The sequence below is a fragment of the Streptomyces sp. NPDC007157 genome (assembly GCF_040634235.1).
In the GTDB taxonomy this organism is placed as follows: domain Bacteria; phylum Actinomycetota; class Actinomycetes; order Streptomycetales; family Streptomycetaceae; genus Streptomyces.
In genome coordinates this window covers 111656-157742 of the sequence record NZ_JBEYFE010000018.1, presented here as the reverse complement: position 1 = coordinate 157742, position 46087 = coordinate 111656, and the positions used below count along the sequence as shown (strand labels likewise).

At 70.1% G+C, this 46087-nt stretch carries 45 protein-coding genes, 1 other RNA gene and 2 pseudogenes (1 of these 48 only partly in view); 36 read left to right on the top strand and 12 right to left on the bottom strand.

Features of this window, described 5'->3' with window-relative positions:
• The 4 genes and pseudogenes from ABZ642_RS29790 to ABZ642_RS29775 all read left to right on the top strand — a co-directional run.
• Positions 1–786, top strand: a pseudogene (locus ABZ642_RS29790) (serine/threonine protein kinase); the annotation flags it as partial.
• A 111-nt stretch (positions 787–897) separates the two neighbouring features.
• A complete protein-coding gene (locus ABZ642_RS29785; RefSeq protein ID WP_360489519.1) occupies positions 898–2127 on the top strand; it encodes a serine/threonine-protein kinase in 1230 nt (409 codons plus the stop codon).
• A 118-nt stretch (positions 2128–2245) separates the two neighbouring features.
• Complete coding sequence (gene prfB, locus ABZ642_RS29780; protein WP_360489518.1) at positions 2246–3352, top strand: peptide chain release factor 2; 1107 nt, start codon at positions 2246–2248, stop codon at positions 3350–3352.
• 324 nt (positions 3353–3676) lie between these two features.
• Positions 3677–4309, top strand: a complete 633-nt coding sequence (locus tag ABZ642_RS29775) for a hypothetical protein (protein ID WP_360489517.1) — start codon at positions 3677–3679, stop codon at positions 4307–4309.
• Between the two features lie 118 nt (positions 4310–4427).
• On the opposite strand, the gene ABZ642_RS29770 is transcribed toward ABZ642_RS29775, so the two are convergent.
• A complete protein-coding gene (locus tag ABZ642_RS29770) occupies positions 4428–4619 on the bottom strand; it encodes a hypothetical protein (RefSeq protein ID WP_351701422.1) in 192 nt (63 codons plus the stop codon).
• 247 nt (positions 4620–4866) lie between these two features.
• Here ABZ642_RS29770 and ftsE point away from each other — a divergent pair, with 247 nt between their 5' ends.
• The 8 genes from ftsE (at position 4867) to ABZ642_RS29730 (ending at position 11763) form a co-directional block, all read left to right on the top strand.
• On the top strand, positions 4867–5556 hold the full coding sequence (ftsE, locus tag ABZ642_RS29765) for a cell division ATP-binding protein FtsE (protein WP_360489516.1): 690 nt from the start codon (positions 4867–4869) through the stop codon (positions 5554–5556).
• 62 nt (positions 5557–5618) lie between these two features.
• Positions 5619–6536, top strand: coding sequence for a permease-like cell division protein FtsX (ftsX, locus tag ABZ642_RS29760; protein ID WP_360489515.1), 918 nt, complete (start codon positions 5619–5621; stop codon positions 6534–6536).
• A gap of 68 nt (positions 6537–6604) precedes the next feature.
• Positions 6605–7774, top strand: a complete 1170-nt coding sequence (locus tag ABZ642_RS29755; protein WP_360489514.1) for a S41 family peptidase — start codon at positions 6605–6607, stop codon at positions 7772–7774.
• 95 nt (positions 7775–7869) lie between these two features.
• Complete coding sequence (gene smpB / locus ABZ642_RS29750; protein ID WP_360489562.1) at positions 7870–8412, top strand: SsrA-binding protein SmpB; 543 nt, start codon at positions 7870–7872, stop codon at positions 8410–8412.
• Between the two features lie 101 nt (positions 8413–8513).
• Positions 8514–8901, top strand: a transfer-messenger RNA (tmRNA) gene (ssrA, locus tag ABZ642_RS29745).
• Between the two features lie 142 nt (positions 8902–9043).
• Entirely contained in the window at positions 9044–10219 is a 1176-nt protein-coding gene (locus ABZ642_RS29740; protein ID WP_360489513.1) for a DUF6183 family protein, read from the top strand.
• A 58-nt stretch (positions 10220–10277) separates the two neighbouring features.
• The gene (locus ABZ642_RS29735; RefSeq protein ID WP_360489512.1) at positions 10278–10415 is read left to right on the top strand and encodes a hypothetical protein; all 138 of its coding nucleotides are present in this window, start codon (positions 10278–10280) and stop codon (positions 10413–10415) included.
• Positions 10416–10455: 40 nt separating this feature from the next.
• A complete protein-coding gene (locus ABZ642_RS29730; protein WP_360489511.1) occupies positions 10456–11763 on the top strand; it encodes a hypothetical protein in 1308 nt (435 codons plus the stop codon).
• A 78-nt stretch (positions 11764–11841) separates the two neighbouring features.
• Here ABZ642_RS29730 and ABZ642_RS29725 read toward each other — a convergent pair whose 3' ends face one another.
• Positions 11842–12021, bottom strand: a complete 180-nt coding sequence (locus ABZ642_RS29725) for a hypothetical protein (RefSeq protein WP_360489566.1) — start codon at positions 12019–12021, stop codon at positions 11842–11844.
• 74 nt (positions 12022–12095) lie between these two features.
• Positions 12096–13520 carry an MFS transporter gene (locus ABZ642_RS29720; protein WP_360489510.1) on the bottom strand — a complete coding sequence of 475 codons (1425 nt, stop codon included), beginning with the start codon at positions 13518–13520 and terminating at the stop codon, positions 12096–12098.
• An 84-nt stretch (positions 13521–13604) separates the two neighbouring features.
• On the opposite strand from ABZ642_RS29720, the gene ABZ642_RS29715 reads away from it, so the two are divergent.
• From ABZ642_RS29715 to ABZ642_RS29700, 4 genes are all read left to right on the top strand, one after another.
• Positions 13605–14576, top strand: a complete 972-nt coding sequence (locus ABZ642_RS29715; RefSeq protein ID WP_360489509.1) for a LysR family transcriptional regulator — start codon at positions 13605–13607, stop codon at positions 14574–14576.
• A gap of 201 nt (positions 14577–14777) precedes the next feature.
• The gene (locus ABZ642_RS29710; RefSeq protein WP_360489508.1) at positions 14778–15758 is read left to right on the top strand and encodes a hypothetical protein; all 981 of its coding nucleotides are present in this window, start codon (positions 14778–14780) and stop codon (positions 15756–15758) included.
• Between the two features lie 128 nt (positions 15759–15886).
• Positions 15887–17998: a glycosyltransferase gene (locus tag ABZ642_RS29705; RefSeq protein WP_360489561.1), complete on the top strand. Its 2112-nt coding sequence runs from the start codon at positions 15887–15889 to the stop codon at positions 17996–17998.
• The gene (locus tag ABZ642_RS29700) at positions 17995–19188 is read left to right on the top strand and encodes an acyltransferase (RefSeq protein WP_360489507.1); all 1194 of its coding nucleotides are present in this window, start codon (positions 17995–17997) and stop codon (positions 19186–19188) included. The genes ABZ642_RS29705 and ABZ642_RS29700 overlap by 4 nt, the downstream gene beginning before the upstream one ends.
• A 50-nt stretch (positions 19189–19238) precedes the next feature.
• On the opposite strand, the gene ABZ642_RS29695 is transcribed toward ABZ642_RS29700, so the two are convergent.
• From ABZ642_RS29695 to ABZ642_RS29675, 5 genes and pseudogenes are all read right to left on the bottom strand, one after another.
• Entirely contained in the window at positions 19239–20216 is a 978-nt protein-coding gene (locus ABZ642_RS29695; protein ID WP_360489506.1) for an SUKH-3 domain-containing protein, read from the bottom strand.
• The gene (locus ABZ642_RS29690) at positions 20217–21239 is read right to left on the bottom strand and encodes an RHS repeat-associated core domain-containing protein (protein ID WP_360489505.1); all 1023 of its coding nucleotides are present in this window, start codon (positions 21237–21239) and stop codon (positions 20217–20219) included.
• Between the two features lie 45 nt (positions 21240–21284).
• Positions 21285–21617 (bottom strand): hypothetical protein, encoded by a 333-nt coding sequence (locus ABZ642_RS29685; RefSeq protein ID WP_360489504.1) that lies wholly within the window; start codon positions 21615–21617, stop codon positions 21285–21287.
• Positions 21614–22105 (bottom strand): DUF3990 domain-containing protein, encoded by a 492-nt coding sequence (locus ABZ642_RS29680; RefSeq protein ID WP_360489560.1) that lies wholly within the window; start codon positions 22103–22105, stop codon positions 21614–21616. The genes ABZ642_RS29685 and ABZ642_RS29680 overlap by 4 nt, the downstream gene beginning before the upstream one ends.
• Positions 22085–22896: pseudogene (locus tag ABZ642_RS29675) on the bottom strand (RHS repeat-associated core domain-containing protein); the annotation flags it as partial. The pseudogene ABZ642_RS29675 and the gene ABZ642_RS29680, both read right to left, overlap by 21 nt.
• 374 nt (positions 22897–23270) lie before the next feature.
• Here ABZ642_RS29675 and ABZ642_RS29670 point away from each other — a divergent pair.
• Genes ABZ642_RS29670 through ABZ642_RS29660 form a run of 3 tightly spaced genes read left to right on the top strand, consistent with a single transcriptional unit; the run spans position 23271 to position 25312 of the window.
• Complete coding sequence (locus tag ABZ642_RS29670; protein ID WP_360489503.1) at positions 23271–23936, top strand: hypothetical protein; 666 nt, start codon at positions 23271–23273, stop codon at positions 23934–23936.
• Positions 23924–24964, top strand: coding sequence for a hypothetical protein (locus tag ABZ642_RS29665; protein WP_360489502.1), 1041 nt, complete (start codon positions 23924–23926; stop codon positions 24962–24964). Before ABZ642_RS29670 ends, ABZ642_RS29665 begins: the two co-directional genes overlap by 13 nt.
• Before the next feature lie 39 nt (positions 24965–25003).
• Positions 25004–25312 (top strand): hypothetical protein, encoded by a 309-nt coding sequence (locus ABZ642_RS29660; RefSeq protein WP_360489501.1) that lies wholly within the window; start codon positions 25004–25006, stop codon positions 25310–25312.
• A 512-nt stretch (positions 25313–25824) separates the two neighbouring features.
• Here the strand turns inward: ABZ642_RS29660 and ABZ642_RS29655 are convergent.
• The gene (locus ABZ642_RS29655; RefSeq protein WP_360489500.1) at positions 25825–26022 is read right to left on the bottom strand and encodes a DUF397 domain-containing protein; all 198 of its coding nucleotides are present in this window, start codon (positions 26020–26022) and stop codon (positions 25825–25827) included.
• Positions 26023–26029: 7 nt separating this feature from the next.
• A complete protein-coding gene (locus ABZ642_RS29650) occupies positions 26030–26881 on the bottom strand; it encodes a helix-turn-helix transcriptional regulator (RefSeq protein WP_360489499.1) in 852 nt (283 codons plus the stop codon).
• Positions 26882–27106: 225 nt separating this feature from the next.
• On the opposite strand from ABZ642_RS29650, the gene ABZ642_RS29645 reads away from it, so the two are divergent.
• From ABZ642_RS29645 to ABZ642_RS29625, 5 genes are all read left to right on the top strand, one after another.
• Complete coding sequence (locus tag ABZ642_RS29645) at positions 27107–27577, top strand: ATP-binding protein (RefSeq protein ID WP_360489498.1); 471 nt, start codon at positions 27107–27109, stop codon at positions 27575–27577.
• 83 nt (positions 27578–27660) lie between these two features.
• A complete protein-coding gene (locus ABZ642_RS29640) occupies positions 27661–28536 on the top strand; it encodes a hypothetical protein (RefSeq protein ID WP_360489497.1) in 876 nt (291 codons plus the stop codon).
• Positions 28537–28704: 168 nt separating this feature from the next.
• Entirely contained in the window at positions 28705–30072 is a 1368-nt protein-coding gene (locus ABZ642_RS29635; RefSeq protein WP_360489496.1) for a nitrate/nitrite transporter, read from the top strand.
• An 88-nt stretch (positions 30073–30160) separates the two neighbouring features.
• Positions 30161–31321: a uroporphyrinogen-III synthase gene (locus ABZ642_RS29630; RefSeq protein WP_360489495.1), complete on the top strand. Its 1161-nt coding sequence runs from the start codon at positions 30161–30163 to the stop codon at positions 31319–31321.
• A 359-nt stretch (positions 31322–31680) separates the two neighbouring features.
• Positions 31681–32184 carry a helix-turn-helix transcriptional regulator gene (locus tag ABZ642_RS29625; protein WP_360489494.1) on the top strand — a complete coding sequence of 168 codons (504 nt, stop codon included), beginning with the start codon at positions 31681–31683 and terminating at the stop codon, positions 32182–32184.
• Here ABZ642_RS29625 and ABZ642_RS29620 read toward each other — a convergent pair.
• The gene (locus ABZ642_RS29620; protein WP_360489493.1) at positions 32135–32671 is read right to left on the bottom strand and encodes a peptidoglycan-binding domain-containing protein; all 537 of its coding nucleotides are present in this window, start codon (positions 32669–32671) and stop codon (positions 32135–32137) included. The two genes, ABZ642_RS29625 and ABZ642_RS29620, sit on opposite strands and share 50 nt — an antisense overlap.
• 277 nt (positions 32672–32948) lie before the next feature.
• Between ABZ642_RS29620 and ABZ642_RS29615 the strand changes: the two genes are divergently transcribed.
• From ABZ642_RS29615 to ABZ642_RS29590, 6 genes are all read left to right on the top strand, one after another.
• Entirely contained in the window at positions 32949–33569 is a 621-nt protein-coding gene (locus ABZ642_RS29615; protein ID WP_360489492.1) for an ABATE domain-containing protein, read from the top strand.
• A 367-nt stretch (positions 33570–33936) separates the two neighbouring features.
• Positions 33937–34458, top strand: a complete 522-nt coding sequence (locus ABZ642_RS29610) for a sigma-70 family RNA polymerase sigma factor (RefSeq protein ID WP_010039908.1) — start codon at positions 33937–33939, stop codon at positions 34456–34458.
• 59 nt (positions 34459–34517) lie between these two features.
• Entirely contained in the window at positions 34518–35279 is a 762-nt protein-coding gene (locus ABZ642_RS29605) for a zf-HC2 domain-containing protein (protein ID WP_360489491.1), read from the top strand.
• Positions 35280–35339: 60 nt separating this feature from the next.
• Positions 35340–37679: a UvrD-helicase domain-containing protein gene (locus ABZ642_RS29600; protein ID WP_360489490.1), complete on the top strand. Its 2340-nt coding sequence runs from the start codon at positions 35340–35342 to the stop codon at positions 37677–37679.
• Between the two features lie 325 nt (positions 37680–38004).
• Entirely contained in the window at positions 38005–39408 is a 1404-nt protein-coding gene (locus tag ABZ642_RS29595; protein WP_360489489.1) for an NAD-dependent malic enzyme, read from the top strand.
• Positions 39409–39755: 347 nt separating this feature from the next.
• Positions 39756–40037 (top strand): HU family DNA-binding protein, encoded by a 282-nt coding sequence (locus ABZ642_RS29590; RefSeq protein ID WP_089106629.1) that lies wholly within the window; start codon positions 39756–39758, stop codon positions 40035–40037.
• 103 nt (positions 40038–40140) lie between these two features.
• Here the strand turns inward: ABZ642_RS29590 and murA are convergent, their stop codons facing one another.
• A complete protein-coding gene (gene murA / locus ABZ642_RS29585; RefSeq protein ID WP_360489488.1) occupies positions 40141–41481 on the bottom strand; it encodes a UDP-N-acetylglucosamine 1-carboxyvinyltransferase in 1341 nt (446 codons plus the stop codon).
• Positions 41482–41733: 252 nt separating this feature from the next.
• Between murA and ABZ642_RS29580 the strand changes: the two genes are divergently transcribed.
• From ABZ642_RS29580 to ABZ642_RS29555, 6 genes are all read left to right on the top strand, one after another.
• On the top strand, positions 41734–42306 hold the full coding sequence (locus tag ABZ642_RS29580; protein WP_351701322.1) for a YqgE/AlgH family protein: 573 nt from the start codon (positions 41734–41736) through the stop codon (positions 42304–42306).
• A 52-nt stretch (positions 42307–42358) separates the two neighbouring features.
• A complete protein-coding gene (locus ABZ642_RS29575) occupies positions 42359–42640 on the top strand; it encodes a DUF3039 domain-containing protein (RefSeq protein WP_351701319.1) in 282 nt (93 codons plus the stop codon).
• A gap of 247 nt (positions 42641–42887) precedes the next feature.
• Complete coding sequence (locus tag ABZ642_RS29570) at positions 42888–44177, top strand: extracellular solute-binding protein (protein ID WP_360489487.1); 1290 nt, start codon at positions 42888–42890, stop codon at positions 44175–44177.
• A complete protein-coding gene (locus tag ABZ642_RS29565) occupies positions 44174–45130 on the top strand; it encodes a sugar ABC transporter permease (RefSeq protein WP_360489486.1) in 957 nt (318 codons plus the stop codon). The genes ABZ642_RS29570 and ABZ642_RS29565 overlap by 4 nt, the downstream gene beginning before the upstream one ends.
• A gap of 5 nt (positions 45131–45135) precedes the next feature.
• Positions 45136–45981, top strand: a complete 846-nt coding sequence (locus tag ABZ642_RS29560) for a carbohydrate ABC transporter permease (RefSeq protein ID WP_360489485.1) — start codon at positions 45136–45138, stop codon at positions 45979–45981.
• 1 nt (position 45982) lies between these two features.
• Positions 45983–46087, top strand: the 5' end (the start) of a protein-coding gene (locus ABZ642_RS29555; RefSeq protein ID WP_360489484.1) for a beta-N-acetylhexosaminidase. Its footprint extends 1560 nt past the window's final position; only the first 105 of its 1665 coding nucleotides appear in the window; the start codon lies at positions 45983–45985; its stop codon lies off the right edge, out of view.

Below are 46087 nucleotides of genomic sequence, written 5' to 3'. Positions count from 1 at the left end.
ACCCCGGGCCGCCCGACCCGCGGTCGTTGGGGTTGTCCCCCCCCCCCCGCGGCGACCAGCGTGCTCCCGCACACCGGCGGCCCCATCGGCGCCGCCGATCCGACCGCCGTGCTGCCGAACACCGGCGCCGCCGACCCGACGGCCGTCCTGCCGCCGATGCCCCAGGGGCAGCCGGGCCAGCCGCAGCCGGAGCAGCCGCACCCCTGGCAGACCCAGCTCCGCGCGGCCCGCGACCGCAACGAGCAGACGCAGGTCCAGTACCTCGACCCGAACGAGGACCCGCTGCGCCGCCGCCCGCAGCGCCAGGTGGCCCGGCCGCAGGAGCAGCCGCCGCGCCAGGCCCCGCAGCAGCAGCCGGTACGCCGGCCGCAGCCGCGCGGGCAGCAGGGCGGCGGGTACGGCCAGCAGGGCGGGTACGGGCAGCAGCCGCCCGCCGGCTACGGACACCAGCCGCAGCAGTACGCCCCGCAGCCGCAGCAGCCGCAGCAGCCCCAGAGGCCGCAGCAGCCGCAGCAGCGCTATGCGCCCCCGGCCGCCCCCGCCGAGCCGCAGCGGGCTCCGCGCGAGCCGCGGCAGCGCAGCGCCAACCCGATGAAGATCCCCGGCCTCGGCTGCCTCAAGGGCTGCCTGTTCATGGTCGTCATCCTGTTCGTCGCGGGCTGGCTGATCTGGGACCTGACCCCGGTGCACACGTGGGTCGGGGAGGGCAAGGGCTACTGGCACCAGCTGAAGGACTGGGCGAAGGCGGTCGGTGACTTCTTCGACAGCGTGGGCAACAACAACTGACCGCGAGTCTGGGGATTTGTCGACACCTGGCGGGTGATTTCCGCCTCCGTGGTGAAGGTTGGCTCATCGGACGCGTACTTTTGTCGGCAACACGCGTCTGTAGGAGCAGTCTTGGCACGGAAGATCGGCAGCCGGTACACCGCCAACCAGATCCTGGGGCGGGGCAGCGCCGGCACGGTGTGGCTGGGCGAGGGGCCGGAAGGGCCCGTCGCCATCAAGCTGCTGCGCGAGGATCTGGCTTCCGACGAGGAGCTGGTGGGCCGCTTCGTGCAGGAGCGCACGGCCCTGCTGGGCCTTGAGCACCCCAACGTGGTGTCCGTCCGCGACCTCGTCGTCGACGGCAACGACCTCGCCCTCGTCATGGACCTGGTCCGGGGCACCGATCTGCGCACCCGCCTGGAGCGGGAGCGGCGCCTCGCGCCCGAGGCCGCCGTGGCGATCGTCGCGGACGTCGCGGACGGGCTGGCGGCGGCGCACGCCGCGGGCGTGGTCCACCGGGACGTGAAGCCGGAGAACGTCCTGCTCGACATGCAGGGCCCGCTCGGCCCCGGCGGGGCCCACCCCGCCCTGCTGACCGACTTCGGCGTGGCCAAGCTGATCGACTCCCCGAAGCGGACCCGCGCCACGAAGATCATCGGCACGCCGGACTACCTGGCGCCGGAGATCGTCGAGGGCCTGCCGCCCCGGGCCTCGGTGGACATCTACGCCCTGGCGACCGTTCTGTACGAGCTCCTCGCGGGCTTCACCCCGTTCGGCGGCGGCCACCCCGGAGCGGTCCTGCGCCGTCACGTGACCGAGACCGTCGTCCCCCTCCCCGGCATCCCCGAGGAGCTGTGGCAGCTGCTCGTGCAGTGCCTGGCGAAGGCCCCGGCCTCCCGGCTGCGGGCCTCCGAGCTGGCCGCGCGGCTGCGGGAGCAGCTGCCGACGCTGGCGGGGATGCCGCCACTGGAGGTCGACGAGCCGGAGACGGAGGAGTCGGAGGAGGCCGCCGAGGAGACGGCCGCCGCTCCGGCCGCGGAGGAGCAGCGGGTGCGGCGACGGGGGGCCGTCTCCCTGGTGCCGGGCGCCAAGCCGGACTCCAACCGGGACACGCACACCTCGATGAGGGTGCCGGGTCCCGACGAGCTGGCGGGCGGTGCGCGGGGCACGGCCAGGGTGCCGAGGGCGTCCGGGGCACCGCGACCGGGCTCGGCCCGGCACAAGGCGGCGGCACGACGGCGCAGGGTGACGCTGGGCGTCGCCGGGGTCGTGCTCGCGGCGGCGGTGGGCGTCGGCGCGTGGCTGGCGAGCTCCGGCGACGACGCCCCGCCCCAGGACACCCACAGCACGTCGACCCCGTGACCCTCCGCCCGTCCGACCCGGCGACCACGGGTCCCGGGCACCCCGCCCCACCGGGTGCGCGGGCCGGGCGCCGGTGGCCGGGCACGGTGTACTTGGCGGAGCCGTTACGCTGGGAGGCGTGGCAGTCGTCGATGTATCCGAAGAGCTCAAGTCCCTCTCCTCGACCATGGAGTCGATCGAGGCCGTTCTGGACCTCGACAAGCTGAGGGCAGACATCGCCGTGCTCGAGGAGCAGGCGGCCGCGCCGTCCCTGTGGGACAACCCGGACGAGGCGCAGAAGATCACCAGCAAGCTCTCCCACCTCCAGGCCGAGGTCAGGAAGGCGGAGGCGCTGCGCGGGCGGATCGACGATCTCGCGGTGCTGTTCGAGATGGCCGAGGAGGAGGACGACCCGGACACCCGTGCCGAGGCCGACTCCGAGCTCGCCGCCGTCAAGAAGTCGCTGGACGAGATGGAAGTGCGGACGCTGCTCAGCGGGGAGTACGACTCCCGCGAGGCGCTCGTGAACATCCGCGCGGAGGCGGGTGGCGTCGACGCCGCCGACTTCGCCGAGAAGCTGCAGCGGATGTACCTGCGCTGGGCGGAGCAGAAGGGCTACAAGACCGAGGTCTACGAGACGTCGTACGCGGAAGAGGCCGGCATCAAGTCGACCACCTTCGCCGTGCAGGTGCCGTACGCCTACGGGACGCTCTCGGTCGAGCAGGGCACCCACCGGCTGGTGCGGATCTCGCCCTACGACAACCAGGGGCGCCGCCAGACCTCCTTCGCGGGTGTGGAAGTCCTCCCCGTCGTCGAGACGACCGACCACATCGAGATCGACGAGTCCGAGCTGAGGGTGGACGTGTACCGGTCCTCCGGGCCCGGCGGGCAGGGCGTCAACACCACCGACTCCGCGGTGCGCCTCACCCACATCCCCACCGGCATCGTCGTCTCCTGCCAGAACGAGCGGTCGCAGATCCAGAACAAGGCGACCGCGATGAACGTCCTCCAGGCCAAGCTCCTGGAACGGCGCCGCCAGGAGGAGCAGGCCAGGATGGACGCCCTCAAGGGCGACGGCGGCAACTCCTGGGGCAACCAGATGCGTTCGTACGTCCTGCACCCGTACCAGATGGTCAAGGACCTGCGGACGGAGTACGAGGTCGGCAACCCCGAGGCCGTCTTCAACGGCGAGATCGACGGCTTCCTTGAGGCCGGAATTCGCTGGCGCAAGCAGCGCGAGAAGTAACTTTGTCGACTTGCCCATGGCGAGTCGGCCGATCCGAGAACTGCCGCCCCCGGGGCGGCAGTTCTCGTTTTTCCGGGCCACGCCGGGGCTATGTCTGGGTTTTACATCACACTCACAGGCTTCAACTCCCCGCATTCCGCGCGCAACTGGACATCGCGCCCGCAACGGCCTTGACGTTGCTTTGAAAAATGGGAAGGGTGAAGCGTGGCATGCGTATCTCTGGGGCGCATGAGAACCGGGGGGCTCGCGTATCCGTAGCTACCTCCGTAGAGCACAGCCCCAGCGCCGCCAACCTGACATTCAGCTACTGGGGGTAGCAACCAGATGACCAAGAAGACACGGATCCGGGTCGCGCGGATAGCCGCCTGCGCCGTGATCGCCGCCGGTGCCTCGCTGACCGCCGCCGGCGCGGCCTCCGCCCTCTCCATCGGCGTCGAGGCCAACGAGGACGGCCTGACCGCCACCGTCAACACCGCCGGCGACGACCCGACCGACGACCCCACCGGGATCCCGACCGGCCCGGCCACCAGCGAGCCGCCCACCAGCGAGCCGCCCACGAGCGAGCCGCCGACCAGCGAGCCGCCCTCCGAGTCCTCGGAGCCCTCGGACGAGCCCACCCAGCCGACCGACGAGCCCACCGAGCCGACGGACGAGCCGACCAGCGACGGCCCGACCGACGGCAGCGGCACGGGCAGTGGTGACGGCGGCAGCGGCAACAACACCGGCACCGACGGCAACTCCGGCACCTCCGCGCAGGAGGAGGGCTCCTCCGCCCTCACCGACACCGGTTCGGACACCTCGAACACCCAGACCCAGGGTGGCGGCGACCAGCTCGCCGAGACCGGTGCCGCGCAGACCGGCTTCCTGATCGTCGGTGCCGCCACGATGATCGCCGGTGGCATCGGCTTCCGCATCCTGCCCCGCGTCATGGGCGGCCGCGGCGGCGCCGCCGCCTGACGGTAGGCGTCCGCTCACGGAGCGTACGCGTCACGCACGGCGAAGGGCCCGGAGCAACAGCTCCGGGCCCTTCGATCGCTTTTCGTGCGCTTCGCCGCGCGCTCGTCTGTGACGTTCGCTACGCGGTCTGGTGCGCCAGCAGTGCCACCGCGGCGATCAGTACCGCCAGCAGCCCGATCAGCGCCATCGGGTTCAGCCCGCCCAGGAAGTTCTCCTGCTGCAGACGCTCGCGGTTGGCGCGGCACACGGGGCACCGGCCTTCGCTCACGGGCGCCGCGCAGTTCGCGCACACCAACCGGTCGTACGTCATGCGCTCGCCCTCCTTGCACCGGCCATTACCTACACAACGCTCAGCGGAACGAGAACGTTCCCCCTCCACTGTGCCAGGTTCCCCCGGAAAGGGCGCGGCCGTCCGCAGACCTCGCCCCGGCGTTCCGGAAAGACTGCCCCGGAACAAAAGCGCACAAGCCTCACCCAACCGTGACCGGCGCCTGCGCTTCCTCACCCGACTCGCGTATGGTCACGCTCATCTACCCCCGGCGACCCGTGGTGCATCCGTGATCCGATTCGACAATGTCTCCAAGGTCTACCCCAAGCAGACCCACCCCGCACTCAGGGATGTGTCCCTGGAAGTGGAGAAGGGCGAGTTCGTGTTCCTCGTGGGGTCCTCCGGCTCCGGGAAGTCCACCTTCCTGCGGCTGATCCTCCGCGAGGAGCGGTGCAGTCACGGCCAGGTGCACGTCCTGGGCAAGGACCTCGCCCGTCTCTCCAACTGGAAGGTGCCGCAGATGCGCCGCCAGCTCGGGACGGTCTTCCAGGACTTCCGCCTGCTGCCCAACAAGACGGTCGCCGAGAACGTGGCCTTCGCCCAGGAGGTCATCGGCAAGTCCAAGGGCGAGATCCGCAAGTCGGTGCCGCAGGTGCTCGACCTCGTCGGGCTCGGCGGCAAGGAGGACCGCAGACCGGGCGAACTCTCCGGTGGTGAGCAGCAGCGCGTGGCCATCGCGCGGGCCTTCGTGAACCGGCCCAAGCTGCTGATCGCCGACGAGCCGACCGGCAACCTCGACCCGCAGACCTCCGTCGGCATCATGAAGCTGCTCGACCGGATCAACCGGACGGGCACCACCGTGGTGATGGCGACGCACGACCAGAACATCGTGGACCAGATGCGCAAGCGCGTCATCGAGCTGGAGAAGGGCCGACTCGTCCGCGACCAGACCCGCGGCGTCTACGGCTACCAGCACTGACACCGATGCACACGTTCCCGACGCATCACGCGCTCCACGACGGAAAGGCATAACCCGACGCCATGCGCGCCCAGTTCGTACTGTCGGAGATCGGAGTCGGTCTCCGCCGCAATCTGACGATGACCTTCGCGGTCGTCGTCTCGGTCGCCCTGTCCCTGGCGCTCTTCGGTGGCTCGCTCCTCATGAGCGACCAGGTCACCACCATGAAGGGCTACTGGTACGACAAGGTCAACGTCTCGATCTTCCTCTGCAACAAGAGCGACGCCGAGTCCGACCCCAACTGTGCCAAGGGCGCGGTCACCGAGGACCAGAAGAAGCAGATCCAGGCGGACCTCGGCAAGATGTCGGTGGTCGAGAAGGTCACCTACGAGTCGCAGGACGACGCCTACAAGCACTACAAGGAGCAGTTCGGCGACTCGCCGCTGGCCGACTCCCTCACGCCGGACCAGATGCAGGAGTCGTACCGGATCAAGCTGAAGGACCCGCAGAAGTACCAGGTGGTCGCGACGGCGTTCGACGGCCGTGACGGCGTCCAGTCCGTCCAGGACCAGAAGGGCATCCTGGACAACCTCTTCGGGCTGCTGAACGGCATGAACTGGGCGGCACGCGCGGTCATGGCGATGATGCTGGTGGTCGCCCTGATGCTGATCGTCAACACGGTGCGCGTCTCCGCGTTCAGCCGTCGGCGGGAGACCGGCATCATGCGCCTGGTCGGCGCCTCCGGCTTCTACATCCAGGCCCCGTTCATCGCGGAGGCCGCGGTCGCCGGCCTGATCGGCGGCACGGTCGCCTGCGGATTCCTGGTGATCGCCCGCTACTTCATCATCGACCACGGCCTGGACCTGTCCCACAAGCTGAACCTGATCAACTTCATCGGCTGGGACGCGGTGTTGACCAAGCTCCCGCTCATCCTCGCAACAAGCCTTCTGATGCCCGCCCTTGCGGCGTTCTTCGCGCTGCGCAAGTACCTGAAGGTGTGACGCATGCCAAGAGGGCCGTACGGGCAACCGTCCGTGCGGCCCTCTTGCGTTGTCCTAGACTCACCGGCATGTCAGGCCGAGAGCTGTTCTGTCAGCCCCGCCGGGTTCGCCGGGGGGCGGCTCTGACGTTGGTGTTCGCAGGGTTGTTGGTGACCGGGGCGGCCACCGGGGCGTTTCCCGATCCGGGGCAGGCCGACCGGAAGACGTCGGGCGGAGCCGCTCGTTCGGCCGCCGGGCACGACGAGGTCGCCAGGGCGGCCGCCGAGGCGATGGCCGACGGCAAGTCGCCCATGGAGGCGGCGGAACGGGCCGTGAGCCGCAGCGGGGACCGGTGGGCCGCGGTCTACTCCGAGGGCGAGTACCAGGAGTTCGAGGAAGCGCTCGACGGCCAGTACACCGGTGTCGGGCTGTGGGCCCGGCGGGAACGGGACGGCCGCATCGAGGTGACCAAGGTGCAGACCGGGTCGCCCGCGGCCACCGCCGGCATCAGGAAGGGCGACCGGCTGCGCAGTGTCGACGGGGCGGACGTCGACGGGCGGCCCGTCACCGACGTCGTCTCGTTACTGCGCGGTGACGCCACCGACGCCCGCGCCGGTACGACCGTCACTCTTGGCCTCGAACGCGGCACGCGCGCGTGGACCGAGACCCTGCGCCGGGCGCTGCTGTCCACCGACTCGGTGACCGTCCGCAAGCTGTCCACCGGTATCACCGTCATCAAGATCTCCGCCTTCACCAGGGGCTCCGGGGAACTCGTCCGCGACGCCGTACGGCGGGCCCCCGTCGACGGCGGGATCGTCCTCGACCTGCGGGGCAACTCCGGCGGCCTGGTCAGTGAGGCCGTCACCGCGGCCTCCGCCTTCCTCGACGGCGGCCTGGTCGCCACCTATGACGTCGACGGCGCCCAGCGCGCCCTGCACGCCGACGCCGGCGGCGACACCGCCAGACCCCTGGTCGCGCTCGTCGACGGCGGCACGATGAGCGCGGCCGAGATGCTCACCGGCGCCCTCCAGGACCGCGGCCGTGCGGTCGTCCTCGGCTCCCGCACCTTCGGCAAGGGCTCCATCCAGATGCCCACCCGGCTCCCCGACGGCTCGGTCGCCGAGCTCACCGTCGGCCACTACCGCACCCCCTCGGGCCACACCGTCGACGGCCGGGGCATCACCCCCGACCTGGAGGTGGGTGCCGGGGCGCTGGAGCGGGCCGAGACGGTCCTCAGCGGCCTGGGCGACCCGTCGTAAAGCCCGCCGTGGGTGCCCCTGCGGGACCCGCCGCTAATCCGCTTCCCTCGCACCCCCTCCGTAGTGCGAAAATGGAGGGCACTATGGCCAAGGGAATGTACGTACCGAAAGAGTCCCAGCAGAAGCAGCAGGGGACGGCCGCCAAAGCCAGGGACGGCGAGAAGGGCGGCAAGCGCAAGATCGTCGCGCAGAACAAGAAGGCGCGGCACGACTACGCGATCATCGACACCTACGAGGCCGGCATCGTGCTGTCCGGCACCGAGGTGAAGTCGCTGCGTCAGGGCCGCACCTCGCTGGCCGACGGCTTCGTGCAGATCGACGGGAACGAGGCGTGGCTGCACAACGCCCACATCCCCGAGTACAGCCAGGGCACCTGGACCAACCACTCGGTGCGCCGCAAGCGCAAGCTGCTGCTGCACCGGGAGGAGATCGACAAGCTGGAGGCCAAGTCCCAGGAGAGCGGCCACACGATCGTGCCGCTCGCCATCTACTTCAAGGACGGCCGCGCCAAGGCGGAGATCGCGCTCGCCCGGGGCAAGAAGGAGTACGACAAGCGGCAGACCCTGCGCGAGCAGCAGGACCGGCGGGAGTCGGACCGGGCGATCGCGGCGGCGAAGCGGAAGCAGCGCGGCCAGTAGGGCGAAGTCGCGGGGAATACGGTGGCATCGGCGTGCGTTGGTCACGTACGATGGCACCAACACCAGGGGAAGCCCGGGTGTGCGCATTGAAAAATCAACATGGGGATGATCGGTTTCGACAGCGGATGTTGAAACAGGGGAAGCGTGTCGAGGAAGCGGCAATGATCTCGTAAACCATATGTCGCAACCAATAATCGCCAATTCCAAGAGCGATTCCCGCGCCTTCGCCCTCGCTGCCTAATAAGCAGTGAGTGAAGGCCCTTAACGGGTGTCAGCCCGGGGGTGTTCCCGACCCGGACCCTGGCATAATCTAGGGGACTAAACCATCGAGCCCGGTCACGGGGTTCGATGGGAAATCAAACAGTGACTGGGCCCGTCGGCGACTTGTTCGCGAGATCACCGGGGCCGAGAAAATCACAGCGAACTGCACACGGAGAAGACCTGCTTTTGCACCGTTGGACGCGGGTTCGATTCCCGCCATCTCCACAGTCTCCATGTTGCGAGGGCCCGGTGGTCTTAGACCACCGGGCCCTCGTCGTGTGCGCGGGGCTGCCATGTGCATGTTGATCTCGCGCCTCCAGAGCGACACACACGGTGTTCATCGAGAAGGACCCCGGCAAGGGATTCCACCATGCACAGCGACATGACTCAACGGATCAAAGAACTGCTGGACCGTGGCTTCTCAGCTGCGTCCGCACTTGGCGAAGAGATCCAGCACAGGGTTTCGTCCGGAGACTTCGAGTGGGCGACGCTGCTCGGCGCGGAGCTCGCCCGGCGGGCCGCTCAGGAAGGCGAGGACTCATCTGAACACGCCTTCCTGCTCGACCGGTTGCAGACCGCTCTTGCCACAACGGCGGGGCAGCAGAGCCTGCGCGTCTTGATGTGCCTGCCAACCAGCCTGGAGGCCGGAGAGTCGGCACAGACCAGGGGCGAGCGACGCCTGGCCCAGATGGTGGCCCTGGGGCATCGGCCTGCGGACATCGTCCCGGTCGTCTACGGCGAGCAGCTCGGCACTGCGGCGTCGGACGAGTTCAAAGCCTGCCTGCTGCAGGAGCTGGTACTCGAAGGCGTCGCAGTCCCGGAGTACCCCCTTCTGCGGTCCTTCGGCGAAGCGCTCGTGGCGGAGGAGCATCCGCTCGCACCCCTGCCGCTCCACCTGCTGCCGACAGAGCGTGCGCTGCTCAGACCGACGCATGCTCCGCACGACTGGACGTGGGCCTTGCCCCCGGCCACGGTGGCGCAGCACAGCGACCGACCCGAACTCCGTGTCTCGCCGGAGATGCGCCGGCGCAGTGTCGCGGCCGATCCGGTGGCCACCACCGTTCCGGAGGTGGCCGAGGCCATGAGCGCTGCGGTGCGGCACTGGCTTGAGGAATCCAACGGCATGGTCGCCGCGCAGGAGTTCTGGTCCGCGTCCCCCGTCTCACCGGACGACTTCGCAGCCGTCTTCGAGCGGCTGCCACTCACAGCGTGGCCGACGGGAGGGACCAGGCCCCGGCTGTACCCGGCCACCTCCGACAGGGTGCTGCAGGGGCTGCTCACCACGGCGGTGCGCAGCCCCGCCTACGGCAGCGGCATGGTCGGTGCGTATGGGCGGCTCGCTGCCTGGCGCTCCCTTGGCGGCCTGGTCGGCGCCGCCCCGGACGCGCCGATCAGTCACACGGCCATGCTGGTCGAACAGGCACACTGGTTCATCGCCGACCCCTCGTCGGATTGGTTCTACCAAGTGGCCTGGGACCTCGCTGTGGCCGCCTTGCGACCAGGCGGGGAGGAGATCGCAGTTCTCACTGCCACGGACATCGACTGATTCCCGATGACCAGAGCACCGCCGGGGACGGCTCCGGACGCTGGCCGGTGCGACTCCCATGGGCTTGGTCGTCCTCGCGTGCTCCGACAACCGGGGCGCGAGCCGCGTGGGCGACGACGGATACGTCGCCCACGAGTCCGGGCCCGCCCGAAGAGTGACCTGCAAGGGCGTGGCCAACGGCGGCCTGACACCCTGACGTTCCCGCCCCACCCCCTTCGACGCTCCGCGAGGAACTCATGGAAGAACCACGGGAAGCACGCTTCTGGAGATTCGAGGAGGACTTCGGGATCAGCCTGCTGATCGCGACGCTCGGGACGGGCCTGACACCGGTGGTGCCGGACGGGGACGCCGACGACGCCCGCGTCCTGCGGGACGACGCCCGTCTGCTGCTGGACTCGCGCCTTCCGGCCGAGACCCTGCGGACGGTATGGCGCGCCGCGGCGGCAGGCCAGGACCCGGGGCCGGACGTCCCCGGCCTGCTCCGCCGGATCGTGGAGTCGGCCGAGGACCGGATCGCCCGGGAAGCCGCCGGTCTCTCTTCGGGTGACACGTTCTTCGACGGCACACCGCCCATGGTCACGGTGGACGAACCGGCGATGAGAAAGGCCGTGTGTGCCGAGGTGAGAGCCGTGGCGCACCAGCTGACGGGCTCGGACGTAGGGGCCGCGTTGGAACGCGTGGCCGCCGAAGCGGACGCCGACCTCGGTTTCCGGCTGTTCCTGCGTGTGGTGAAGGAGACCCCGGTCGCCGTCACCATGGAGCGGTACGACCGGTACCTGACGATCGGTGAGGCGTTCGGCTACCCGGGGCGCCTGGTGCACGACGGGCTCGATGTGCGCTGGCCCCGCTTCGACGACGCCTCGCTGCGGCGGCGCTTCTACTGGGACTTCGGGTTCTCGTACCTCGCCGGACGATTCCACGGCGATCTGTGGCAGCACTCCTACACGGTCGACGAGGGCATTCGCGGCGCGGCCTCCGACTACGCGGGTCCGGTGCCGGGTTCCTCGGCGTACGCGCTGCTGGGGGACACGCTGCGGCTGTCCCGGTCACCGATGTCCGACGATGCTCTCACCGAGCTCTGGCAGGCGGCGACGGGCTATGGCTACGACCCGCAGGACGAGGGTGTCGGAGCGCGGCAGTGGCTCCATCGGACCGCGGAGGTCTGCATCGAACGCCTGCGGGAGATCGACCCCGGGTTCACCATCGGCGCACCCTCGCCGGGCCACTTCGAGGCGCTGAACGCGGTCCGGCGGGAACTGCGGGAGATCGCTCCCGTTCTGACCCGCGCGGTGCACGACAGCCCCTGGTACGGCGCCACCACGAGCCCGTGGTTCGCACGCTCCGGCACGGTGGTTCCCACGCTCGAACAGGTCGTCGACCAGGTCGATCCCGATCTCGGCTTCCGTCTGCTGCTCACATGTGTCAGGGCCTACGACGTGCCGGTCACCGACGAGCAGTACGCCCGCTGGACGGCACTCGGCGACCGGTTCGGCTACGGCCGACGACACGTCGCCGACCTGGCCGATCCGCACGCGGAACGCTGACCCCTTCGACGCCCGGCCGCCGACCGGGCCCCGACCCTACCCTTCGTACGCACTCGCCCGGCACCCGCACGGTGACCGTCACGCCGGCCGAGGTGCCGTGCTGGCCCGCTGTGACTCGACGCTGAACTGGACCCGGGACACCGCCTCCGAGCCGACCTCGAAGGAGACCTTTCCCGGGTGGTCGACGAAGACGCCGTAGCCCGTGTCGGTCAGGTAGAAGGGGCTGTTCTTGTAGGCCTTGGACCCTCGTAGTGCCACAGCCGCAGCGTCTTCCCGTCGGACGTGCTTCCGAGCGCTTCGACGGAGGAAGGTAGGTGCGGGCCGTCTGGCCGTCAATGGGTGTGGCGGGAATTGGGGGAAGCGATTCGACTGGCCGTGTTGAGCAGCAGGGCCGTGACGGCTGCGGCGACGGGTGCGGTGAAACCGGCCGTCGGCGAGACGTGTTCCGCCGCCCAGCCGCCCAGCGCGGAGCCGGCCGCGACGCCGGTCAGCAGGGCGGTCACGACCAGACTCATCCCCTCGTTGAGCCGCTCCTCGGGAGTGCGGTCCTGGACCAGGGTCATCGCGGTCACCATCGTCGGCGCGGTCGCCATGCCGGCCACGAGCAGGGCGGGCGCCAGGGCCCAGAGGTTGTCGATCGTGCGGGCCGCGAGGAGGGGGAGGGACATCAGGACCGCCATCGCCGACAGGCAGACGGGGAACCGTCGTTCGGCCGGTCCCCGCGGCCTGAGCGCCCCGTACACCAGCCCCGCCGCGCAGGAGCCGGCCGCCTGGAGGGCGAGGACGGCACCGGCCGCCGCACGGTGGCCCTGGGAGTCGGCGTAGGCGATCGTGACCACCTCCATCGAGCCGAACACCGCCCCGGTCGCGACGAAGCAGGCGAGGAGGGACGGGATGGGCAGGGGGCCCTTTGCAGTACGGGTGGCCCGGGGTGGCGGCTCGGTGGCCCGCTGGGCGGTGAACAGCAGCATGCCGGACAGCAGCAGGACCGCGCCGACCAGCGTGCCGGCCTCCGGGAAGAACGTGCCGGTCAGGAAGGACGCCAGCACCGGGCCGAGCATGAAACACAGCTCGTCCGCGGCCTGTTCGAAGGAGTTCGCGGTGTGCAGGGCGTCCGGGTCCGCGCGCAGCAGGTGGGCCCAGCGGGCACGGGACATGCCGCCGAGGTTGGGCGTGGTGGCGGTGGCCGCGTAGGCGGCGAACAGGGTCCAGTCCGGGGCGCCGAAGCGGACGCAGAGCAGCAGGGCGAGACTGCCGAGCACGGCGGTGACGGTGGCGGGTACGGCGACCCGCGCCTGGCCGTACCGGTCGACCAGCCGTGCCACCCACGGCCCGGCCACCCCGGTCGCCGCGAGGCCGGTCGCGGTGACGGCACCGGCCAGGGCGTACGAGCCACGGGCACCGGCGATCATCACGACCGCGCTGACGCTGAACATGCCCATGGGCAGCCGGGCCAGCAGGTTCCCGGCGGTGAAGGCACGGGTGCCGGGGAGGGCGAAGAGCCGGCGGTAGGGGCCGGGTGGGCGGCGGGGTCGGCGGGGTCGGCGGGAGGGGGCGGTGGTGCGGGAGCCGGAGCGACCGTCAGCGCGGTCGCGGGTGCGGGGGCTGAAGTCGACGGCGACGAGGGTGTCGGCGGTGACGGTGTAGAGGGGGTGCGGAGGGTCCTGCGGGTGCGGTCTCGGAGGGGCCTGTGGGTGGGGCTTCGGGTGGGCCTGCGGGCGTGGCCCCTGGGGACTCGGCTCGGTCGGATGCGGCATGTCCATCACCGTCGCCCAGGGCCGATCAAGGGGTCCAACACCTGCTCGGTGCCGATTCACGCACCCGTGTTGTAAGTTCGCGTGATGTCAGCGCCCGCCCACATCGATCCCCGGTTGCTGCGTGTCTTCGTGACCGTCGCCGAGGAGCTGCACTTCACCCGCGCCGCCACCCGGCTGTACGTCGCCCAGCAGGCCCTGAGCCGTGATGTACGGCGACTGGAGCGGGAGTTGGGCGCCGAGCTGTTCCTCCGGACCACCCGGCAGGTCGCCCTGACCGCCGACGGTGTCCGGCTGCTGCCGTACGCTCGCCGGGTGCTGGCCGCCCAGGACGCGCTGCTCGCCGCGTTCGGGCAGGCCCGGCCGCTGCTGGTGGACCTCAACTCCCCGGGTCTGGAGACCGGCCGCCGGGTGCTGCACCGCGCCCGTGAACTCGCCCCCGACGGGGAGCTGATGGCCCGCTACGAGAGCGGGCTCACCGGAGCGGCGGCCGAACTCCTCGCGGGGCGGCTCGACGCGTCCTTCGGGCGGTTCGCGGGACTGGATCCGGCGCTGCGCTCCGGGCTCGAACAACAGCCCGTACGGCTCGAACGAATGGCCGTAATCATTCCCTCCGACCATCGGCTGGCGGGCCTGGCGGAGGTGCCGTTGGCCGCGCTGGCGGGCGAGACGGTGTACGCCGGCGCGGGGAACGAGCGCACGCTGGAATGGACTGACCTGGCGTTCTCTCTCTTCGAGGGGCGGGGTATCGCGGTCGCGCCGCCCCTGCCGCTGGCCGTCGGGGAGGAGGAGTTCGAGCGCATCATGGCCAAGAACCGGAATCCGATCCTCGGGGTAGTGGGATTTCCGGCCATACCTGGGACGGTCTCGCGGCCCCTGGTCGACCCCGTCCCCTTGTCGCCCGTGTCGCTCGTGTGGCGAAAGGGGCTGGTCCATCCGGGAGTGGACGCGCTGCGGCGGGCGGCCGCCGAGATCGGGAGGGCGGAGGGCTGGCTTCGGTGGCCGTCCGATGGATGGATTCCAGCCAGTGATCAAGATGTGATGGACGACCACAAATGACACATCGGGAACGCGGCCTCCCCTCGTGCGCTAGCTTCATGGCCCCGAGCACGGTGAGCTAGAAGGGGGCGTTCGGAACCGGGTGGGGGCCCGGATCCGGTGACGTGTGCTCGGGATCGTCAGCGCGCCCGGAACACTCCCGTGGGGGGATGCGTGCGCGTGAAAAATTGGCGAGAAGAAACCCAACCTGAATTGCCCCAGGTGGCCCTGGATGCCCGGGATGTGCCACTGGCGGGAGGAGACGCACCGGAGGAGGCCGCCCGGCGAGCCGACGGCTCCGGGACGAGCGGCACGAGCGGCACGCCCGGGACGAGCGGGACGCCTGGGGCGTCCGGGACGACCGAGGCGACCGGGATCACCGAGGTGCTGCGGGTCGGTGCGCTGCGGGATCCATGGGGCGTGGTCCCGTGGGGCGTGGTCCCCGGCGGCGCGGCCCGCGCGGTCCCGGCCGGCGCGGAGGACCCGTTCGCCGCCGAGGACCCGTTCTCCGTAGAGGACCCGGACTCCGTCGGGGGCCCGGACTCCGTCGGCCCGGGCCGGGTGCCCGCCCCGGTCGACGTCGGCGCGGTGCGCATACGGCCGACCGGTGCGGCGGAGGTCTCCGACGCACCGGTCTTCGTCGACGAGTCGGGGCGCCGCAGCCGCCGGTTCCGCAGGATCGGGATGGCCGTCGGCCTCGCCTGTGCGGTCTACGCGGTCGTCATCGTCGTAACCCTGCTGTCCGGAAGTTCCGACGCGCCCTGGCTGCCGGTGCCCGGGCAGAACCACGACCGGCCGGCCGGCAAGGTCGACGACTCGCCGCAGCCCGCCCCGGGCGCCCCCTCCTCGGGGGACGGCGCCCCGGTGGCCGGTCCGGCCGTGAGCGGCGGCGGCACGACCCCGTCGGCCCACACCTCCTCCCAGGCACCCGGGGCCAAGAAGAAGGCCGCCGGCCGGCCGAGCGCGTCGACGTCCACGCGGCCGACGTCGTCCGCCGGGACGGCGGGCTCCTCGCCGAAGCCCGGGTCGTCGTCGGTGCCGCCCTCGCCGTCCGCCTCGGCACCCACGTCGGACACCCCGACCCCGCCCGCATCGTCCGCTCCGCCCTCGCCCAGCGATTCGGCCGCGCCGACCGGCGGCCCGGTCGCGGAGGGCGCGGCCCCCCGGTCCGGGACCGGCACCTCTCCCGCCCCCGTCCTGTGATGGCGCCCCGCACCCGCAGCCGGACCGGCGCCCGTACCCGCAGCGGTACCCGGACCGGCGCCCCTGCCCGTCGTCACGGGACCGCCCCCGCACCACCCGCCGAGGGCTCCCGGCGCCGCCGCCTGTCCATGCGCCTGACGCTGCCCGTGCTGGTGCTCGGCGCCGTGATGGCGATGCTGATGCTGCGCGGCTACGTCCACAGCGAGATCCTCGCCGACCACCGCGTCCGCCCCGAGGCATCCTCCGACACGGTCCCGGAGAAGATCCTGGACGGCGGCCCGGTCATCGACACCCGGGGCGGCCGTACGACGTCACTGCGCATCCCCGACCACCACCTGGTCCTCACCTTCGACGACGGCCCCGACCCGACCTGGACCCCGAAGGTCCTGGACGTCCTGAAGAAGCACCACGCGCACGCCGTCTTCTTCGTCACCGGCACCATGACCTCCCGCTATCCGCAGCTGGTCCGGCGCATGGTGGCCGAGGGCCACGAGGTCGGCGTGCACACCTTCAGCCACCCCGACCTGTCGTACCAGTCGAAGAAGCGCATCGACTGGGAGCTGTCCCAGACCCAGCTGGCGATCACCGGCGCGGCCGGCATCCGGACGTCCCTGTTCCGGCCGCCGTACTCCTCCTTCGCCGACGCCATGGACAACCGTTCCTGGCCGGTGACCCGGTACATCGGCAGCCGCGGCTACATCACAGTCGTCAACAACACGGACAGCGAGGACTGGCGCAAGCCGGGCGTCGCCGCCATCGTCCGCGACGCGACCCCGCACGACGGCAAGGGCGCGATCGTCCTCATGCACGACTCGGGCGGCGACCGCCACCAGACGGTCCAGGCCCTGGACCGCTTCATTCCGCTGCTCCAGCACCGCGGCTACACCTTCGGCAACCTCACCGAGGCCCTGAACGCGCCGAGCGCCCACACTCCGGTCACCGGCCCCGACCTCTGGCAGGGCAGGGCGTGGATCTCCCTGGTCCAGGCGGCGGACGGCGTCACGAACGTGCTGGTGGCCGGGCTGGCGGTGGTCGGCGTGGCGGTGCTGGCCCGGTTCGCCCTGATGCTCTGGCTCTCCTTCGTGCACGCCCGCCGGGTCCGCCGCAGGGGCTTCGGCTGGGGCCGGCCGGTGACCGAGCCGGTCTCCGTCCTGGTCCCCGCTTACAACGAGGCCAAGTGCATCGAGAACACGGTCCGTTCACTGACCGCGAGCGAGCACCCGATCGAGATCCTCGTCGTCGACGACGGTTCGACGGACGGCACGGCGGGGATCGTCGAGGACCTGGACCTGCCCGACGTCCGGGTGATCCGCCAGGTGAACGCGGGCAAGCCCGCCGCCCTCAACAGGGGCCTGGCCAACGCCCGTCACGACATCGTCGTGATGATGGACGGCGACACGGTCTTCGAACCGGCCACGGTACGGGAGCTGGTCCAGCCCTTCGGCGATCCCCGGGTCGGCGCCGTCGCCGGCAACGCGAAGGTCGGCAACCGGGACTCACTGATCGGCGCCTGGCAGCACATCGAGTACGTGATGGGCTTCAACCTGGACCGCCGCATGTACGACGTACTGCGCTGCATGCCGACGATCCCGGGCGCGGTGGGCGCGTTCCGCCGTACCGCGCTGGAACGGGTCGGCGGCATGAGCGACGACACCCTCGCCGAGGACACCGACATCACGATGGCCATCCACCGGGACGGCTGGCGGGTGGTGTACGCGGAGCGGGCACGGGCCTGGACGGAGGCCCCCGAGTCCGTCTCCCAGCTCTGGTCCCAGCGCTACCGCTGGTCGTACGGCACCATGCAGGCGATCTGGAAACACCGCGGGGCGCTGCTCGACCGGGGCCCGTCGGGCCGCTTCGGCAGAGTGGGCCTCCCCCTGGTCTCGCTCTTCATGGTGGTGGCCCCCCTCCTGGCCCCCCTGATCGACGCGTTCCTCCTCTACGGCATCGTCTTCGGCCCGACGCAGCGGACGATCGGCGCCTGGCTGGGCGTACTGGCCGTGCAGGCGGTCTGCGCGGCCTACGCCTTCCGCCTGGACCGCGAACGCATGACCCATCTCATCTCGCTCCCTCTCCAGCAGATCCTCTACCGCCAACTGATGTACGTCGTACTGCTCCAGTCCTGGATCACGGCCCTCACCGGCGGCCGGCTGCGCTGGCAGAAGCTGCGGCGCACGGGGGCGGTGGAGGCACCGGGCGGCGGAGCCGGCGGCCGGGCGAAGGGGAGGCAGGCGGCATGACACAGGCCGAGACGGCCCCGGTCGGAACGGGGAAGCGGTCCGGAACCGGCGGCCGGGACCGCTACCTGGACCTGCTCCGCTCCCTGGCCCTGTTCCGCGTGGTGGTCTACCACCTTTTCGGCTGGCCCTGGCTGACCATCCTCTTCCCCTCCATGGGCGTGATGTTCGCGCTGGCCGGCTCGCTGATGGCGCGCAGCCTGGACCGCCCGGCGGCGAACGTGATCCGGGGCAGGCTCCGCCGCCTGCTGCCCCCGCTCTGGCTGTTCAGCGCGGTCCTGCTGACCATGATGCTGACGGCCGGCTGGCACCCGCTGAACGACCCTGACGTGGGGAGCGGTTGGGCCGGCTGGGGCAGACTGATCGACTACTTCCTGCCGATCGGCGCCCCGCCCTACCCCGAGCACCTCGGCTCGGCCTCGGGCCTGCTGGACGACACGTGGGCGGAACAGGCGGCGGGCCCGCTGTGGTACCTGCGCGCCTACCTCTGGTTCGTGCTCCTGTCCCCGATCCTCCTGTGGGCGTTCCGCAGGGCGCCGCTGCCGACGGTGCTGGCGCCGCTGGCGCTGACGGCGGTGGTGGGCACGGGAGTGGTGTCCGTCCCCGGCGAGACGGGCGACGCGGTGACCGACTTCGCGGTGTACGGCGGCTGCTGGATCCTGGGCTTCGCCCACCACGAGGGCGCCCTGGCGCGGGTCCCGCGATACGCGGCGGTCTCGCTGTCCTGCCTGGTGATGGCGGTGGGCCTGTGGTGGGCGTCGGGCCACCCGGGCCCCGAGGGCTGGGACCTGAACGACATTCCCCTGGCACAGGCGTGCTGGTCGTTCGGGGCCGTGGTGCTGCTGTTGCAGTACTCCCCGTCCTGGCGGGAGCTGCCGGGCCGCCTGCGCCACTGGGACAGACCGATCACCCTCGCCAACAACCGGGCGGTGACCATCTACCTCTGGCACAACATGCTGATCATGGCAACGTTCCCGATCATCGACGAGGCCTACAACCTGCCGTTCATGGCCTCCGACCGGGCGGCGTCCCTGCTGGACTCGACGTACGGCTTCTGGACGTTCGTGGTGGTCTGGCCACTGATCGCGGCGGCGGTGCTGGCCTTCGGGTGGGTGGAGGACATCGCGGCGGGACGCCGGGCGCGGGTGTGGCCGGACGGGGGACGGCGGGGAAGACCTCGCCGTCGACCGTGAAGGACCCCCCTGACTCTGTGCAGGGGCCCGAGGCCCCGCCCGGCCCGTGATCAGTGCAGAGCTTCCGGGCGGACCGGCCTGGTGAGCCTTTCGACGGCTTCGTCGGGCGTGGCGGCCCACAGCGAGACCGTATCCATGCCCATGTAGACCGCGCCGTCCTCCGCCATGGCCAGGTACCGGTTCCCGCGGTCGACCATGCCGAGCGGGTAGAGATCGGTTCCGGCCTGTTCACCGAGGTCGTCGAGGATCTCGGCGTCCCACATCGCCAGGAGCGGGTCCAGCCGGAAGTCCGTCCACGGCATGGTGTTCAGGGGGGAGCGGTAGGGAATCCCGACCTGACCGAACTCCGCGAGGAACCGGCGCGCGGCATCGTGGATCTCGTACTCACCGGTCTCCAGCAGGATGCTCTCCCAGGTCGTCACGGGGACCGACCGTCCCGGGAACCAGCCACCCGCCCGCAGCACCCGATCCGTCAGGGCGGGCCAGCGCCGCTCAGCCGCGCGGTCATCGGGCGAAACGGCGTCCAACCGTGCCCAGAACGCCGCGCCGCCACCCGGGGACACGTCGGCGGTCCGGGGGACGGTCCGGGCACCCTGCGTCGTGACCAGCCGGTCCAGAGCCTGGTCCACGGTCGCGCCGAGCAGTTCCAGGTGGTTCCCGGCAGCGATGTAGAGCTGCCCGTCCTCGGCGATACCCAGGCGGCTGCTCCCTTCGTCCGCGCTGCCCACGGGGTACAGAGGAGTCCCGGCCTGCCGGCTCATCCAGGCGTACCTCTCGTTCTCCCACTCGGCCTGGAGGGGGTCGAACCGGATGGCCGACCGGGTTGTGACCGAGTCGGTCGGCCATCCGTACGTCACCAGCCCGCCGAAGGCGCGGAGGAAGCGTCGGGCGGCCTCGTGGGGCACGAAGGAGCCGCGCTCCCGCAGGATCCACTCCCAGGTGTCCGTCGGCACCGCACGATCCGGCCGCCAGCCCGCCCGGCGAAGCACACCGTCGGTCTCAGGGGACCAGGTCAGGTCGTTCTCCACTCACACCACCGCTCTCACACCCAGTTGATCCAGAACATGCTGAGAGGACGCGCAGGGCGGCTTCGGAGTGTTGTGCATGGGGTTGCCCGGCGCGCGAACGTTCACGGCCGCGCTCACCCCGCCGCGGGGATCCACCCCCGCCTTCATGGCGTCCGACAGCGCCTCGGCCTCGCCGCACTTCGAGTGCGCTCCGCCGACGCTGTCCTTGATGGCCTGCGGGACCCGATCGTATGCGGCCTGTACGTCGGGATGGAGATTGTGGCTGCCGCCGCCCTTGAGGCTCGCACCGTGGAACACCTGGTCGTGCCCCGGCACCGACAGCCCGGCCGTGCTCGTCGGCCTGGTCTTCTTGCTGGCTCCCGGACGCTGCTGCTCCTGGTCGGCGCGCCGCCGGGCGGCGTCCCGCGCCGCGTCCTCGCACGAGGGCGCCAGTCCGAAGGGGTCCACGGCCGTGAAGGGATCGGCCACGTAGGCACGCGGGTTCGGCCCGGGCGCCAGCCCCAACGGGTCGACGGAGGCGTACTGGCCGGTTTCGGGGTCGTAGTGGCGGTGGTAGTTGTAGTCGAGCGCCGATTCGGGATCGTGGTACTGGCCCGGGAAGCGCAGCGGACAGTCCGCGCCGCCGGTCCCCCGGTCGTCGAGCGGGACGCCCCATACTGTGGCCCGCGCCCGCCAGGCCAACTCCCCTGCTTCGTCGAACAGTTCGGTGGGGGTGCCGACCACGTCGGTGACGATGGAGTAGAAGCGGTCGTCCACCCACTCCTGGGATCGTTCCCCGGCCCGCACCCTGTCCACCTGGGTGACCGGGCTGAAACGGTCCCGCTCCCAGTCCCACACCGTGCATACGGGCGCGTCGTCACCCGTTCTGGCGACCTGCTCCGCCGGAACGAATCCGTCCCAGGCGAAGGTCAGGAAGTGGCCCTCGGTGATCAGCTCCGACTCGTGCGCGCGGGCGAAGGCCAGGATCGCACCTGCCAGCGCATCGTCGCGCCGACGCAAGTCGTCCGGACCGTCGGGCCGCATGCCACTCGATCAGTTGCCTCCCGTGTGCGCCTTGAGGAAGGGCGGTCAGGTCCCGAGCGTCCAGTAGGGTGAGGCCGTCGGAGGCGCGGGGCGGACGCGCAGGGCGGACATGTCGAAGTCCTCGTCGTCGTCCTCGTCACCGGTCGGCAGGCGTCCGGACTCGTTCGGGTAGTAGTACAGGCCGTACGACCAGTACTCCGGGAACTCGTGGCACATGAGATCGGGGTACGCAGAGATCTCCGAGTCGTGATACCGCTCGTTGATCCTGGCCACCGCTTCCGCCCGAGAAATACCGAACCGCGAGATCATCTCGTTCGCGATGTCGCGGAAGTACTCGACCATTCCCTCGTCGAGATCCATCAAGAATTCCGTTGTCATGGTGTCGGAGGTCCTGCGCGTCGGAAAACGGAGCCAGTGAAGAGCTCGGCGGCCCTGTCACCGAAGATTGCGATCTGGTGCCCGTTCAGCACGGGGGGCTTCCCTTCCCTCAGGAATCCCTTGAGGTTACGCAGCATCGGCCCCTCAACCAGCTCGTAGTTGTGCATGGCGCCACCGTTGCGGTTATGCCGGATGAACTCGGCCACGTCGTCCCCCGGCCCGCTGAAGATCTTGCTCCGCAACCCCTCCAGCTGGGCCTTGGGCCCCTTGAAGTGGATGACGGCCGGCACCCCGCCCCTGTCGTTCGCCAGCTTCTTCGCCCAGTCCAGGGCCTGCCGGGCATCGTTCGTGACGTAGAAGCCGCCCCTCCCGAAGTCCATCTTGCGGGCCGAGGCCGTCATGTCGATCCCGTTCGCCATGATGCTGTCCGCGTGCTGGCCGAGCGTCCCATGGTAGAGATCGACGAGACACGGAGCCTTGAGCCCCAGCGGGTCCTTCCACTGGAGCGGGTTCTTCACATAGGCGTGAGGGTTTGGGGCCGGGGTCCGCCCCAGCGGGTCAGGGCTGAGGTAACGGGCGGTGCCGGGCTCGTAGTAGCGGTGGTGGTTGTAGTGGAGCCCCGTCTCCGCGTCGACGTACTGCCCGGGAAAGCGCAGCGGGCAGTCGACCTGCGGGGCTGCCGTCGAGACGACGGGGACCCCCCAGAGCGTGGACGACTGCGTCCATACGACACCGCCCTCGGTGTCCACCATTTCCGTCGGGGTGCCCAGAAGTCCCGGGTGGCGGCCCGCACCTTCGCCTCGTCCGGCTTGTCCGCGCTGGACTTGCTGACGGTGGGGTCGTCCTTGTACTTGTCGGCTTCCTTGCCGGCGCGGGTCACCCACGAATCGGCGGACGACAGCCGGGACTTGGCGGAGCTGAGGTCGGACTGGGCTTCCTTTGCCTTGGCGAGGGCCTTGTCGGCCAGGGCCTGGGCGCGCTCCAGCTTCGGCCAGTAGTCCGCGAGGGCGTCGCCGCACATCTCGTACGACTTCTTCAGCTTCTTCAGGTTCTTCGGAACGTCCTTGAACTGCTCCTTGAACACCTCCGCCGACTTGCCCGCCCACTGCAGGAGGGTGTCCTCGCCGGCCATGCCCTTGACCAGACGCAGCGCGTCGGAGACGTCGTCGGCAAAGGCGTGCAGCTGTGCGGCGAGAGTACGGACACGCTGCGGATCGCCCGGGGTCGGGTCCTTGTCGAGGTCGAGTGGATGCCAGTCCGCCGGCCGATACCCCGCCATAACCGCGCAACCCCCGTCGCGTACGCCTCATCAACAAAGCTGTGCACACGTGAAGTTACGGGGCCTGCGGGTTTGAGGCGAAGGTCGTTCCGTGATCGGCCGGCGGGAGCCGTCAATGCCTCTAAGGTGCGTGATGCTGTGCCGAGGAAGGGTTTGTCGGGCTTGGGTGTCCTTTGCGTGAGTCAACTGAGAGGCGCCGCGATGTCACGGGACGGCACCAAAGCTGAGGCGGGGGCGCCGGGTTGCCCGACTATGGTGTGCCATGCACGTTTCGTTCATCCCGGTCGCGGCAAATCGCTCTGGTGCGTTCCGGATTGACCCCGATACCGTATTCGCTGCTTCGCAGACCCCAACCGCCCCACCAGGAGCCCACCGTGACCCGCCGTTCCCGCCTGCTCACGACAGCCACCGCCGGTGTGACGGCCGCGATCCTGCTCGCCGGCTGCGGTGGCGGAGGCGACGGCGACAAGTCCGACTCGAACGGCAAGATCACGGGCGCGGACACGGGGGCTTCGGCTTCGGCTTCGCCCAGTGCGTCGGCTTCGGCGGCCGTGTCGGGGCGACCGAAGATCACGTTGCCGTCGGACGTCACGGACAAGTACGAGGACTGGAAGGCGGGCGATGCCGCAAAGGACGCGGTTCTGGCGGACACCGCCGCCCGGATCGATGCGACGAACGACGCCATTCTGCGCGGTGACACCGGCGCGCCCGGCCTGTCCTTCTACTACCGGGACAAGGGTTTGAGTGATGCCGTTGCATGGGTGCAGGCCTATCTGGATGCCAACCTGTCGTTCACGGGTGCTACCCGTTATTACGCGCCCAAGGTGACGATGTCCGGAAAGGCGACCGCATCCGTTGTCTATTGCTCGGACGAGAGTAAGGGCTTCAACAAGAACCGTAAGACCGGAAAGGTCGACAAGAGTTCATCGAACCAGAGCCCTTACGTCCTGTACAACACGCGCCTTGAGAAGAACGACAAGGGTGTGTGGCAGACCAGCAATCTGATTTCCAAGCGGGGGGACAAGGCATGCAGCGCGTAAGGAGATGGGGACGGGGCCTCGCGCTCGTCGGGCTGTCAGCCCTGTGTTTCTCAGGGATCCCGGGAACAGCTCTGGCCTATGGGCCGGGTGAAGGGCAGGGGAATCCGTCCCCGGGTCCCTCTGGGAATTCGGATGGCAAGGGCAACATTTCCGCGACCGCCGGTGCCGTCGTCTACGACCTCTCGAAGAACGGTTCCGGGCCATCGGCCGGTGCGGTGACGTCGGCCACGACGTGGACCCCGCCGGCCTGTTACTACGCGCCCAAGTACTCGCCTGATGCGCTCGAGGCCTACCTGACACCGATCTGGGGGGCCGACTCGACGGGCTACGAGTGGGACGCCACGCAGCGCGACCGCTACGTCAACGGGAAGCCGTACAAGGACTTCAACAAGGACAAGGCCGGCAAGGGCTACTGGTGGGACTCGTACGTCACGAAGGGCCGTGAGGGAGACCCCGGCGCGCTCGACTGTACGAAGCCCATTTTCTGGGTGGACACGGGTGACGATCCGCCGGCGGACGTACCGCAGGCGATCACTCCGCAGATCTTGGCTCAACTCGCCTACAACGAGATCCGCGTCCCCAGTACGAAGGTGACCCTGGCCCCGGCGGACAAGACGAAGGTCAACCTTCCCACCTGGGCCTGGCTGGACGGTGCCGAGTTCAAGCCGGTCTCCGTCACCGCGTCGGTTCCCGTGCTGGGCATCAGCGCCACGACCACCGCCACCCCGTACTCCCTCAAGATCGACCCTGGTACGTCGGACGCCGTGACGTACCCAGCCTCGGGCGTCTGCGAGTTCAGGAACGGCAGCATCGGTGAGGCCTACGCCAAGGGGAAGGCCGACGAGACGCCGCCCTGTGGAGTGAAGTACCTGCACTCCTCGGGCACGGGCTCGTACCCGCTCAAGGCCACGATCACCTGGAAGATCCACTGGACGGGTACCGGCACGCCAGGCGGAAACCTGCCTGACGGCACCTTCGGGGCCACTCAAGATGTCGTCGTGCAGGAGATCCAGTCCGTCAACAGGTGAGCGATGGACGGCCGGAGCCCTCCGGCCGTAGGGGGCGCCGTGGGTGACAGGACCAGCATCGACGATCTCGACGTGCTCAAGAGCGTTGCCACGGGCATCGAGAAGATCGTCGAGGAGCTGCAGGGGCTCGACGACAAGGACAAGTACGGCTGGAGCCGAGAAGTCGTCGGGCATGAGGAACTCACGGACCGGCTCGACGACTTCGCCGACAACTGGGACTACAAGCGGGGAAAGCTCGAAGGGGAGCTGTCCAAGCTCGCGGGAATCACGAAGGCCGCGGCCCAGGCTTACGAGCAGATAGACACCGACCTCGCCAATGCGGTCCGTAAGCAGGAGAAGCAGCCCTAGCGGCAAGGGGGATGATGTCCCGGACACCGGCTCGGAGTCCAGCTCGACCAGTCGATCGACCTCGCCTCCGGCCAGGTAAGCCAGGTCTCCGCGAAGGCCGAACCGGCCCACGTGGCGTGATCCTCCCGGACCTCGGGGGACAGGTCCGCCGGGAGACCCCGGTCCGCCGCCACCGGGCGCCACGTGCCGTGGAAGTCATTGACAAGCTGATCGCCGGACACCATGCCGTCTCGTTGTGGTTCAGGCCTTCCCGCCAGGTGCGGCATTGGACCCAGACGTAGATGTCCGTTCTCAAGCGCTGATTGTGCCGGGGGATGAAGTTGGCTCAGGCGGAGGGCGTGACCCTGCCCCGAAGCTGTTGCCGGAGCGAGGCGCGTCGCTGGTCGGTCCTGGCGGGGCGATGGGTGGATCTGTGCCATGTGGATGGGAAGGCGACTGCCTATTTCAGCAGGTCAGATCGGTTGTCGGGTTTCCAGTGCGGCACAAGTCCGCCAATTACTGCCCTCGTATCGTCAACGCGCAGCGGGCCGGCGTGCGGCTTCCGTCGCGTACGGGAGGAAGCTGGCCCATGCGCCGTGGGTGACGGTGAGGTGGGGGGCGGGGGTGGTCTTCGAGTCGCGGATGTGGACGGCCGAGGGGGTGGTGGCTATTTCGACGCAGTTCGAGGCGTCGGGGCTGTAAGTGGACTTCTGCCAATGGAGTTCGGACACGGTTTCCTCAGATGGTCTTGGCGATGCGGCGGATCAGGTCGCGGGATTCTGCGGGTTCGAGAGCGTTCTCCTGCATGCGGTCGAGAACGAGTCGGTACTTTTCCAGCTGGGCCTCGGCATCCAGGAAGTCACACCCGTGGTGGGTGTCCAACTGAACGGTGTCGAGCTGAGGCACCGGCCCCATCAGATAGTCGACGGACTGTCCGGTGCCGGGGAAGGAGCCCTTGCCGAACGGGATGACCCGCACGGTCACGTGCTCCAACTCGCTCATTTCCAGCAGGTGCTTGAGCTGAGCGCGCACGACGGTGGGCCCGCCGTACCCCATGTGCAGTGCGCACTCGTGGATCACCGCCGTGTAGGGCGGAGGGTTTTCCCGGTGCAGGATTTCCTGTCGCTTGATCCGGTGGCTGACTCGATGCTCGATCTCGTACTGCCGCAGTGCCGGCACAGCCTCCTTGAAGAGGGCCCGTGCGTGGTCGGTCGTCTGGAGCAGCGCGGGGATGTGGATCACCAGGGCAACGCGCAGTGCTGCCGCGTGGTACTCCAATTCGGCAAGGTCGATGAGGCCGACTGGCAGGTGGTCGCGGTAGCTGTCCCACCAGCCGCGAGTGCGCCCACCTGTCATCGAGGCCAGCGCGTCCACGAGTTGCTCGTCAGTGCAGGCGTAGGCGCGTGTCATGGACCGCAACCGGTCGGCACTGATGGGGGTACGGCCTGTCTCGATCATGCTGACGCGCGCCTGATTGACGCCCAGGAGGTTGCCGGCGCTGGTGGCCGTGAGCCCGGCCCGCTCCCGCAATTTGCGCAGCTCAGCACCCAGCCGTCGCTGCCGGAGCGTGGGGCTGTCGGTGGGCGGCACGCGGTCTCCTCCCGGCCGCGACGCGGCACTGTGCTCCCTCACACGAGTGAAGGATGGATGGTTCCTGCGGATTTAGTTAGATGCATCTAACCATTTGCTCTACGGTGAATGCATGCCGCTCAACTCCCCCGCCCATAAGCCGGAAGCGCACCATCCCTGGCAGAGCCACCGCCCGGCGCGGTCGTTGAGCCCGATCCGCCTCCCCTTCTCTCGCTGGAGGTCACCATGGGAACCGTATCCCTGCCCGACACCTGGGCGTACGCCCTCCGTCTGCCACACGACCCGCGCGCGGCACGCGTCGCACGTATGACCGTACGGGCGGCACTCGGCGGCCATGGCAGGCACGAAATCCTCGACGTGGTCGAGCTGTTGACGTCCGAACTGGTCACCAACGCCTACCGGCACACGAACGGCCCCGCCTCCCTCCGGCTGACCGCCCTGCCCGACGGCCGGTTGCGGGTCGGTGTCTGGGACGGTCATCCGCGCATCCCGGCTCCCTTCGGTGCACCGCCGGGGGACCGTGTCCCGCTCGCCCCGGCGGGCGCCGAAGAGGGGCGCGGGCTGCACCTCGTGCAGGAGTACGCCGACTCGTGGGGCGGCTGGTCCATCGGGGACGGTGGCCCGCTGGACCGTGGCGCAGGAAAGCTGTTGTGGTTCGAGGTGGACAGGTCAAGCTCCGGTCAATCCGCTCGGTAGCGGTCCGCTCGTGGCCTGCCGCATGGAAAACTTTCCCGGTTGCGGAAGTGAAAAGATGACTCAGCCGACGGGGAGTGGATGCTGTGAGTACGCGGCAGGTGCGGAAGATGTTCCGGTTGATGGCCGGCGGCGAGCCCGTCGAGCTCACCAACGCCTGGTCCTCCGTGAAGAAGCTGGCCCGGCTGGCCTTCATCGCCCAGCAGTTCGGGTACGAGTACGCCGACGCCCGCTACACCGGCTCCCGCAACAACGTGCTCAAGATGCTGATCGTCCCTGACCACAGCCCGCAGGGCCGGGCCCGCGCCGCGCAGAACTGGGCGCAGTACCCGAACGCCGCCGACGGGGTCTCCCTGCCGCCGCTCGTTCCCGACGCCGTCGAACTCCTCAAGGCCCGGATCCAGTTCGACCTCACCGGCAAGAACGCCGAGAAGCGGATGCTGTTCGCGGCCGGCGGTATCACTCTCGGGCTGGTGCTGGCCGCGGCGCGGGCCGGCGGGAGCGCCGGAGCCTTCTTCGTCTCCGGTGTCGTGTGGGTCGTCCTCATGGCCGTCATGGGGCTCGGGGTCTTCGTCACGCGCGGGCGCAACGCCAAGTTCGCGCAGCGCCTCCAGGCCGCCGGGTTCATGCCGGTGACGGGGGAGAACGGCCGGGTGCGGTATCTGCCGCCGGGAACGCAGATGCCGATGCCGGGGCAGATGCCGATGCAGCCGACCCCCGTACAGCAGCACGGGCAGCAGCCCCCGTACCAACAGCCCCCGTACCAGCAGCCGTGGCCGCAGCAGGCCGGTCCCTACGGCCCGTACGGCGCCCAGCCCACTCCTCCCGCCGCCGGTTACGGTCAGCAGCCGCCCGCACCCCACACCCCCGGCCCCTACGCGCCGCCCCAGCAGCAGCCCCAAACCCCCGGTCCCTACGGGCCCTACACCCCGCCGCAGCAGCCTCCCTACCCCTCGCGCTGAGACACCGCCCCCGCCCCGACCTCTCACCCGCCCTCCCACCAGGGTGAGAGCAACGTTCCCTTCCGGTCACCCGTGGCCACAGCGTGGAAACGCCGTCTCCCTACCTTCGAGCTCAGTCACTCATCCGGAGTCGGAAAGACCGAGCACGCGGAGCACCGTGGAGGCGTCATGACAGCCCCAGCCCCTACCTCGCGCAGTCGCTGGATCCAGGAATGGGATCCGGAGGACGAGGCGTTCTGGAACGCGACCGGTGAGAAGGTGGCACGGCGGAACCTGATCTTCTCGGTCCTGTCCGAGCACATCGGGTTCTCGATCTGGACCATGTGGTCCGTGCTGGTGCTGTTCATGGGCCCCGAGTACGGTCTGACCCCGGCCGACAAGTTCCTGCTGACCTCCATGGTCACCCTGGTCGGCGCCGTCGTCCGGGTGCCGTACACCTTCGCCGTCGCGCTCTTCGGCGGCCGGAACTGGACGATCGTCTCCGCCGCGCTGCTGCTCGTCCCGACCGTCGCCGCCTTCGTGGTGATGAAGCCGGGGACGTCCTTCACCACCTTCCTCCTCGTCGGCCTGCTGGCCGGCATCGGCGGCGGCAACTTCGCCTCCTCCATGACCAACATCAACGCCTTCTTCCCGTTGAAGAAGAAGGGGTGGGCGCTCGGGCTCAACGCGGGCGGCGGCAACATCGGTGTGCCCGTCATCCAGCTGGTCGCGCTCGCGATCATCGGGGCGAGCGGCGGGCCGCGCGTGCTGCTCGGCATCTACATCCCGCTGATCCTGCTGGCCGCCGTCCTCGCCGCGGTCTTCATGGACAACCTCGCCACCGTGAAGAACGACACCGGCGCCGCGATCGACGCCGCGAAGGACGCCCACACCTGGATCATGTCCTTCCTCTACGTCGGGACGTTCGGGTCGTTCATCGGGTACGCGTTCGCCTTCGGCCAGGTGCTCCAGGTCCAGTTCGGCCGTACGCCGCTCCAGGCCGCCTACCTCACCTTCATCGGTCCGCTGCTCGGCTCCCTCGTCCGGCCCGTCGGCGGATGGCTCGCCGACAGGTACGGCGGGGCGCGGATCACGCTCTGGAACTACGTCGGTATGGCCGCCGCCACCGCCCTCCTGGTCGTCGCCGGCATGCAGAAGGCGCTGCCGCTGTTCGTCGTGTTCTTCGTCGTGCTGTTCGCGCTCAGCGGCCTCGGCAACGGGTCGACGTACAAGATGATCCCCGGCATCTTCCAGGCCAAGGCCCTCGCCAAGGGGCTCACCGGCGAGGAGGCCGTGGCCTACGGGCGGCGGCTGTCCGGCGCCTCCATGGGCCTCATCGGCGCGGTCGGCGCACTCGGCGGCGTCGGCATCAACCTCGCCTTCCGGCAGTCCTTCCTCTCCTACGGCTCGGGCACCGGCGCCTTCGTCGCCTTCCTGGTCTTCTACGGCCTCTGCTTCGCCGTCACCTGGGCCGTATACCTTCGCCGTCCCGCCGCACAGGGGCATCCCGCAGCCGCCACCGGGACAAGGGCGCAGCTCAGCCACGCCGAGGTGTGACGTAACACGGGTGACATGGAGCCGAACCGAGCCTGTCACGCGCCGTTGACAGGCTCGTTCGGCATGCGGGCCAGCTAGGGGAGCAGTCATGGACGAGGAACAGCGGCGGCCGGATCCCGGCCGGCCCGGCCCTCTCGCGGGGTTCACCGTGGGGGTCACGGCCGCGCGCCGGGCCGACGAGCTCGGGGCGCTGCTCCAGCGGCGCGGCGCCGCCGTGCTGCACGCGCCAGCCCTGCGTATCGTGCCGCTCGCCGACGACGGGGAACTCCTCGCCGCCACGAAGGAGATCATCGACCAGGCGCCGGACGTGGCCGTGGCGACCACCGCGATCGGGTTCCGGGGGTGGATCGAGGCCGCCGACGGCTGGGGCTTCGGCGAGCAACTGCTGGACCGGCTGCGCCATGTCGAGCTGCTGGCCCGCGGCCCCAAGGTCAAGGGCGCGGTGCGGGCCGCCGGGCTCACCGAGCGGTGGTCGCCGTCCTCCGAGTCCATGGCCGAAGTGCTCGACCGGCTCCTGGAGGAGGGCGTCGAGGGCCGCCGGATCGCCGTACAGCTGCACGGGGAGCCGCTGCCGGGGTTCGTGGAGTCGTTGCGGGCGGCGGGGGCGGAGGTGGTGCCGGTGCCGGTGTACCGGTGGATGCCGCCGGAGGACCTCGGGCCGGTCGACCGGCTGCTGGACGCCGTCGTCTCCCGCTCGGTCGACGCGGTCACCTTCACCAGCGCGCCCGCCGCGGCCTCCCTGCTCTCCCGCGCCGGGAAACGGGGGCTCCAGGCGGACCTGCTCGCCGCCCTCCACCACGACGTCGTCCCGGCCTGCGTCGGCCCGGTCACCGCACTCCCGCTCCAGGCCCTCGGCGTCGACACCATCCAGCCGGAACGGTTCCGGCTCGGCCCCCTCGTACAGCTGCTCTGCCAGGAACTCCCCTCGCGGGCACGGGCGTTGCCGATCGCCGGCCACCGGGTGGAGATCCGGGGGCACGCGGTGCTCGTCGACGGCGCGCTGAAGCCGGTACCGCCGGCCGGCATGTCCCTGCTGCGGGCGCTGTCGCGACGGCCGGGCTGGGTGGTGGCCCGCGCCGAACTCCTGCGGGCCCTGCCGGGCGCGGGCCGCGACGAGCACGCGGTGGAGACGGCGATGGCCCGCCTGCGTACGGCCCTGGGCGCGCCGAAGCTGATCCAGACGGTGGTCAAGCGGGGCTACCGGCTCGCCCTGGACCCGGCGGCGGACGCCAAGTACGCGGACGCGTGAGCCGCCGCCGGACCCCGCCACGGTCCCGCACCCGGCCCGCCCGCCTCGGACCGCCGCACCACCCCACCACCGGACCACCCCACCACCCCACCTTCGCCTGGGCCGGACTTCGCCACGGCGGATGGGCGGTCCGGCTGACCGTCGTACGACGTTCTGGGGACCGTCTCCCAGCAACCGGCCGTAACCGGCGGCTCCCGGGCCGCCACTCGGGTCCGTTCCTCCCCGCCCGCGCCGGGTCGTCCCGCGCGGACGTGTACGCGCGACCGTGTGTGCCCCGGTCCGCGGGCGTGCGCTCTGCCGGATCCGGCCGGGCGGGCGGCACGCTGACGCCGGACGAAGGCACACGGGGGGAACGGGACATGACACGCTGGCAGCCGTTGCCGGCCACACTGCCGGGAGAGGCCCGGCACCTGGTCGAGCTACTGCGCGTCCTGAAGGGCCGTACCGGGCTCAGTCTGGCCGGTCTGGCCCGGCGCACCGCGTACAGCAAGTCGTCGTGGCAGCGCTATCTGAGCGGGGACAGACTGCCGCCGAGGAGTGCGGCCCAGGTGCTGTGCCGGCTGGGCGGCGGGGACCAGACGCGGCTGCTGGCACTGTGGGAGCTGGCCGAACAGGCCTGGCCGCAGGGCGCGTCGGAGCCACCGGAGGAACCGCTGCCGATACCCAGGCCGATACCGGAGCCGCTTCCCGTACCGGAGCCGCTCCCTGTACCGGGACCGGAAACGCGGCGGTGGCGGACGGCCGCCCTCGCCGCGTTCGGTGTCATCGTGCTGCTGACCGCGGGGCTGCTGTGGGCGCTGCCCCGCGGGGTGCTCAGCCGAGCTTGTCGTAGTACGCGATCTTGTAGGAGCCGGTGCCCTTGATCCGGACCCGGTACTTGCCGCTGATCCGCTTGAGCGAGGCGTTGTGTGCGGTGCCGTGGTAGGTGACGGTCTGGAACGAGGTCGGGCCGGTGAGCCGCTGCTGGGCGAACGTCCACGTCTGGTCGGTGACGACGCCGTCGTTGTCCGAGAGGCCGAAGTGCTCCTGCCACCACTGGGTGGCCGACTCGGTCTCGGGGCCGAACGAGCCGTCGATCTGGTTCCTGGTGAAGGGGTGCCAGTCGCCGTCGTCGTCCTGCCACTGGGCGCCGTCCGCCCACAGCACGGTCTCCCACAGGGCCGTCGCGTTGCTCGTGGCGTAGTCGTCGACGCCGAGGTTCTCCTCGTCCTGCCAGTCGTCGGTGACGCCGCCGCCGCCGTCGATGCCGTGGTACGGCGCGGCGGCGCTCGCGGCCGGTGCCAGGGCCAGGCCGCCGGCGCCCAGCAGTACGGCCGTCGCCACCGCGACGACCCGGGTGCGCATGCTCATGAACGTGTCCTTTCTGAACCGCCGTCCCCCGTGGGTCCCCCCGGGGCGGCTCGCTGTGCGTTCGCAGGACAAAGGGTCACGGCCGCGGGTGGCCGCGGCGAGGCCTGCCGGGGTATCCGGACCCAACGGGGACGGCCCGCGCCGCACGCACCGGCGTCCCCGCCGGGTGCGGGTCGGACGGGAACCTCGCGGAACCCGGGTACGAGGGGTTCCGGCCGCCCGCCGGGCCGGGCACTGTGAGAGGACACGGTTCCCTGTCCTAGGCGGTGGCGGGCACATGGCACTGGGTACGGCGACGGCCCCGTACGAGCTGCGCTTCGACGCCGGGCGGATCTGCCTGGATCTGCTGGCGACCACGCATCCCGGCGAACGGCTCGACGCGCTCGAGCCGTTGCGCGCCTGGATCACCGGCTCCGGGCTCGTCCCGCCGGGCACCCCGCTGGCCCACGCCGACACCGGCTGGCTGGTCGCGTTCCGTGAACTGAGGGGACACGTGGCTCAGTTGGTGCGCGAACGGAACGCGGGCCGGAACGGGGTCCGCAGCAACACCCGCCCCCGGTCGTACGACTTCGCGCTCGCCGGCGTCAACGACCTCGCCCGCGCCGCCGCACCGCCGGCCCCGCGTGCCGTACCCGGCGCGGACGGGTTCCTGGTGCGGGAGTTGGCGGGCCCGCCCGAGTGCGCCGCGCTGCTCGCGGCCGTCGCCCGGGACGCCGTGGAACTGCTCACCGACCCCGTCGCACGGGCGGCCGTCCGGGAGTGCGAGGGCGACAACTGCCCCATCGTCTACCTGGACACCTCCCGCGGACGCAGACGCCGCTGGTGCTCCAGCGAAATCTGCGGCAACCGCGAACGAGTAGCCCGCCACCGCCGCCGCGCAGCCCTCGCCCGAGCATGACCGCCGAGCGGTCCTCGCCCGCCGGGTCTCCTCAACCTCCGTCCCTTTTGCGGTGTCTGCCGGATCTTCATCGAAGCTCCCCGAAAGTGATTTCGACAACATTCGGTTTGTCCGTGGCAACCCCCGGGCACCGCTCGGCCGTTCGACGATGTGTCGGAAATGTAAAGATCACGCGGTGGGAATGTGGGGTCATGTCCCGCTCGTCATGTCACCTCGCGGAAAAATGTGAGGTCTTGTTGAACACACCGCGAGCCACTTCCGTACCGGTGGGGGAGCGACCGACTGGGGGAACCCCCGGACACCGGAGGTGGGCGTGCGCAAGGATGCGGCCGTGGCCAATGAACGTGGATCGAGGGCCCGACATCGCATGTCCCAGCCCTCGGAGCCTGATGAGGAGCTGATGCGTGCCCTCTACCGAGAGCACGCCGGACCTCTCCTTGCGTATGTCCTTCGGCTGGTCGCCGGTGATCGGCAACGCGCCGAGGACGTCGTGCAAGAGACACTCATCCGTGCCTGGAAGAACGCCGGCCAGCTCAATCGAGCGACCGGATCGGTACGCCCCTGGCTGGTGACGGTCGCTCGCCGCATCGTCATCGACGGTCACCGCAGCCGGCAGGCCCGGCCGCAGGAGGTCGATCCGTCACCGCTGGAGGTCATCCCCGCGGAGGACGAGATCGACAAGGCGCTGTGGCTGATGACGCTGTCCGACGCGCTCGACGACCTGACCCCGGCCCACCGGGAGGTGCTCGTCGAGACGTATTTCAAGGGGCGTACCGTCAACGAGGCGGCCGAAACGCTGGGTATACCCAGCGGCACCGTGCGCTCACGGGTGTTCTATGCCCTGCGGTCCATGAAGCTGGCACTGGAGGAGCGGGGGGTGACGGCGTGATGAGTGTGTACGGGGGACACGGCGGGTTCGGCACAGGTGGTTCGGGTATGTCTGGTGCTATGCAGGAATCTCCGGTTCCCAATGAGCACGAGACGGTCGGCGCGTATGCGCTGGGGATTCTCGATGACGCCGAGGCAACCGCTTTCGAGGCCCATCTGGCCGGGTGCGAGTGGTGCGCCCAGCAGCTCGACGAGCTGGCCGGAATGGAGCCCATGCTGGCGGCCCTGGCCGATCTGCCGGGTTCCGGAAGTACGCCGTCCATCGGCGAGTCGCTGTCCGCCAGGCCCAGCCCTCGGATGGTCGAGAAGCTGGTCGTGGAGGTCGCCGACAAGCGGAAGGTCCGCACCCGGCGCAGCCTCTTCGGTCTGGCGGCCTCGATCGTGCTGATCGCCGGCGGCACCGCGGCCGGCGTGGCGCTGAGCGGCTCGGACAGCGGCGGCGGCACGGACATGGCCATGGGGCCGGCCCAGACGGCCTTCCAGACGATGTCCGACAAGAAGACGGCCACGGACCCGGCGACCCACGTCACCGCGACCGTCGCCGTCGAGAAGAAGGACTGGGGCACCCATGCGGTCCTCCAGCTCAAGAACGTCGCCGGCCCGAAGAAGTGCTCGCTGATCGCCGTCGGCAAGAACGGCGAGCGCGAGACGGTGACCTCCTGGTCCGTTCCGACCTGGGGATACGGCATCACGGACGCCAAGTCGGAGAAGGCCAAGGAGCCCCTCTACGTACACGGCGGCGCGGCCTTCGCCCCCAATCAGATCGACCACTTCGAAGTCATGACGTTCGACGGCAAGAAGCTGGTCTCGGTCAGCGCGTAGCTTCAGCGGGCCCCCTTCGCGTACGGTTGACGGCTGCCCAGCACGTCAGAAGGGGGCCCGGTGGCCGCTCAGGCTCAACAATCCGCGGTCGGCCCTCACGGCTCGGAACAGGACTCCGTTCAGGACTCCGTTCGGGACCGTGAGATCAGCGTCGAACAGGAACACCTCGACCGGGTGTACCAGCGCCTCGAGGAGAAGATCCACGAGGCCGAATTCCTCATGAACGACGCGGCCAAGCGCGGCCAGGTGGGTACGCCCGGCGCGCTCGCCGAGCGGGACGCGCAGGTGTTCCGCGCGGGCGTCCACCTCAACCGGCTCAACAACGAGTTCGAGGACTTCCTCTTCGGCCGGATCGACCTGCTCCTCGGCAAGGACGGCAAGAAGGGCCCGGACGGCGCCTACACCGCCGTGGAGCCCGCCGAGGGCGCGGTCCGCGCGGACCACACCGCCGACATCGCCGAGACCCTGCACATCGGCCGGATCGGTGTCCTCGACCAGGACTACTCCCCGCTGGTCATCGACTGGCGGGCGCCGGCCGCCGCGCCGTTCTACAGGTCCACTCCGGTGGATCCCGGGCGTGTCGTACGACGTCGGGTGATCCGCTCCAAGGGCCGCCGGGTCCTCGGGGTCGAGGACGACCTGATGCGCCCGGAGCTGACCGCCTTCCTCGACGGCGACACCCTGCCCGTCATCGGCGACGGCGCCCTGATGGCCGCCCTCGGCCAGGCCCGTACCCACTCCATGCGGGACATCGTCGCCTCCATCCAGGCCGAGCAGGACCTGGTCATCCGCGCCCCCGCCGCCTCCGTCACCTACGTCGAGGGCGGCCCCGGGACCGGCAAGACGGCCGTGGCGCTGCACCGCGCCGCCTACCTGCTCTACCAGGACCGGCGCCGGTACGCGGGCGGCATCCTGATCGTCTCCCCGACTCCGCTGCTGGTCGCGTACACCGAGGGCGTGCTCCCGTCCCTCGGCGAGGAGGGCCAGGTCGCCATCCGCGCCATCGGCTCACTCGTCGACGGCGCCGAGGCCACCCTGTACGACACGCCGGCCAACGCCCGCGCCAAGGGCTCCTCCCGGATGCTCCGGGTGCTGCGGAAGGCCGCCCGCGGGGCCCTGGAGGCGAACGATTCCCCGAGCCGGCTCAGAGTCGTCGCCTTCGGCCGCCGCCTGGAGCTGGAGGCCGAGGAACTCGACCGCATCAGACACAACGCGCTCGGTGGCACGGCCCCCGTCAACCTGCTGCGGCCCCGCGCCCGCAGGCTCCTGCTGGACGCCCTGTGGGCCCGCTCCGGCGCGGCCGGCCGGCACAGCGACCCGGAGCTGGCCGCCGAACTGCGCTCCTCCTTCGACGAGGACATCGTCACGGAGGACTCCTTCATCGGGTTCCTCGACGCCTGGTGGCCCGAGCTGACCCCGCGGGCGGTCCTCACCGCGATGGCCGACGAGCGCCGCCTCGGCCGCTGGGCCCGCCGCATCCTCAACCCCGGCGAGGTCCGCAGGGTCGCCCGCTCCCTGCGCCGGGACGGCCACTCCGTGCACGACGTCGCCATGCTCGACGAACTCGAGGCCATCCTCGGCGCGCCGGTCCGCCCCCGCAAGAAGCGCGAGCTGGACCCGCTGGACCAGCTCACCGGCCTGGAGGAGCTGATGCCGACGCGCGAGGAGTCCCAGCGCGAGCGTGCCGAGCGGCTCGCCCAGGAGCGCGTCGAGTACGCCCACGTCATCGTCGACGAGGCGCAGGACCTCACCCCCATGCAGTGGCGGATGGTCGGCCGCCGCGGCCGGCACGCCACCTGGACGGTGGTCGGCGACCCCGCCCAGTCCTCCTGGTCCGACCCGGACGAGGCGGCCGAGGCGCGGGACGAGGCCCTCGGCAGCCGTCCGCGCCGCCGCTTCGAGCTCACCGTGAACTACCGCAACCCGGCGGAGATCGCCGAGCTCGCGGCCAGGGTGCTGGCCCTCGCCATGCCCGGCTCCAAGTCGCCCTCGGCGGTCCGCTCCACCGGGGTCGAGCCGCGTTTCGTGGTGGCGGACAACGGACACGGCGCGGTCGCCCGCGACTCGCTGGAGAAGACCGTCCGGGCGGCGGCCGAGCAGCTTCTCGACCGGGTCGACGGCACGGTCGGCGTGGTGGTGGCCATGGACCGGCGCGCCGAGGCCGCCCGCTGGCTCGCCGGGCTCGGCGACCGGGTGGTGGCCCTGGGCAGCCTGGAGGCCAAGGGCCTGGAGTACGACGCGACGGTCGTCGTGTCGCCCGCCGAGATCGCCGACGAGTCCCCGGCCGGGCTGCGCGTGCTCTACGTGGCCCTCACCCGGGCGACCCAGCAGCTCACGGTGGTCTCCGGGGAGCGGGACGAACCGGACGCGGCCGGGGTGCCGGACCTGCTCAGGGAGTGAGTACGGGGCCGTTCGGCTGGAGGTTTCCTGTGAAGTCCGCGGACGGGAATGGTCGTACGGGATCTGTTTGTTAGCCTTGTCGTGACACCGGCTCGATCCAAGCCCCCGGGCCCAACCTTCGTCGCTACGAGCGACCACTTGCCGCGAGGCGAGCATGGCGGGCCGGTGTCATGAACGTCGAAGAGGCCCGCATCACGATGTGATGTGGGCCTCTTTTCCGTGCGAACAATAGGCACGAAACCAGGCCCCGCTAACGCCTACCCGGCGGTAGGTGCGACGATCGGACGGCAGAACTCGCTACACGGTGAAACGAAGGAAGTCGGCCATGGCAACGGCGCCCAGCGTCTCCTACTCGATGACCATCCGGCTGGAGGTGCCCGCGAGCGGAACCGCCGTCTCGCAGCTCACCACCGCCGTGGAGTCCTCCGGAGGCTCGGTCACCGGCCTCGACGTCACCGCGTCCGGCCACGAGAAGCTCCGTATCGACGTCACCATCGCGGCCAGTTCGACCGCCCACGCCGACCAGATCGTCGGGCAGCTCCGCGAGATCGAGGGCGTCACCCTCGGCAAGGTCTCGGACCGTACGTTCCTCATGCACCTCGGCGGCAAGATCGAGATGCAGTCCAAGCACCCCATCCGCAACCGTGACGACCTCTCCATGATCTACACCCCGGGCGTGGCCCGCGTGTGCATGGCGATCGCGGAGAACCCCGAGGACGCGCGCCGCCTCACCATCAAGCGCAACTCCGTTGCGGTCGTGACGGACGGCTCGGCGGTCCTGGGCCTCGGCAACATCGGCCCGAAGGCCGCGCTGCCCGTCATGGAGGGCAAGGCGGCCCTCTTCAAGCGGTTCGCCGGCATCGACGCCTGGCCGCTGTGCCTGGACACCCAGGACACCGACGCGATCGTCGAGATCGTCAAGGCGATCGCCCCCGGGTTCGCCGGCATCAACCTGGAGGACATCTCCGCGCCGCGCTGCTTCGAGATCGAGGCCCGCCTGCGCGAGGCCCTCGACATCCCCGTCTTCCACGACGACCAGCACGGAACCGCGATCGTCGTCCTCGCCGCCCTGACCAACGCACTTCGCTGCACCGGCAAGGCGATCGAGAACATCCGGGTCGTCATGTCCGGCGCCGGCGCGGCCGGTACGGCCATCCTCAAGCTGCTGATCGCGGCCGGCGTGAAGAACGCCGTCGTCGCCGACATCCGCGGTGTCGTGCACTCCGCCCGCGAGGACCTGGTGGAGGCACCGGCCGACTCGCCGCTGCGCTGGATCGCCGACAACACCAACCCCGAGGACCTCACCGGCACGCTCAAGGAGGCCGTGCGGGGCGCGGACGTCTTCATCGGCGTCTCGGCCCCGAACGTCCTCGACGGCGACGACGTGGCCGCCATGGCCGACGACGCGATCGTGTTCGCACTCGCGAACCCGGACCCCGAGGTGGACCCGGCGATCGCCCGCCAGACGGCCGCCGTGGTGGCCACCGGCCGCTCCGACTTCCCCAACCAGATCAACAACGTGCTGGTCTTCCCGGGCGTCTTCCGCGGCCTCCTGGACGCGCAGTCCCGGACCGTGAACACGGACATGATGCTGGCGGCCGCGAAGGCCCTCGCCGACGTGGTCACCCAGGACGAGCTGAACCCGAACTACATCATTCCGAGCGTCTTCAACGAGAAGGTCGCGGGAGCGGTGGCGGGCGCGGTGCGGGAAGCCGCGAAGGGCGCCTGAAAACACCCTCGTCGGAAGCGCCCCGAAAGGGGCGCGGGGCTGTGTCGAGGTGCGGCTACCGCCGCGTGGGCGCGGGCAACCCCCAACCCGCCGGGCCGGCACCCGAAACGCGACGCGCCCGCATGATTGCAGGGGTCTGGGGGCAGCAGCCCCCAGTAAACGTCTGTGAAACTTGCCACGCCATCCGATCGGCGCGTCGTGAAACCCCCCCTTCGGCCCCCCCGTAGGGTATGGGCGGCAACGGATTGGCGTTCCCGCCGCAGGTGGGGGCAGGATGCGTCCCGGCCCAACATGCGGCTCCGCCGCGTGGCACGCCTCCATGGCAAGAAGAACACGGGAGTAACAACATGAACCGCAGTGAGCTGGTGGCCGCGCTGGCCGACCGTGCCGAGGTGACTCGCAAGGACGCCGACGCCGTGCTGGCCGCGTTCGCCGACGTCGTCGGCGACATCGTCTCCAAGGGCGACGAGAAGGTCACCATCCCCGGCTTCCTGACCTTCGAGCGCACCCACCGTGCCGCTCGCACCGCGCGCAACCCGCAGACCGGCGAGCCGATCAACATCCCCGCCGGCTACAGCGTGAAGGTCTCCGCGGGCTCGAAGCTGAAGGAATCCGCGAAGGGCAAGTGACCTTGCCTTCCGTAGGCCACGGGACGGCGTACGGCGTGTAACACGACGATGGGGCGGCCCCTCCACCAGGGGCCGCCCCATCGTCGTACCGGCTGTGCGGGCGTCAGCCGAGCGCCTTGCCCGGCAGTTCCACCTTCGCGCCGAGCTCCACGAGCTTCTCCATGAAGTTCTCGTAGCCGCGGTTGATGAGCTCGATGCCGTGGACCCGGGACGTGCCCTGGGCCGCGAGGGCCGCGATCAGGTACGAGAAGCCGCCGCGCAGGTCGGGGATGACCAGGTCGGCGCCCTGGAGCCGGGTCGGCCCGGAGACGACCGCGGAGTGCAGGAAGTTGCGCTGGCCGAAGCGGCAGGCCGAGCCGCCCAGGCACTCGCGGTAGAGCTGGATGTGCGCACCCATCTGGTTCAGCGCCGAGGTGAAGCCGAGCCGCGACTCGTACACCGTCTCGTGCACGATCGACAGGCCCGTCGCCTGGGTCAGGGCGACCACCAGCGGCTGCTGCCAGTCGGTCTGGAAGCCGGGGTGCACGTCCGTCTCCAGGGCGATCGACTTCAGCTGGCCGCCCGGGTGCCAGAAGCGGATGCCCTCGTCGTCGATCTCGAAGGCACCGCCCACCTTGCGGTAGGTGTTCAGGAACGTCATCATCGAGCGCTGCTGGGCGCCCTTGACGTAGATGTTGCCCTCGGTCGCCAGCGCCGCCGACGCCCAGGACGCGGCCTCCAGGCGGTCCGGGAGGGCGCCGTGGTTGTAGCCGCCGAGTTCGTCCACACCGGTGATGCGGATGGTCCGGTCGGTGTCCATCGCGATGATCGCGCCCATCTTCTGCAGCACGCAGATGAGGTCCTCGATCTCCGGCTCGACGGCCGCGTTGGACAACTCCGTGACGCCCTCGGCGAGTACGGCCGTCAGCAGCACCTGCTCGGTCGCGCCGACGGACGGGTACGGCAGCCGGATCTTCGTACCGCGCAGGCGGGTCGGCGCCTCCAGGTACTGCCCGTCGGCCCGCTTCTCGATGGTCGCGCCGAACTGCCGCAGCACGTCGAAGTGGAAGTCGATGGGCCGGCCGCCGATGTCGCAGCCGCCCAGACCGGGGATGAAGGCGTGCCCGAGCCGGTGCAGCAGCGGGCCGCAGAACAGGATCGGGATACGGCTCGAACCCGCGTGGGCATCGATGTCAGCGACGTTCGCGCTCTCCACGTACGTCGGATCCAGCACCAGCTCGCCGGGCTCCTCACCCGGACGGACCGTCACCCCGTGCAACTGGAGCAGGCCGCGTACGACACGCACGTCACGGATGTCCGGAACGTTGCGCAGCCGACTCGGCGCACTGCCCAGCAGGGCGGCGACCATGGCCTTCGGTACGAGGTTCTTCGCACCGCGGACCCGGATCTCGCCCTCCAGCGGGGTGCCGCCGTGGACAAGCAGGACATCGTCGTTGACGGTCATGGATCTCGCGTTCCGTGGAGTGGGGCAGGGCCGGAGAGACAGAGTAATCGCCCATCGGCCCCCCGCCGTAAGCCCAAGGACCGCCCAGCTACGTCATAGCTGTGTCACAACACGAACGGTTCCCCGTCGGGCACATGGGGTCACCGTCCGTCGTCGTGCGCCGGGGGATGCTTCCTTCCCCCCTGAGCTGCATTCACTCCCACACCCCTGTTGGCTCCCCACACGAGGCGAAGATGCGGGATCATGTCAGGCATGACCGAGGTGTCCTCGCTCACAGGGCGGCTGCTCGTGGCCACGCCCGCCCTGGCGGATCCGAACTTCGACCGCGCGGTGGTGCTCCTTCTCGACCACGACGAGGAGGGCTCCCTCGGTGTCGTCCTCAACCGTCCCACCCCGGTGGACGTCCGGGACATCCTGGAGGGCTGGGCCGCTCTCGCCGGCGAGCCCGGGGTCGTCTTCCAGGGCGGCCCGGTGTCGTTGGACTCCGCGCTCGGCGTCGCGGTCATCCCGGGCGGCGGCAACGGCGACCGGGCCCCGCTCGGCTGGCGCCGGGTGCACGGCGCGATCGGCCTGGTCGACCTGGAGGCCCCGCCGGAGCTGCTCGCCTCGGCCCTCGGCTCCCTGCGGATCTTCGCCGGTTACGCCGGCTGGGGCCCCGGCCAACTGGAGGACGAACTGGTCGAGGGTGCCTGGTACGTCGTCGAGTCGGAGCCCGGCGACGTCTCCTCGCCGTCCCCCGAGAGACTCTGGCGCGAGGTGCTCCGCCGCCAGCGCAACGAGCTGGCGATGGTGGCGACCTACCCGGACGACGCCTCGCTCAACTGACAGTGGGCCTTGTCTCAACCGTTGCCCGGGCGCTTCAGTACCCTTGGGCCTTATGAGCACTCTTGAGCCCGAGCGCGGGACTGGTACGGGGACCCTCGTAGAGCCGACGCCACAGGTGTCCCACGGCGACGGCGACCACGAGCGCTTCGCCCACTACGTCCAGAAGGACAAGATCATGGCGAGCGCCCTCGACGGCACCCCCGTCGTGGCGCTGTGCGGCAAGGTGTGGGTACCGGGCCGCGACCCGAAGAAGTACCCCGTGTGCCCCATGTGCAAGGAGATCTACGACTCCATGGGCAGCGGCGGCGACGGCGAGGGCGGCAAGGACAAGTAACACCCCCGGATCTTCCGAGGCCCCGGGCGCGCTTTGGCGTGCTCCGGGGCCTTTGTCGTACCCGCGCGTTGCACAGGGTGCGTCCGCCGGTCACAGAGTGGTCGAGACCTCTTGTCGGCATGTTCATGTTGTCCCTACCCTCCGTGGTGTTGTGCAGAGCGAAACCGCCGTTGCATATGTTGCAACGAACGCGGTGTGTGCAGTGCCTTGAACGCTTACGCTTCAGCGCGCCCCGGAGGGTCACTCCATGAAGCTCCCCGTCCCCGCATTCCTCGTCGCCGCCCTGTTCCTGGCGGCCTGCGCCCCGCAGACCTCCTCCAACTCCGCATCCGACAAGGACGACAAGAGCGGCACCCTGCGGGTGTGGCTCTTCCAGGAGGTCGGCAACGACCCCAAGCAGAAGGTCGTCGACTCGGTCGTCGCCGACTTCGAGAAGGCGCACTCCGGCACCGAGGTCGACGTGGAGTACATCCCGGTCGACACGCGCGCGCAGCGCGTCAAGGCCGCGTTCAACGACCCCAAGTCGGCTCCGGACGTCATGGAGTACGGCAACACCGACACCGCCGGTTACGTACGGGACGGCGGACTGCTCGACGTCACCAAGGACTTCGACGCGTGGCCGGAGGCCAAGGACACCGATCCGACCGCCCGCCAGTCGGTCACCGTCGCCGGCAAGGTCTACGGCGCCCCCTTCTACGTCGGCGTCCGCGCCCTCTACTACCGCACGGACGTCTTCAGGGAACTCGGCCTCAAGCCCCCGACGACCCTGGCCGGGCTGGCCGCCACGGCCCGCGCCGTCCGCAAGGCGAAGCCCGACCTGTACGGCCTGGTCGTCGGCGGTGCCTACACCTACGGCGCGATGCCCTTCATCTGGGCCGCCGGCGGCGACCTCGCCACCGCCAAGGGCGGCTCGTACACCTCGGCGATCGACAGTGCGGCCGCCCAGAAGGGCATCAAGGCCTACACGTCACTCTTCGGCGACGACAACTGCCCGGCCGCCAAGTGCGCCGGCTTCGGCGGCAACGACACGGTCACCGCGTTCGCGGCCGGCAAGGCGGCCATGGCGATCGGGGGCGACTTCAGCCATGCGGCCGTGGAGGCGGGCGCGGTCAAGGGCAAGTACGCGGTGGTGCCGCTGCCGGGGGCCACGGCCGGATCCGTCGCGCCGGCCTTCGCGGGCGGCAACAACATCGGGGTGCTGAAGAGCACGACCCATCGCACGACGGCCGTCGAACTGATGGAGGCGTTGGCCTCGAAGAAGACACAGGCCGCGCTCTTCGATGCGATGGGGTTCCTGCCCACGTTCAAGGACGTGCGGGACCGGGCGGCGGCGAAGGAGCCGTTCGTGAAGCCGTTCGTGCGGACGCTGGCCGCGGGGACGAAGTTCGTGCCGGCTTCCGCCGGGTGGTCGCAGATCGACTCGTCGCTGGTGCTGCCGACGATGTTCCAGGAGGTCATCAGCGGCAAGAAGAGTGTGGGGGCGGCTTCGGGGGAGGCGGCGGAGAAGATGGACGCGGCGTTCGGCTCCGCCGGATGACGCCGAATGCGGTGGTGGGTGCGGAGCGTGGGCAGGTGCGGGCGCGCCGTGGCCGGTCGCGCAGTTCCCCGCGCTCCTTGGCAAGTTGGGGTGTGCCTTGGCTCTATCTCGCGCCCGCTCTCGTGGTTCTCGGGGGGTTGCTGCTCTACCCCGTCTACCAGCTCGGGCTGATCTCCGTCTTCCGGTACACCCAGGCGCAGGTCAGTGGCGGTGAACCGACCGCCTTCGTGGGACTGGGCAACTACTCGGACGTCTTCGCCGACGACCAGTTCTGGTCGGTCCTGCTGGCCACCGTCGGCTTCGCCGCCGCCTGTGTCGTGTCGACGCTCGCCGTCGGGTGTGCGCTGGCGGTGTTGCTCACGCGGGTGCGTGCGGTGCCGCGGATGGCGTTGATGCTGGCCGGGCTCGGGGCCTGGGCGACCCCCGCGGTCACCGGGTCGACCGTCTGGCTGTTCCTCTTCGACCCGGACTTCGGGCCCGTCAACCGCGTCCTCGGGCTCGGTGACCACTCCTGGACGTACGGGCGGTACAGCGCCTTCCTCCTCGTGCTGCTCGAAGTGGTCTGGTGCTCCTTCCCGTTCGTCATGGTCACCGTGTACGCCGGGATCCGCGCCGTACCGTCCGAGGTGCTGGAGGCCGCCGCGCTGGACGGCGCCTCGCAGTGGCGGATCTGGCGGTCCGTGCTGGCGCCGATGCTCCGGCCGATCCTCATGGTCGTCACCATCCAGTCGGTGATCTGGGACTTCAAGATCTTCACGCAGATCTATGTGATGACCGGCGGGGGCGGGATCGCGGGCCAGAACCTGGTGCTCAACGTGTACGCCTATCAGCAGGCCTTCGCCTCCTCGCAGTACGGGCTCGGCGCCGCCATCGGCGTGGTGACGCTGCTGGTCCTGCTCGGGGTGACCCTCGGCTATCTGCGGCTGCTGCGCCGGCAGGGGGAGGAGCTGTGACCTTCGTGAATCCTGTGCGCGGGTTCGTACGTCGGCCGGGGCGGCTGGCCGCCGAGGCGGCGGCGCTGGCGATCGCCGTCGTGGTCGCCTTTCCGCTGTACTGGATGGTGCTGGGCGCCTTCAAGCCGGCCGGTGAGATCGAGTCCGACCGGCCCCGGCCATGGACTCTCGCGCCCTCCGCGGACTCCTTCCGGCGGGTCTTCGGACAGCAGGAATTCGGCCGCTACTTCGTCAACAGCCTTGTCGTCGCGGGCAGTGTGGTCATCGTCTCGGCGCTGATCGCCTTTCTCGCCGCGACCGCCGTGACACGATTCCGGTTCCGCTTCCGGACCACCCTGTTGATCATGTTTCTGGTGGCCCAGATGGTCCCCGTGGAGGCCCTCACCATCCCCTTGTTCTTCCAGATGCGGGACTTCGGTCTGCTGAACACGCTGGGCTCGCTGATCCTGCCCCACATCGCCTTCTCGCTGCCCTTCGCGATCTGGATGCTGCGGGGGTTCGTGAAAGGGGTGCCTCAGGCGCTGGAGGAGGCCGCCCACATCGACGGGGCGAGCCGGTCGCGCTTTCTCTGGCAGATCCTTTTCCCGCTCGTGCTGCCGGGTCTGGTGGCCACGAGCGTGTTTTCCTTCATCTCCGCCTGGAACGACTTCCTCTTCGCCAAGTCCTTCATCATCAGCGACACTTCGCAGTCCACGCTGCCGATGGCGCTGCTGGTGTTCTTCAAGCCCGACGACCCGGACTGGGGCGGGGTCATGGCGGCCTCCACGGTGATGACGATTCCGGTGCTGGTGTTCTTCGTACTCGTACAGCGACGGCTGGTCTCCGGACTGGGCGGAGCGGTCAAGGACTGACATGACTTCCGAAGTGGATCTGATTCCGGCGCCGCGCGCGATCGAGGGGCCGATGCGGTGCGGTGTCCTGCTGGACGCGGACACCACCCTGTGGGCCGCCCCGGGC

Bases quoted from the DNA above. Each gene is read 5' to 3' on its own strand.
- ABZ642_RS29775 (WP_360489517.1), top strand. From the start codon at position 3,677: ATGACCAAGAAGACACGGATCCGGGTCGCGCGGATAGCCGCCTGCGCC.
- ABZ642_RS29770 (WP_351701422.1), bottom strand. From the start codon at position 4,619: ATGACGTACGACCGGTTGGTGTGCGCGAACTGCGCGGCGCCCGTGAGC.
- ftsX (WP_360489515.1), top strand. From the start codon at position 5,619: ATGCGCGCCCAGTTCGTACTGTCGGAGATCGGAGTCGGTCTCCGCCGC.
- ABZ642_RS29755 (WP_360489514.1), top strand. From the start codon at position 6,605: ATGTCAGGCCGAGAGCTGTTCTGTCAGCCCCGCCGGGTTCGCCGGGGG.
- smpB (WP_360489562.1), top strand. From the start codon at position 7,870: ATGTACGTACCGAAAGAGTCCCAGCAGAAGCAGCAGGGGACGGCCGCC.
- ABZ642_RS29740 (WP_360489513.1), top strand. From the start codon at position 9,044: ATGCACAGCGACATGACTCAACGGATCAAAGAACTGCTGGACCGTGGC.
- ABZ642_RS29735 (WP_360489512.1), top strand. From the start codon at position 10,278: ATGGGCTTGGTCGTCCTCGCGTGCTCCGACAACCGGGGCGCGAGCCGC.
- ABZ642_RS29730 (WP_360489511.1), top strand. From the start codon at position 10,456: ATGGAAGAACCACGGGAAGCACGCTTCTGGAGATTCGAGGAGGACTTC.
- ABZ642_RS29720 (WP_360489510.1), bottom strand. From the start codon at position 13,520: ATGCCGCATCCGACCGAGCCGAGTCCCCAGGGGCCACGCCCGCAGGCC.
- ABZ642_RS29715 (WP_360489509.1), top strand. From the start codon at position 13,605: ATGTCAGCGCCCGCCCACATCGATCCCCGGTTGCTGCGTGTCTTCGTG.
- ABZ642_RS29705 (WP_360489561.1), top strand. From the start codon at position 15,887: ATGCGCCTGACGCTGCCCGTGCTGGTGCTCGGCGCCGTGATGGCGATG.
- ABZ642_RS29700 (WP_360489507.1), top strand. From the start codon at position 17,995: ATGACACAGGCCGAGACGGCCCCGGTCGGAACGGGGAAGCGGTCCGGA.
- ABZ642_RS29690 (WP_360489505.1), bottom strand. From the start codon at position 21,239: ATGCGGCCCGACGGTCCGGACGACTTGCGTCGGCGCGACGATGCGCTG.
- ABZ642_RS29685 (WP_360489504.1), bottom strand. From the start codon at position 21,617: ATGACAACGGAATTCTTGATGGATCTCGACGAGGGAATGGTCGAGTAC.
- ABZ642_RS29665 (WP_360489502.1), top strand. From the start codon at position 23,924: ATGCAGCGCGTAAGGAGATGGGGACGGGGCCTCGCGCTCGTCGGGCTG.
- ABZ642_RS29645 (WP_360489498.1), top strand. From the start codon at position 27,107: ATGGGAACCGTATCCCTGCCCGACACCTGGGCGTACGCCCTCCGTCTG.
- ABZ642_RS29635 (WP_360489496.1), top strand. From the start codon at position 28,705: ATGACAGCCCCAGCCCCTACCTCGCGCAGTCGCTGGATCCAGGAATGG.
- ABZ642_RS29630 (WP_360489495.1), top strand. From the start codon at position 30,161: ATGGACGAGGAACAGCGGCGGCCGGATCCCGGCCGGCCCGGCCCTCTC.
- ABZ642_RS29625 (WP_360489494.1), top strand. From the start codon at position 31,681: ATGACACGCTGGCAGCCGTTGCCGGCCACACTGCCGGGAGAGGCCCGG.
- ABZ642_RS29620 (WP_360489493.1), bottom strand. From the start codon at position 32,671: ATGAGCATGCGCACCCGGGTCGTCGCGGTGGCGACGGCCGTACTGCTG.
- ABZ642_RS29615 (WP_360489492.1), top strand. From the start codon at position 32,949: ATGGCACTGGGTACGGCGACGGCCCCGTACGAGCTGCGCTTCGACGCC.
- ABZ642_RS29610 (WP_010039908.1), top strand. From the start codon at position 33,937: ATGTCCCAGCCCTCGGAGCCTGATGAGGAGCTGATGCGTGCCCTCTAC.
- ABZ642_RS29605 (WP_360489491.1), top strand. From the start codon at position 34,518: ATGCAGGAATCTCCGGTTCCCAATGAGCACGAGACGGTCGGCGCGTAT.
- ABZ642_RS29595 (WP_360489489.1), top strand. From the start codon at position 38,005: ATGGCAACGGCGCCCAGCGTCTCCTACTCGATGACCATCCGGCTGGAG.
- ABZ642_RS29590 (WP_089106629.1), top strand. From the start codon at position 39,756: ATGAACCGCAGTGAGCTGGTGGCCGCGCTGGCCGACCGTGCCGAGGTG.
- murA (WP_360489488.1), bottom strand. From the start codon at position 41,481: ATGACCGTCAACGACGATGTCCTGCTTGTCCACGGCGGCACCCCGCTG.
- ABZ642_RS29580 (WP_351701322.1), top strand. From the start codon at position 41,734: ATGACCGAGGTGTCCTCGCTCACAGGGCGGCTGCTCGTGGCCACGCCC.
- ABZ642_RS29575 (WP_351701319.1), top strand. From the start codon at position 42,359: ATGAGCACTCTTGAGCCCGAGCGCGGGACTGGTACGGGGACCCTCGTA.
- ABZ642_RS29570 (WP_360489487.1), top strand. From the start codon at position 42,888: ATGAAGCTCCCCGTCCCCGCATTCCTCGTCGCCGCCCTGTTCCTGGCG.
- ABZ642_RS29565 (WP_360489486.1), top strand. From the start codon at position 44,174: ATGACGCCGAATGCGGTGGTGGGTGCGGAGCGTGGGCAGGTGCGGGCG.